This is a genomic window from Curtobacterium sp. MCLR17_040, from assembly GCF_003234735.1.
In the GTDB taxonomy this organism is placed as follows: Bacteria; Actinomycetota; Actinomycetes; order Actinomycetales; family Microbacteriaceae; genus Curtobacterium; species Curtobacterium flaccumfaciens.
Map to the genome: position 1 here is coordinate 1 of NZ_QKTE01000021.1, position 57,235 is coordinate 57,235.

A 57,235-nucleotide genomic window follows, 5' to 3' on the forward strand; every position below is an offset into this window, starting at 1 on the left:
TTTGTTTTGTTTTTTTTTTAAAGCATCCGCCGCCACCGAGAACTACCACCTTCATATCGGCGGGCGGGTCAGGTGGTGAAAAGGGGAAGGGGGGGGGGGGGGGACTAGCGGGTGATCTTCACCGAGGACGAGGTCCGCGCGGTGTTCCACAGGGAGTCGCCGCCGTAGACGACGGTCAGCTTGTGCGTGCCGGCCTTGAGACGCGGGAGCGAGACGGTGCCGCGCCCGGTCTTCGACAGCGACACCGAGGCGAGCGTCTTGCTGCCCTCCTTGACGGTGACCTTGCCGGTCGGGACCACGCCGGTGCCGCTCACGGCAACGGTGACCTTGGCGTGGGACTTGGCGGAGACCGACTTGACCTTGCCGGCCTTCACGGTCGGCGCACCCTTGGCGACCTTCACCGTCGACACGGAGCTCGTGGCGACCGTCCCGCCGGCCGTGGCCGGGGTGTAGGTGGCGACGAGGCTGTACGAGGCGCGCTTCGGGACGAACGAGACCGAGGCGGTGGTGGCCCCGGCGGCGACCTTGGCGGTGCCGACGGTCTCCGTGCCGTTCCCGATCGTGACGGTGCCGCCCGTGGCGTTCCCGCCCGTGATCGTCGTGGTGACCTTGGCGGTCTTGCCGACCGTCAGACGCGGAACCGTCATCGTGACGCCGGTCGCGGCCGAGACGGTGACCGTGGACGCCGCCGAGGTGCTCGACGCGACGCCGGCGAGCGCCGGGATGAACAGCGCGTTGACCGAGGCCGTGCCGCTGGGCAGGGTCACCGGGGCGGTGACGCTCTTCGCGCCCTTGGCGATGGTGCCGGTCCCGACGACGGTGGAGCCGTTCAGGAACCGGACCGTGCCGCCGCCGGTGCCGAACGAGTCGACGGAGACGGTGGCGCTGACGGGCTTGCCCGCGACGGCCTTCGCGGGGATCGACAGGGCGGTGGTGCTCAGCGACGCGGGGAAGGCACGCAGCTGGGCGTAGCCGCAGGTGGTGGCGGCGTTGGTCGCCGGCTCCGGCAGGAACCCGTAGGCGGCGATGGTCGCGGTCTGCTTGCAGACGAGCGAGTCCTTGCCGACGAACGCCTTCGCGATCGCGCTGGACGGGTCGTCCGCCAGGCGCGACGGGACGATGTTGTAGACGTCACGGACGAAGCCGGCGTACGCCGGGTTGGTCGCGTAGGCCTTGCCGCTGCCGGTGGTCGCCGCGGTCTGGCTGCCGGCGGTCTTGCCGAGGTCGGCGAGCGTCACGCCGTGGCGACGGTCGGTGACCCCGCCGACGCCGTTGGCCTGCGCCACCCACTGGCTGACCGAGAACGGGGCGATCGCGAGCGTCGAGCCGGTGTCGGCCGCGACGACTGCGGTGCCGTCGTGCTCCTCGATCGGCTTGCCGGCCGAGGTGTCGGAGACGAAGGAGTTCGTGCTCGTGAAGCCCGAGGCGTCGGTCAGACCGAGCTGGCCGAGGAAGTAGCTGCGGGTGCCCGAACCGAACTTGGGCAGGAGCGGCTGGATCTTGGACGCCTTGGTGCCGTCCGGACCCGTCGCGCTGCCGCCCACGGAGTTGTAGGTGCCGTCCGCGTTGAAGTACACGTAGGACACGTCACCGCGGTAGACGTTCCAGAGCGTCGGGGCCGTCTTGGCCTGCGTCCCGTCCCCGATGGAGAAGGGCACCTTCGCCAGCGGGCTGCCCGGTGCGTAGGCGACGTCGACCGCGTCGCGGGCGAACGGCACGTACGCCAGGACGCCGTCGGCCGACTGGTCCTTGGCGGCGGGGCCGCCCGACGAACGGGCGAAGTCGAGCTGGCCGACGACGGACTCGTCGATCGTCGTGCTCGTGCCGTCGGCCAGGGCGACGCCCGACTTGTTGGCGACCGCACCGACGGAGACGAGCAGCTCGTCACGGCCGGCACCGGAGCCGGAGACGCGCGGGATCGCCGCTCCGCCGGATCGCGTGACGACGGTGGGGCCGGCGTTCGTCGCGTCGTACGAGGCGATCTGGTTCCCCCCGACCGCTGCGGCGACGCCGTTCATGACGTCCTGGGTCGTGTCCGAGCCGAGGCCGACGAGCTTGCCGAACGCGTTCCCCGCGGGGTCGGCCTGGGCCGCCGGCACGGAGAGGGCACCGACGATCAGCGCGGCTGCACCGAACGTGACTGCCGACTTGCAGAAGGTGTTGACCTTCATGGCTGGTGTTTCCTTTCGTGGGTTCGACGCTGCCCAGGTGGCAGCGGTCGTGGGTGGAACTCGGTCACACGTGGGCGGCGGCCAGCATCGCCAGCCTCCGGCCACGGCGGATCAGGAACGGCCCCACGCCGAGCGCCGGCAGGCCGGCTCCGAGCGCCGCGGCGAGACCCAGGCGGGTCGCCGCGAGCGGTTGGTCGTGGGTGCGTTGGGTGGGTCCGGACGCCTCGTCGACGTCGTTGGTCGACACGGGAGGCGCGGCGTCGGCCACCGGGTCGACGGTCGCGTCCGGCAGGGTGTCGGTCGACGTCCCCGGGTCGGTGACGGGATCGGTGACGGTCTCCGTCGTGTCGGTGGGCGGTGGGACCGCCCCGTCGGTGCCGGACGCCGTCGGCTCGGTCGGCGCCGACGCCGCCGGCGGCTTCGGGCACGCCGCGGCGACCGTCCGGGCGTCGGTCAGACCAGCGGCGACCTGCCCGGCCGCTGCCCGCATGCTGCTCGCCAGCGGGACGTAGCCGGCGGGGAGCTCGCCCTGCTTCTCCCCCGGTACCTGACCGGCACCGCTCGCGTACCGGATGAAGGTGGCGTAGTCCGAACGCTCCGCCGGGCTCGAGGCGCAGACGTTCACGGCCGCGTAGCTGAGCATGGCCAGCGGGTAGGCCGCCGCGTCACGGTTCGCGGGGTCGGCCACGACGACGCCCGGCACGGTCGACGGCCGCATGGTCGCGATGCCCTTCGTGATCGCCTCGGTGGTCGGAGCGACGGCCTCGCCGGCGGCGTTCACGAGCTTCGCGGTGGGGAGCGCGTACCGGGCGGCCGAGGCCGTGTCGGTGATCGACAGCAGGAACCGGCTCCCCGGCACCTGGGCGCCGAGCGAGGTGTAGCCCTTCGGCTGCCCGAACGGGTTCCAGGAGTCCTTCTGGTTGGGGTCCGCCTTGAGCGTCCGGTAGGCGCCCTCGTGCATGTCGTTCATGTACGGGCGCATGTCCAGGGTGCCGTAGCCGGTCTCGTCCGGGTCGCCGCCCTTCGCGATGGTCAGGTCGGCCTTCGGGAAGCTGTCGATCGTCGTGTCGGTCGCCAGTGACAGCGGGCGGTAGGCGGGGTTGATCCGCATACCCCACTCGTCCGGGCGCCCGTCGAGGAACGCCGCCGCGACGGGGTCCGCCCGCAGCCACGCCCAGACCCGGGCGTTCGCGTTCGTGTCCCCGAGCGCGACCATCAGTCCGGCCGGGGCGGTGTCGCTCTTCGAGCCGACGAAGGTCGGGTTCAGCGCGAGGAACTCCGGGTCCGTCACGATGCTCGAGGCGTTCGCCGCCACGGTGGGGTCGCCCTTGCCACGGCCGGGCACGTCCGCCTGGTACGACTGCGTGAGCAGCTTCGCGACGAGCCGTGCGTCGAGGGTGAGCTCCTGCGCCTGCAGCCCGTTCCGCGCCTTGGCGGGGGCGTCCGGGTACAGCCGGTAGTCGATCGAGAAACCGATCACGATCGCCGACTGCGCCACGGGGGCGTACCGGATGGTCGTGTCCGGGGTGGTCGCGGGGTCGAGCGGGGTGTTCACCAGGGCGAGGCGCGATGCCCCACCGGTCGTCGAGACGATCTGGTGCTGTGCCTCCTCGTCGCCGATCTGCGAGTAGCCGTAGGTGGTGCCGAGTCCGCACAGTGCGGGCTGCCAGGCGGTGACCGCCTCGGTGGCGGGCTCCGAGCCGACCAGACGCTGCTCCGCGTTGCCGATCGGGCAGGCCTGGGCCACGGACTGGAACCCGAGGGGGAACACGACGCGGTTGCGCCAGGCCGATGCCGACAGGGGCGAGCCGGTGACACGGCCGGCGGCGGTCGACCCCGCGGTGCCGCCGTCGAGGTTGTGGCTGCCGCGCGGCACGATCACGAGCCAGCAGTCCCGCGGCGTCGTCCTTCCGGCAGCCACCCGGTCCTGCCCGCAGCCGAGCTGCGGCGCCTCGAGCCCCGACTGGGTCTCGAAGGTGACCTGACCGGTGCCGTCGCTCGCGGTGCGCGCGGCCGTGACCTCGTTCGTGGTCGTCGCGTCGAACTGCTTCGACAGCTCCGTCGTGCTCTTCGACAGGGTCCCGTCGACCGACCGGAAGGGCACGCGGTAGGCGCGGAGGAACGGGTTCTCGACGGGCGGGTCGAGCAGCAGGTCGGGGTTCGCGTCCGGTCCGGTCAGGGTCGGGTCCTGCAGCGGGTCGTCCCCGTTCACCAGGTCGCGCTTGGCGGCGCCGACGCCGGTCAGGGCCGCGATGGTCGACGACGGCGCGCCCCACTGGCACTGTTCGGGGGACGGCCCGGCCGCCTCGTCGCCCCAGCACTGCATGACCTGGACGTAGTCGGTGGCGTACTCACTCGGCGAGGTCGGCTTCGCACCGGTCCAGCTCACCGTGACGCCCTGGTCGGTGAGTTCGCGGGTCTGGCTGACCGTGAACGACATCTTCGAGAAGTCGGCCGCGTCGGGGTCGGGCGTGGTGGTCGATCCCCCCGGACCGAGGGCGGCCTGCGCGTCGACCCACGACTTCGTCACCGCGGACGAGGGTGTGGCCGAGGGCGCGGTGGCCGACGCCGGGATCGTGGCGACGAGCAACGACCCGGCGATGGTCGAGGTGACGGCACCGAAGACGAGGGCCGCGGAACCGAGTCGGACGAGGTGCTGGTTCTTCACTTCTGGGTCCTCCGTCGGGACACGAGCACGCCGATCAGCGGGGGCAGCAGGACCACGCCCAGCAGTGCGGCCACGGCGCAGAGCATCAGGGTGCGGGTCGGCGTCCAGCCGTCGGCCGCGTCGACCTCGACCGGCAGGGCGGCCACGTTCTGGCACACACCGCTGTCGGCGTCGCACTGCACGGGCGAGCCGTTGTTCAGTGCGGGCACCGCGCCGGTGCCACCGCTGCCGGTGCTGCCGCCGGAGAGCTCCGTCGACCCGCTCCCGGATCCCGAACCGGATCCGCCCGAGCCGCCGGAACCGGAACCCCCGGACCCGCTGCCCTTCGCACCGGTCCCCGAAGCGCCGCCGGAGCCCGAGCCGGAGCCCCCGGCCGCCCCGGTACCGCCACCGGAACCGCCTGCGCCACCACCGGCCGCGCCACCGCTCTGGGTCGGCGTCGTGGTGCCCTTCGCCCCGCCGGTGCCCGTGTTGCACTGGGTCGCGCCGAGCTTGTCGCACGCGGGCGGCTGCGGTGCCTTGACGGCGAGGGTGTTCTTGCCGTCGGCGGAGAACGTCGGGTTGTTGCACTTCCGGATGTCGATCTTCTTCGCTTCGACCCCGGGGATACGCCGCACCTGGTCGAGTCCGGCCTGCACCAGGTTGATCGGCAGTGGCGAGTATCCGAGCACCTCGGCCTGCTGCTGCCCCTCGCACAGGAAGTAGTAGTCGAACGCCCCGAGGGTCTTGCCCTTCGCCGGGGTCAGGCTCGCGTCCGTGGTCGTCGGCACCACCATGTAGGAGTACGACGACAGTGGGTAGGTGCGGGCGTCGGGGTTGTCGTAGACGCCGTCGAGGATCTGCGTCAGGTACGACGACGACCGCTTGTCCTGGTTGATCTTCGCGCCGAGCAGGCCCACCGCGACGTTCGAGGCGGTCGGTTCGACGTAGTAGCCGGCCTTGTTCAGCACCTTCGCCACCGGGTAGCCGGTCTTCAACGCGTAGGAGTACTCGACGTACGTGATCGTGCCGACGTTGGCCTTCTGGGCGACGTAGCCGGACACGCCCTGCGAGTTCGGCTGGGCGATGAACCCCTTGCCGGTGACCGTCGGGTAGTTCGACGTGATGCCGCACGGCAGCGGCCGGCCCGCCTGCTTGCAGTACGCGTTCCACTCGGACGGGTACTTCTTGCTCATCCAGGTGGTGAACTGCGCGGTCGACCCGGACCCGTCGGACCGGACGACCGGCACGACGCGGCGCTTCGGCAGGTCGAGCCCGGGGTTGTCGGCCTTGACCTTCGGGTCGTCCCAGCTCGTGATCTTGCCGGTGAAGATGCCCGCGAGCACCGGGCCGGACAGCCGCAGGTTGGTGATCTGCTTGCCACCGGCGCTGAGGTTGTACATGAACGACGTGCCACCGGCGACGATCGGCATGTACGCGTAGCCGACCGTCGGCGGGACGTCGGTGACCCCACCGTCCTTGATGCCGTACGGGATCTCGGAGACGGCGAAGTCGACCGTGCCCGCCTTGAACTGGTTGCGGCCGTCGGAGGACCCGGTGCTGGCGTACCGGACCTTCATCCCGTACTGCTGCACGTTCACGGCCCACTGCTGGATCGCGACGGAGCTCCACGACGAGCCGGCGCCCGAGATGGGCACGTAGGACTCGCCCGCGTCGGCCGCGGTGGCGGGGAGGATCGACAGGGCCAGTGCGGCGGCGGCCAGGACCGCGCCCATCAGACGTGTTCTGCGGGGTCTCACGAGGGGTCCTTCTGGGAGGCGTCGGCGGGGAACGGGTGGACGTAGCGGCGGGCGTGCCTGCGGACGAAACGGCCGACGGGGCGCCAGACCGGTTCGGCGGCGGCGACACCGCGCAGGACCAGGCGACCGAGCGCCCGGAAGCGGTCGTTGCGGCGCTCGCGGGTGGCGACGGTCTGCGACCCGATCACGCGGGCGATCACGAAGAGCACCAGGACGAGGAACATCAGGACCGCGGCCGCGCCGAAGCCGCGGGCGATCATGTTCGGTTCGGGCGACTTGACGAACTCGAAGATCGCCAGGGGCAGCGAGATCATCGGGCCGCTCGTCGGGTCGAGGTTCAGGTCGGGCGCGAAGCCGGCGGTCAGCAGCACCGGGCTCGTCTCACCGATGCCGCGCGCGGTGGCGAGGATGATCGCGGTCACCAGGCCGGAGCGGGACGTCGGCAGCACGACCCGCCACACCGTCTGCCACTGACCGGCACCGAGCCCGATCGACGCCTCCTTCAGCGTCGACGGCACCAGGCGGAGCACGACGTCGGCGGACCGGATCATGATCGGCAGCATCATCACGCTGATCGCCAGGGACGCCGCGAACCCGGACTTGTCGAAGCCGAGCCCGACGATGACGCTCGCGTAGATGAAGAGCCCCGCGACGATCGAGGGCAGCGCGGTCATCGCCTCGACGATGGTGCGGACGAACCGGGCGAAGGGTCCGGGCACCTCGGTCAGGAACAGCGCCGTGGTCACGCCGAGCGGCACCGTGATCACGAGCGCGATCGAGATCTGGATGAGTGACCCCGCGATGGCGTGCAGCACCCCGCCGGAGGTCATCGGGTCGAGCGGCCCGGTGAGCGCCATGTCCTGCGTGTAGAAGTTCCAGTGCGGCAGCGCCTTGGTGGCCCGGATCACGCTGAACGAGACGACGAACACCAGCGTGGCCACCACGACGAACGCCAGCGAGTGCACCGCGGCGGAGACGACCCGGTCACGGACCACGGCCGCGCTCTCGTTGGTGGCGACGAGGAGCGCGTAGAACACCAGGAACATCACGTAGGCGACGGCCGCGAAGGCGATCGGGCCGGAGACCGGGGCGAGTTCGGTGAACACGATCGACGTGACCGAGACCGAGGCGACCGCGGCACCGACGACGCAGAGCACGTCGCTGATCCGGGTGCCGCTGAACCGTCGCTCCTCGGGCCCACGGGCCGGCTCGGACTCGCGCTCGAGCCGCGGCAGGACCGTGCCGGAGCCGGAGCCCGAGGGCGTCGACACCGTCACCGGGCTGGCCGGGACGGGCGTCGACAGGGGGACGGTGGGCAGGGGTGACGTGACGCCCGACGGCGTCTGGGTGGTGTCGGTCATGGCTAGCTGCTCGCTCCCGAACGCGATCGGGCGACCACGGCGGACGCGGCGAAGTTGATGCACAGCGTCATCAGGAACAGCGTCAGACCCGCTGCCATGAGTGCCGACATGCCGAAGGGTGTCGCGTCGCCGTACCGCAGGGCGATCAGCGAGGAGACCGAGCTCGCCCCGGCCTGCAGGATGTGCGGCTGGATGGCGAACACCGGCGAGATGATCATGTAGACGGCGATGGTCTCGCCCAGCGCCCGGCCCAGACCGAGCATCGTCCCGCCGATGATGCCGCCCCGGCCGAACGGCAGCACGACCGAGCGGATCATCCCCCACCGCGTCGACCCGAGCGCGAGCGCCCCCTCACGCTCACCGAGCGGGGCCTGCGAGAACACCTCGCGCATGATCGAGGTGACGATCGGCGTGATCATCAGCCCGACGACGATGCCCGCGATGAACGTCGAGGCCGTGTACGCGGTCGGCGACGCGAGCGGGTCGTCGAGGTCGACGCCCGACACCGAGAAGAGCGGGATCCAGCCGAACCACTGCGAGATCCACCGCGACACCGGCGTGATCTGCGACTGCAGGAAGAAGAAGCCCCAGAGCCCGTAGACGACGCTCGGGATCGCGGCCATCAGGTCGACGAGCCCGATGAACGCCTTGCGGATCCGCAGGGGTGCGTACTCGGTGATGTACAGCGCGGTGCCGAGCGAGAGCGGCAGGGCGAACGCGATCGCGACGGCGGCGATCAGCACCGTGCCGACCAGCACTGCGGCGATGCCGAACCGGTGTGCGTCGGGGTCCCAGGCCTGCGTGGTGAGGAACCCGAACCCGGCGACGCGCAGGGCCTCGGCGGCCCGGACGGCCAGGAACAGCCCGACGAGCAACATGATCGCGAGGACGGTGACACCGCCGGCACGGGCGATGTTCCGGAACCTGACGTCCGATGGGTCCCGCACAACCGTGAGCAGGCGGGGCGAATCTGTGGACAACGGCATCCTTCGGAATCCGGGGCAGCAGGTCGGGTGCGCCGGGGGATGCTGCGCTCCTGTTCCGGCGGGCATCACATTGGCAGTCGCTCGACCAACGAAGGCCCCTCAGCCGGCGTCCAGGAAACGGCTCAGAAGTGAACAGACGGGTTTCCTGAGCGGATCGCAAGCTCCGTGTGGTCGCCACACCCTCCGTTCGGGGGCGGACGGAGCAGTCCGGGGTACAGCGATCGGGGCACAAGCCCGATGCGCCACAGAACCCCAGATCGGAAGGTGGTTCGTTCCCGGAACCAATATTTCCTCACACTCACGCGCCCCCCTCCCGGCACTGGGTGAACACCCAGGGGAACGAGGCTCGAGCTTCCGGTCCCGCGTATCAAACTTGTCGTTGCACATTTCACCGGATAGCGGCAGATTGGTCTCCGATCGGCGAAGGACGTCGATCGGGAGGGCACCCAATGACGTCGTTCACCGTCTCCACGAGCAAGATCGCAATTGTCGGGCTGTTGACAACCGGGTTGTGCGCGTCCATGTTCGCCGCTCCGCCAGCTCACGCTGCCACGGGAGCACCTGCGGCTTCGGTCACCTCGATCGTCGAGGACCTCGATCTCCAGGCCGCCGACGTCGAACGCGGGCTGGCGCTGATCGAGAGCGTTCCGGAAGCCGTCCTCCTCCAGGGCCAGACCGCGTACGAGGAATGGGCAGCTGGCAACCCGCTGGTCCAGCGAGCAACTCGTGCGAGCATCCTCGAGTGCACGGGAGCGATCGCGCTCGTGATCGCCTCAACGGCATTCCCCGTCGCGAAGATCTTGAAGATCAAACGTTTGATCAACTCGCTCGGCGGCGTCACGAAGGCAGTCCGGATCATGTGGGGCGCGTCCTTCAGCTGGGAGAAGATCCGGGCCCTCGGCGGGGCTGCGGCTGCGCTGGGGGCTGAGCTCCTCGGCATCGCGGCAGTGAAGCGAGGGTGCTTCCGATGAGGCGCCGGGCGCCGGCCTTCATCGTCCTCTTCGGGATCGTGTCGACGGTCGGCGCCTGGCTCTCGCTCGATCTGCTCTACGCGTGTTTGGCCGCGCTCGCGACGATCACGTACGCCGCCTTCGCTCCGAGCATCGTCGGGAGTACCCCGATCCCCCCGGGGTGCGCACCAGACCCGGCAAAGGTGCGAAGTTGGCGTGAGACGCATTCGGACTCGACGGTGAGCGAAGCGATCGATGCCGTCACCAAGCGTGAGCGCATCGACTCGGAGGCCCGTGGAGACAACGGCTCCGGGTGACCCGCCCGGCGCCGCTGACTCCGACCACGCTGACCGCCCACGCAGGACCGGCGACGGTTCCATGCGCACAGCAGTCGGATCCCCGCGCGAGCACCACGACGACGCACGATTCCACCGCAGATGGGCAACTTTGCGTCCCCCGAACTTCCCTAGGCTCGAGACGATCCGGTAACGCGCACCACTCGTCCGCAGATCCGCGGCCGACCCCGATGACGGGAGGTTCGACATGTCCCAGTTCGCCCAGAAGATCTCGCAGGACGCCATCGTCGGAGAGCCCGAGGTCGTCGAGGACCACCTGTCCGTGCGCGAGATCGCCGCCCACCCCGCCTGGCTCCGGCTCAAGCTTGCAGTCGTCGCCCTGCAGGCCCTGCAGACGCGGGACGGCTCCGTCCCCGAACCGTCCGACCACGCCGCTGCCGCCGGTCACGTCGCGGTGATCGTGCCGGCCGTCGCCGAGCTGGCACCGCACTTCCCGCACGACGCCGCGTTCCTGCAGGTGCTGCAGCTCGACTTCGCACGCTGGCAGGAGCAGGGCTTCGGGGTCCCCGACTTCCTCGACTCCCTCACCGCGTTCCAGCCGCAGCAGCACCGCGTCGACGGGCTCGGCCACCTGGTCGTGTTCCCGATGGTCACCCAGAACGGCAGCACCTCGCGCTTCGTCGAGGCGGTCCTGGTCGAGGTCATCTGGCCGGAGTTCATCGCCGAGCTCGAGGCCGGCGACCACGGCAACGCGTTGTTCGTCGCACTGCGCTTCGTCGACTTCACTCCGGGGTACGACACGAACTCGGCGGTGCTGTTCCCCGAGACCGTCGCGATGCGCTCGATCCCCGCCTTCACGTGGGGCGCGATCTTCCAGGACCGCGAGGCCGCCCGCTACCGCCGGGTCGTCCGTGCCGCCGCCGACGTCACCAAGCTCGAGCTGCCGGCCGAGGCCGCTGCGATGCTCGACGACCAGCAGCTGACCGAGCGGGTCTTCGTGATGTGGGACATCATCCACGACCGCTCGCACATGCGCGGGGACCTGCCCTTCGACCCGTTCATGATCAAGCAGCGGATGCCGTTCTTCCTCTACTCGCTCGAGGAGCTCCGCTGCGACCTGACCGCGTTCCGCGAGTCCGTGCGTCTGGAACGCGAGCTGTCCGCCGGACCCGACACGGGCCTCCAGGACGCGCAGCGCGCCATCCGTGACCACGCGCGCCTGGTGCAGTACGCAGTCGTCTTCGACCGCATCTTCCGCTTCGCGATCACCGGCAGCCGCATCCGCAACTACGACGGACTGGGCGGCCAGCTGCTGTTCGCCTGGATGCACCAGCACGGCGTCCTGCACTGGACGGACACGCAGCTGACGATCGACTGGCCCGAGGTGCCGGACGTGATCATCGCCCTGAGCGACGAGATCAACGAGCTCTACCGGCGCTCGATCGACCGGCCGAAGTCGGCGCACTGGCTCGCCGCGTACGAGATGCTGACCCGCACGCTCACGCCGCACCCGGCGTCGAAGTGGGCGCGTGGCCTGCCCGACGAGACGCTCGCCGGACCGCCGCGCGGCTACACCGATGCGGTGCTCGACGACGAGTTCCCGCTGTCGATGTTCTACGAGGCCCTCGACAAGAAGATGGCGACCGTCATCGCGTCCACGGCCGGCATCACCGGCACCACGGACGCCGAGCTCGTCGGCGAGGCCGCCGCGTGACCGACGGCTCGGTGGCCGGTCGCCTGGTGCTGATCGCCGGTGCGACCAGTGCCAGCGGCGCAGCCGTCGCGCGTGCACTCACCGCCGCCGGTGCGGCCGTCGTCGCGGTCGGCACCAGACCCGACGCCCTGGAGGCCCTGCGCGCGTCCGTCCCGGGCGTCGCGACGCGGACGTGCGACCTGTCGGACCTCGGTGCGGTCACCGCGTTGGCCGACGACGTCCACGCGGACGCCGGCCGCGTCGACGGACTGGTCCACCTGGTCGGCGGATGGCGCGGCGGTGGCAGCATCGTCGGCCAGTCCGACGCGGACTGGGACTTCTTCGACCGCGCCTTCCGGACCCTGCGGAACACGACCCGGGTCTTCCACGACGACCTGGTGGCGTCCCCTGCCGGACGGCTCGCGTTCGTGTCGTCCACCGCGGTCGACTCCCCCACCGCCGGCGCCGCGAACTACGCGGCGGCGAAGGCCGCGTCCGACGCCTGGGTCCGGGCCGTCGCGCAGGGGTTCCGGAAGGAGGCACCGGAGACCGCCGCGGCCGCCGTGTTCGTCGTCGGTGCACTGTCCGGCCTCGAGGACCGGCTCGGCACCGAGGTCGTCCGGCTCTGGGACACCCCAGCGGCCGACGTCAACGGCGCCCGCATCCCGCTCACGGCGCCCGATCCCTCGAACCTAGGATGAACGCGTGACCCTCCGACTGCACGACCTGGACCTGCGGGGCTTCGCCTCGGACAACTACGCCGGCGTCCACCCCGAGATCCTCGCCGCCATCGCCGCGGCCAACGACGGCCACCAGATCGCCTACGGCGAGGACGTCTACACCGCACGTCTCAACGAGGTGATCCGCGAGCACTTCGGGTCGCAGGCCGAGGCGTTCCCGGTGTTCAACGGCACCGGCGCGAACGTCGTCGGGCTGCAGTCGATGCTGCCGCGGTGGGGAGCGGTCGTCTGCACCGCGACCGCGCACATCCACACCGACGAAGCCGGTGCGCCCGAGCGCGTCGCCGGCATCAAGCTCCTGCCGGTCGAGGCACCCGACGGCAAGCTGACGCCCGAGCTCATCGACCGCGAGGCCTGGGGCTGGGGCGACGAGCACCGCGCCCAGCCGCTCGTCGTGTCGATCACGCAGACCACCGAGCTCGGCACCGCCTACACGGTGGACGAGGTCCGGACGATCGCCGACCACGTCCACTCGCTCGGCATGAAGCTGCACATGGACGGCGCCCGCATCTCGAACGCCGCGGCGTCCCTCGGGGTGCCCCTGCGCGACTTCACCACCGACGCCGGTGTCGACGTGCTGAGCTTCGGCGGGACGAAGAACGGCATGCTCTACGGCGAGGCGATCGTCGTGCTGAACCCCTCGGCCTCCGAGGGGTTGCACTACCTGCGCAAGATGAACATGCAGCTCTCGTCGAAGATGCGGTTCGTCTCCGCGCAGCTCATCGCGCTGCTCAGCGACGACCTGTACCTGCGCTCCGCCGGGCACGCCAACGCCATGGCCGCCCGACTGCGCGGTGCGCTGGAGGCCGGTATCGCCGACGGCAGCATCCGGGGTGTCGGCTTCAGCCAGCAGACCCAGGCGAACGGCGTCTTCGCGACCCTGCCCGCCGGGGTGGCCGACCGGCTGCGGAAGCACTTCCGGTTCTACGACTGGGACGCCAGCCGCAACGAGGTGCGGTGGATGTGCGCGTACGACACCTCGGAGCAGGACATCGACGACTTCGTCGCGGCGCTGACGCGGGAGCTCGACGCCGCCTGAGCCGGCACCGTCCGGTCCGGCGCGCACCGGTCGGGCGCGCGCCGAGTCGGCACCGGCGGTCGGTTCATCCGAACGGGATGACCCGCACCACGATCGCCACCACGAGCATCGCCATCGCGACCACGGCCGCCCGCCACAGCACCTTCCGGTGGTGGTCGCCGAGGTTCACGTTGGCCAGCGACACCAGCAGCAGGATCGCGGGGACGAGCGGGCTCTGCATGTGCACCGGCTGCCCGACGACCGAGGCCCGCGCCATCTCGGCCGGCGTGATCCCGTACGCCGAAGCGCTCTCGGACAGCACCGGCAGGATCCCGAAGTAGAACGCGTCGTTGCTCATGAAGAACGTCAGCGGCATGCTCAGCACACCGGTGATGCCCGCCAGGTACGGGCCCATCGAGTCGGGGATCACCGCGACGAGCCAGTCGGCCATCGCCGCGACCATCCCCGTACCGTCGAGCACCCCGATCAGCACCCCGGCGGCGAACACCATCGACACGACACCGACGATGCTCGGGGCGTGCGCGACGATCTGCGCGGTCTGCTGCTTGAGCTGCGGGAAGTTCACGAGCAGGGCGATCGCCGTGCCGATCATGAACACGAAGTGCAGCGGCAGCAGGCCCAGCACGAGCGCCACCATCACGGCGACGGTCAGCGCCAGGTTGAACCAGATCCGCTTCGGCCGCAGGGTCGGGCGGTTCGGGTCGAGCATCGTCTCGGCCATGGTGCCGGCCCCCGTGCCGCCCTCGTCCCCCGAACCCGCGCCGTCCACGCCCTCGCCGTCCGCACGCCGACCGTCGGCCTTCCCGCCGCGCAGTCCGAGCGCGACCGTGGGGCTCGTGAACATCCCGCCGCCGGTCCCACCCACCGCCGCGAGCACCCGTGAACCGGCCCGGGCGTTCGCCTGCTCCGGCGCCCGCGCACCCCGCGAGGCCTCGGTGAACTCGATCAGCCCGAGGCGCTTGCGCTCCCGCAGGCCCATCGTCCACGCGAACGTGAAGCACAGCAGCAGCCCCACCACGAGCGACGGCACGAGGGGCACGAAGATGTCCGTCGGATCGATCTTCAGCGCGGCGGCGGCACGGGCGGTGGGCCCGCCCCACGGCACGATGTTGAGCGTTCCGTTCGTCAGACCCGCCACACACGTCATCACGACCGGGCTCATGCCGAGCTTCAGGTAGATCGGCAGCATCGCCGCCGTGACCACGATGAACGTCGTCGAGCCGTCCCCGTCGAGCGAGACCGCACCGGCCAGCAGAGCCGTGCCGAGCACGATCTTCGCCGGGTCGTTGCCGGTCACCCGCAGGATGAACCGGACGAGCGGGTCGAACAGGCCGACGTCGATCATCAGCCCGAAGTACATGATCGCGAACATCAGGAGCGCGGCCGTCGGTGCCAGCGTGCCGATCGCCTCGGTCACCATGTCGCCGAGTCCCAGACCCGCCCCCGCGAACAGTCCGAACACGGTCGGCACGATGATCAGCGCGAGCATGGGCGACATGCGCTTGGTCATGATCAGGACCATGAAGGTCAGGACCATCGCGTACCCGAGGATGACGAGCATCAGGACTCCTTCGTCCGTGTCTGGCAGTCCGGGCACGCTACGACCCGGCCTGGAGGCGCGGCGCGCTTCTGCACATTGGCGCACCATCGCGCGTTGACCGCTTTCTGCGCATTGTGCGCAGGCAGGTCGGGTCGCCCTCCGTACGCTGGGGTCGTGACCGACGACCGTTCACGGCGCCCCAGGCTCCGCTTCGCCACCGAGGTGCTCGTGCTGCAGCTCGCCGTGGTGGTCGCCGTCGTCGCCCTGACCAGTGCCGTGTTCGTCCGGATCGAGGTCACCCGGCTCGAGCGCGCTGCCGAGGGGACCGCACTCGCGATCGCACAGAGCGTCGCCGCGCAGTCCGACGTCCGGGCCGCGGTCGCCCGGCTCAGCGTCGACGGCACCGACCTCGACCCCGCGGTCCTCGCCGACGGCCCCGTCCAACGGGCGGCACTCGCGGCCCAGCGCCGGACCGGGGCACTCTTCGTCGTGGTCACCGACGACCGGGGCATCCGGCTGGCCCACCCCGACACCGACCGGATCGGCGAGATGGTGAGCACCTCCCCCGACGCCGCACTCGCGGGCCGCGAGACCGTGTCCTGGGCGCGCGGCACGCTCGGTGAGTCGGCGCGGGCGAAGGTGCCCGTCTCCGCGCCCGCAGCCGGCGGGGCGGAGACGAGCCGGGCCTCCCGGCAGTCCGCCGTCGTCGGCGAGGTGAGCGTCGGGTTCAACCGGGCACGCGTCTACGACACCCTGGTCGAGGACAGCATGCCGGTGATCGGTGCCGGACTGGCGGCGGTCCTGCTCGCGGTGATCGCCTCGGTGCTGATCCGGCGGCGACTGGTGCGGCTGACGCTCGGGCTGCAGCCGGAGGAGCTCGTGACGCTCGTGCAGAACCAGCAGGCCGTGCTCGGCGGTGTCGGTGAAGGCGTCATCGCGATCGGGCCGTCGGGGGTCGTCACCGTCTGCAACCCCGAAGCCGTGCGACTGCTCGGACTGCTGGACCCGGTCGGTCGTCCGGTGGCATCGCTCGACCTGCCCGCGCCGCTCGGGTCGATGCTGGACGTGACCACCGCGGCTCCGGCGAGCGCCACGATCGTCGCCGGGCACCGGGTGCTGCTCGTCGACGTCCGCACGGTGTTCCGCGACGGACGCGACCTGGGCCGGGTCGCCGTCCTGCGCGACCGCACCGACGTCGAGGCCCTGACCCGGCGACTCGACGCCGTCGGGGCGATGAGCACGGCGCTCCGCGCACAGCGCCACGAGTTCGCGAACCGGCTCCACGCGATCTCGGGGCTGCTCGACATCGGCGAGACCGCCCGGGCGCGCGCGTACCTGGCGGACGTGCAGGAGCGCGGGCCGCTGCGCTACCCGGTGCAGCACGCCGACCGGTTGACCGAGCCGTACCTGCAGGCGTTCCTCGGGGCGAAGGGGGTCGAGGCTGCCGAGCGTGGGGTGCTGCTGCGGATCGGGGCGGAGACGCTCGTGCAGGGGACGATCACCGAGCCGGGCGACGTGACGACCGTGCTCGGCAACCTGGTCGACAACGCGGTGTCGGCGGCCCTCATCGGGGACGAGCAGTCGAGGGACGGCGGATCCCCGTGGGTGGAGGTCGAGGTGCTCGACGACGGCGCGACCCTGCACCTGTCGGTGATGGACTCCGGGCCGGGGGTGCCGGGCGATGGCGCGGACTCGCTGTTCGCGCGCGGGCCGGCGGCTGCTCCTGCGTCGGAGGACGTCTCGCAGGTGCACGGGCTCGGGATCGGGCTGCCGTTGTCGCGGGAGATCGCCCGGCGGCACGGCGGTGACGTGTGGCTCGCCTCCCCCGGCGGCGACGACCACGGCGCGGTCTTCTGCGCCCGGCTGGAAGGAGTGGTGTCGTGAGTTCCGTCTTCACCGTGCTGGTGGTCGACGACGACTTCCACGTCGCCGACCTGCACCGGCGGCAGGTCGACGAGGTACCGGGGTTCCGGGCGCTCGAACCCGTCGGGACCCTCGCGTCCGCCCGCTCCGCGCTGTCGAGCGGGACCGTGGACCTGGTGCTCGTCGATGTCTACCTTCCCGACGGCAGCGGGCTCGAGCTGCTGCGGTCGATCGACACCGATGCCTTCGTGCTGAGTGCCGCCTCGGACTCCGGCACCGTTCGCCGGGCGATGCGGAGCGGGGCACTCGCCTACCTGATCAAGCCCTTCGCAGCCGGGGTGCTGGCCGAACGACTGCAGGCGTACGCACGGTCGCGGAACGTGCTCGACGAGCGGTCGACCCTCGATCAAGAGGCCGTCGAGCGGGCGTTCCGGATCCTGCACGCCGGCGACAGCGGTGGGGCGTCACCGTCCCGGGCGGCCACCGCGGCCCTGGTGCTCGAGCAGCTCGTCGCCGGTGAGGAACGATCTGCCGCCGAGGTGGCTGCGGCGATCGGGGTCTCGCGGGCGACGGCGCAGCGGTACCTGGCGCAGCTCACGGCGGACGGGACCGTGGCGATGCAGTTGCGGTACGGGGCTGCGGGGCGGCCGGAGCACCGGTACGTGCGGCGGTGACGGACGCTGCTGCCCCTTGCGTATTTCACCGGATACCGGCAGGTTTGGTCCGACACGCTCCGCGCAGCCTCACTGCGCGCACGAGCGCGATGACCGCCCCAGAAGGAGATCACGTGATCGCGATCGAGATGGCAGCCGCCGTCCTGACCATCGTCTTCGTCGTCCTGCCGGCGCGGGGCACCATCGGCAGGAACGGGCTCGTCGGCATCCGTACCCGGGCAACCATGCGCAGCGACGAGAGCTGGATCATCGGCCACCGAGCAGCGATCGTCCCGACGAGCATCGCCGGCGGCGCGACGGTTGCAGTGAGCCTGGTCTACATCGCGCTCGGACGCGCCGACGACATCCCCGCGTTCGTCGCGTGCGCCGCGATCCTCGTCGGCGGAGCCTTCTGGGGTGTGGTGGCCGCAGGACGCGCGACCAGGTGACGGCGGACGCGGGGGCCCGGGCGTGGTTCAGCGCTGACGTCGTCGAGCTGCTCGAGATGGTCAGCCCGTACCTCCAGGTCGTCGCGGTGCCGTACACCCACGCTGACGCCTGACCCTTCCGGCCGCCTCAGGAGGGGCGCGCGCCCTAGCCCTGTCCCTGGTCCGTGAGGCGCCATCCGGACGCCGTCTTCGTGAAGCAGAAGCTCCACGTGCGCGTCCCGTTCATCGGCTCCGATTCCTCCGACGCTCGACTCGTCACCGTCGTGTCGACACACGACTCCGTCCTGTGGCCAGGGTTGAACGGCACCGATTCCGCCTTGTCCGCGACGGTGTACTTCCGCAGCGTCGGGTTCCGGCACCACGCCCACGTGCTGTCGAGCGTCAACGCCTTCGTCACGTCACACCGCTGCGCCTTCGCCGCAGCCAGGTACACCTTCGTCACCTCGACGGCGGTTGCGGACGACGGCGGCAACCGGGGCGAACTGCACCCGGCCACCAGTGCGAGCCCCGACGCCAGCACGGCGGTCACGAGGACCGAGCGTTGCACGAGCAGGAGCCGTCCGTGCGGTCTGCTCATACGCATCAAGTCCACCCCTCACGGCGCCGCGGACGGTCCGCTGGTCTCGCCCAGCAAAGCGCACCACCCCGATCAGAGCCATGAGCACCCCCACAGCCAGGTCCGCCGCTGACGGACTGGAGGCGCGGGGCGGGGCCGCACCGGGCCTCCAGTCCGTCAGGTGGTCACGCGACGATCTGCACCTGCGTGGGCACGTCGGTGACGGTGAACGGGGCGGACGTGCCGCGCACGTTGACCCGGTAGTCGCCGCGGAAGCCGCGGACCTGCACCCGACCGCGGTCGTCGGTGCGGAGCACCGTCGGGCCGCGCCACCACTCCTCCTTGACCAGGCGGCGGAGGGCCTCGTACGACGGCTTGGGTGTCCCGTCGGCGCGGACGAGTCCGATCGGAGCGCCGAGCCAGGCGCCGGCGTCGGTGATGCCCCAGTAGGTGATCGCCTCGACGGAAGGGTGGCCGACCAGGCTCCGGTAGTGCCGTTCGATGTCGTCGGCCTGGCGCGCCTCACCCTCGGGCGTCGACGGCCACGAAGCGACCTGGTGGTCGTTGAGGTCGACGATGTGTGCGGGCATGAGGTCACCGGAGACGAGCGAGGTCTCGGTCAGGTGCAGCGGCAGGCCGTAGCGGGCGAACCGGTCGACCATCGCGAGCATCGTGTCCTCGCCCCAGTAGCCCTGGTGCATGTGGGTCTGCAGTCCGATGGCGTCGATCTGCACGCCGGCCTCGAGCACGCCCTCGATCAGGCACTCGTACGCGCTCGACAAGTCGAAGTCGTTGAGCAGCAGGGTGACGTGTGGATTGGCGGCGCGGGCCTCCTCGAAGGCCATCCGGATCATCGGGATGCGGCCCTTGGCCCGGGCGAGCGGGGTGATCGCGTTGTCGCCGTTGTCGAACACCGGCATGATGACGACCTCGTTGATGGCGTCCCAGGTGTCGATCGTGCCGGCGAAGGCGGAGACCTCGCGGCGGATGCGCTCCCGCTGGAGCCGCTCGACCTCGTCCAGCGGGAGCCCCAGCAGCCAGTCGGGCTGCACGGTGTGCCAGACGAGCGGGTGACCCTTGAGGGCGATGCCGCGGTCGCGGAACCACTGCGCCGTCGTCAGGAGTCTGGCGGTGTCCGGGGCTCCGCGCTCGGGCTCGAAGCGGCCCCAGTAGAACGGGAGCGTCGCGGTGTTGAAAACGTCCGTGTAGAGGTCGGCGAGGTGCTCGGTGGCTGCTTCGTCCTGCGCTTCGGCGTTGGCTTCGCCGGTCGGTTCGCCAGTCGCTTCGCCGTTGGCCAGTCCGATGAAGTCGAAGCCGATGTTGCCGAAGGCGAAGGCATGGCGGGTCTGCTCGACGGTGATGTCGGCATCGGGGATGGGATTGCCTTCGGCATCGACGATCGTCAGGGTCGTCTCGCCGAAGCGGTGCTCTGTTGCGTGCGTCATCGCGCGTCCTCCGACGTCGTCGTCCGGGATTTGTTGTGCGCGCAAACATAGCAGCGGGGATCGTCGCCGTCACCCGGAAGACGGCCGGGGGTGAGAGGATGCGTTCGCATCCGCACTGCTGCGGGGCGCACGGCATCAGTGTCGGGCCGGAAATCGATGTCAACCAAGACCGAGTCGGCCTTGCTGTGAGGTGGCCCCCGTGGTCTTGTTGGAAGCAGAACGTGCAGGCGCCCTGCGTCGCGAGCTGGAAGCCGCGCGCGCGGACGGCCACACGCGCACACGGCTGGAACCGTTCCCGAGCCGCGCGGGCGCACGATGGCTGCTCCGGCTCGCGTTCGCCGTCCCGTTCCTGGTGCTCGCAGCCGTCAGCGCCGACCCCACCGTGGCCGACGTCACCGTCAACCGCTCCGTCGTGGACCACGTCGCGACACTGAGCTGGGACCGGGCGGACGTCTCGTGGCTCAGCGAGCTGTACCCGCCGCTGGGCACGATCCTCGTGCGGCTCATCCCCGGTGGCGCCGCCGGACTCGCGGTCGCCGGGGCACTGGTCGCCGGGATCCTGCTGCAGCAGCTGCTCGAGGCCATGGTCCAACGACGCTTCCCGTGGTGGAAGAGCACGGTCTTCCTCGTCGCGATCGGCGCGAACCCGCTCTTCGCGTACACCGCCACGGGCAACTTCGAGGCGCTCCTCGGCATCGCGCTGTTCGGGATCGGCGCGATCAACATGGTCCGCTTCGTCTCCAGCCGGAACACCAAGGCCGGCTTCGAGTCGGGGATCCTCTTCATGCTCGCGGCGTTGGCGGACGCTTCGGGGCTCGTCCTCGTGGTCGCGGCGGCGATCACGGCCCCGCTGCTCTCCGTCGCACGGCGGAGCGAGTCGGGCGCGAGATGGTCGAACGTGCTCATCGTGCTGTTCCCGACCATCGCGGTCTTCGGTGCGGTGATGTTCCTCGAGGCACTGTTCGGACGGAACCCGTTGCTGGTGTTCCAGAACGCCGTCCACTACGACCCTGCGCTCTGGGGGCTGGTCCCGGAGCTCGTCACGACGCTCAACGGGCTGCTCATCCTCGCCCCGGTCGCGAGCGGTTGCGCCCTGGCATTGCTGAGTCGTCGGCCCGGTTCGGTCCTGATCTCGGTGTTCGTCTTCGGGGCACTGATCATCGGCTACGTGGGTGGCCTCATCCCGGTGAACTCCGCGGGCAACGTGTTCCTCATCATGACGATGATGGGCATCGCCGTGGTCCCCGCCGCCCGGACCACCCGGGCGAGCGGCCTGATCGCCGCCGTGGGCGCGGCGCAGATCGTGATCGCGTGGGCGGCTGCGTTCAACCGGCCGATCACGCTGGAGTGGATGGCCGCCATCGGTGACTCCCTCGGGTGGTGGTGACGAGTGACCACCCCGCACCTCTCCGGGCTCGGCCGGCACACAGCCACGTCCCGACCCGATGAACTCACCGAGCTCGAGGCCTCCGGGATCGACCCGGCGTTGCAGCGCCCCGGATCCGGGCAGCGGTACCTCGCCGAGGACTGGATGCCGGTCCGCGTGCTGCAGGACGGCAGCATCCTCGTCCTCACCTCCGGCCGGGCCGACGACGCCGCACTCGGGGATGCGTTGTCCGAGGAACTCGGGGCTCCGGTCACGTTCGTCTCCGTCGACAGCTGGACCCTCCGCCGTGCCGTGCTGAGCCAGTTCCACGGGGCCGTGGCCGATGCCGCTGCGAACGAACTCCATGACCGGAACCCGACGCTCTCCGCCCGCGTCGTCTTCTCGCGGTCGCAGAAGGCCTCGGGCATCGTCCTCGCCGTGATCGCCGTGGCGTGCGGGATCATCTGGCCGGTCCAGACCGCGATCGCAGCGCTGATCGCAGCCAGCCTCGTGTTCCTCGCCGGGACGGGCTTCAAGTTCGTCGTCGCCACGCAGGGAGCCCGCTACGACGTCGTCGAACGGATCACCGACACCGAGGTCACTGCCCTGGACGACGCCGACCTCCCCGGCTACACCGTCCTCGTGCCCGTGTTCCGCGAAGCGAACATCGTCGCCCAGCTGATCGACAACCTCGGCGGCCTGGACTACCCCGTGCACAAGCTCGAGGTCATCATCCTGACCGAGGAAGAGGACCAGGAGACACGGGACGCGATCGCCGCGGCGAACCCGCCACCGCACTTCCGCGTCATCACCGTGCCGAAGGGACACCCGCAGACAAAGCCACGTGCGTGCAACGTCGGACTCTACGTCGCGACCGGCGAGTACCTCGTGATCTACGACGCCGAGGACACACCAGACCCCGACCAGCTGAAGAAGGCACTGATCGCGTTCGAGCGCGGTGGCGAGGCCACGGTGTGCGTGCAGGCGGCGCTGAACTACTTCAACGCCCGCGAGAACGTCCTCACCCGCATGTTCACGCTGGAGTACTCCTACTGGTTCGACTACATGCTGGCCGGTCTGGACCACGCGTCCTTGCCGATCCCCCTGGGCGGCACGTCGAACCACTTCCGCACGGCATCGCTCATCGAGCTCGGCGGCTGGGACCCCTACAACGTGACCGAGGACGCCGACCTCGGCATCCGGGCGAGCGCCGTCGGGTACCGCGTGGGCGTCATCAACTCCACCACCATGGAGGAGGCCAACACCTCGGTGCCGAACTTCATCCGGCAGCGGTCCCGCTGGATCAAGGGCTACATGCAGACCAGCTTGGTCCACGCCCGTCGGCCGCTCGCACTCGTCCGGGAGATCGGACTCGTCCGGTTCGCGGCGTTCGTCCTGCTCATCGCGGGCACCCCGGCGACGTTCCTCTGCGTGTTGCCGTTCTACGCGCTCACCGCCGTCACGTTCTTCCTGCCGCGGGAGACCGTGGACGCACTGTTCCCGGTGTGGGTGCTGTGGCTGTGCCTGTTCAACTTCCTGGTCGGCAACGCGATCATGATCTACCTGTCGATGATGGGCCCGTTCAAGCGCGGGACCTTCCACCTGATCCTCTGGTCGCTCCTGAACCCCGTGTACTGGACGCTGCACTCCATCGCCGCCTACAAGGCGCTCTGGCAGCTCCTGACCCGGCCGCACTACTGGGAGAAGACGGAGCACGGGCTGACGAACCAGGGGTCTGCGACGGTGACGTCGCCCGACTCGCCGCGCTGAGCGGGAGGCCCGCCAGGGAAGCGGCTCCGGTTCGCCGGAGGCCCACGAACGGGAGGATGCAGCAGGCCGCCGCCGTAGGGAACACTTGCCACGACATGCGCACTCGGTCCCCCCACGCCCGCCGCGGCCTTCGACGCAGCACCTTGGTCATCGGCGTCGCCGTCGTGGCCCTCGTGTCATTCACGGCCTGTTCTGATCACCCGACGCCGGAGGAGAACGACAAGGCCCACTCCGACTGGATGCAGCGCGTGCAGGACCGATGGGCCGGACAACCTGGCGGACTCGGCAGTGGTGCCGGCACCAACGATTCATCCAGCCGACTCTCCCTCGGCACCGACGGAGCCGGAGACCGTGCGCGGATCCGCGTCTCGATCACCTGCCAGGGTGACGAAACCGTGCAGATGGCCGTGTGGGCCGGACGCATCGGTGCGAACGGGTCGGAGACGGGCAAGCGACTCACGTCACGCTCCGTCCAATGCGGACACGACGAGGACCTGTACGTGGTCACGTCGAGCGCGGCGATCACGATCGGCCCGACCGCCGGAGACGGCACCGTCGGCTGGTACGCGGCGGCCTACGGCGATCTCGCTGCGCGCACGCGCTGAGCTCGCGCCACGATCGGCGATCAGACGCCTCTGGCGAGGTACGCTCACCTCGTGAACGGTCCCCAACCTGATCTCGTCGCAGACATGAGAACACTCGTCGATCGGTACGGCTGGGGAATCCAACACGTCCTACCGAACGTCGATACTGACGAAGCACCGTTCTCCTACACGGTCGGGCTCACCGCCCGAGGATGGCCCGAGCTCATCATCACAGGGCTGCCGGCAGACGTCGCGCAACAGTTCATCCGCAACGGAGTCGACGAGCAGCAGGAGCACGGACCGTTCCAGGCGGGCGACCGGACCGAAGAGCTGACGGAGTCAGGCTTCGTTCTGTTCACGGAGGCGGAAGACGTTCACGGCATGACCGTGACGGCGGCCATCGTTGGGTCGTTCACTGCGCTGCAGATGGTGTGGCCCGACTCTCACGGGCGCTTCCCCTGGGATGACGGACATCGCAACCCGAAGAACGCGCAACCGCTCCTCGGAGCAAAGCCATCGGGCGGCAGTCCGCTCGCCTGAAGGGCGGATACGATCGTGCGCGCATCCTGATCCAGCGAGGGCAACGGGTGTTCGAGGTGGAGGACATCGTGGTGCGTCAGCAGGGGAACGTAGGTCCCGGATCGTCTGCCAGACGCACGCTCGCGGTCGGTCTGGCAATCGCCGTGTCGGCAGCAGCTCTGGTCGGCATCCGTGCAACGGCAGGATCAGCGGACACCGCAGCCTCGGCGGTGACGGTCACGAAGGTCACCGCGACCACCACCGTCACCTCGACCGGCAGTGCCGTGCGCACCACCCTCAAGGTCAAGAACACTGCCGCCGTGCGGAAGCCGGCTTCCTCCGCTTGGCTGTACCTGTCCGCCGGCACGAAGAAGTACGCGCTCGGCCGGGTCGCGGTGAAGGCACTCGCCGCTGGTTCGAGCACCTCCGTCACCGCAGTCCGCGGGACGCCCTCCCGTGCCACGGCCGGCAAGTACTCCGTCCTCGCCTGCGCCGGTGCGTACTCCGCGAAGCAGTGCCGCACGTCGACCGCGACCGTCACCACCAAGCCGACGACCCGCGCGCGTCCGGAGACGGGCGTGATGCTCGACGTCGCTCGCGCCTACTACCCCGTGGCGCTGATCAAGCGGTACATCGACCTGCTCGCCGACGACGGTGGGCGCTTCCTGCACCTGCACCTCACCGATGACCAGAACGTCGGGATCGAGAGCACGGTGCTCGGCCAGACCCCTGCGAACGCTGATCTCGACGACGGCGTGTACACGAGCCGCGTGACCCATCGCCCGTTCCTGAGCGCCGCGCAGGCACGCTCGATCGCCGCCTACGGGGCGAAGCGAGGCGTCGCGATCGTGCCGGAGATCGACACTCCCGGACACATGGCCGCCGCTTTCGCCCTGCTCGAGGCGGAACACGGCACGAAGTGGGTCGACCGCATCCGTTCGGGCGAGAACGAACTCGACACGTCGGCGCCGGAGAGTCTCGCCCTGGCGAAGAAGCTGTACGCAGAGGTGCAGCGGACCTTCCCCGCCAGCCGAACCGTGCACATCGGCGGCGACGAATGGGGCGACGACGTCACCGCCGCCCAGCGCGTCGCGTGGATGAACGCGATGACGGCCACGGTCGGCAATCGCGAGGTCTGGGCCTGGAACGACGGGATCGATCGGGTCGCGGTCGGGCGACTCGATCCGCGCATCCACGTCACGTACTGGAGCTTCGACGGCGACACCGAGGACGCAGCCGAGCGGCGCGAACGGCGAGCGCGACGGGCGAGTGCGGTCGACCTGCAGCAGGCCGGGATCGACCTGCTCAACTACAACTCGTACTACCTGTACGAGGTGCCGACCGACCTCGACCCGGCCGACAGCGAGTACACCGTCGCCGATCTCCGCGAGAACTGGTCACTCCGGACGTGGGACGGCGACTCCGGTTCGCTGCTCGCGGCTCCGATGTCGGGCGCCGCCGTCGCGATCTGGGGTGAGGACCTGGAGGATCCACCTGCTGACGCGCTCCTGCGGTGGAGCGCGCCGCACGTGACGGCAATGATCGAGACCGCAGCCTCCTGACGGACGCATGTCGGGCCTCCAGGCCGATCGTGAGAACCGCCGGACCCGCCGGACCCGCCGGACCCGCCGCCTGCCTACCCGAGGGGCTCGACGCCGTAGCCGGTGACCACCGCGCGCAACTCGTCCAGGTACGTCTGCGCCTGCACGGTGAGGGGAACCGAAGCGTGCGCGATCCAGCCGATCTCGATGCGTTCGTCGACGTCGAGGGGGATGGCGACGATCTCGGGGTCCAGGTCGTCGCTGATGAGCCCGGTCGAGATCGTGTACCCGCCGAGGCCGATCATGAGGTTGAAGATCGTCGCCCGGTCCGACACCCGGATCTCCCGTTTGCTCGACATCGTCGACAGGATCTCCTCGGCCAGGTAGAAGGAGTTGTTCGCACCCTGGTCGAACGTGAGCCGCGGCAGGTCCGCGAGGTCCTCGAGGGTCGCACGCTCCCGCGACGCGAGCGGGTTCCGCTTGGCGACGAAGATGTGGGGCTGTGCGACGAACAGCGGTGTGAACACAACGCCGGCGTCCCGCAGCAGCTTGCCGAGCACCTGCTTGTTGAAGTCGTTTCGGTAGAGGATGCCCACCTCGCTGCGCAGCGTGCGGACGTCTTCGATGATGTCCCAGGTGCGCGTCTCGCGCAGCGAGAACTCGTACTCGTCCGCAGCCGCTGCTTCGACCATGCGGACGAAGGCCTCCACCGCGAACGAGTAGTGCTGGGCGGACACCCCGAGCAACCGACGCGACCGCTGGCCACCGACGTAGCGCTGCTCGAGCAGGGAGACCTGCTCGACGACCTGCCGGGCGTACCCGAGGAACTCGACACCGTCGACGGTGAGCACGACCCCTCGGGCCGATCGGGTGAACAGCGGGCGCCCGATCCGCGTCTCCAGGTCCTTCATCGCCGCGGACATCGTCGGCTGCGACACGTAGAGCAGGTCGGCCGCTGCGCTGATCGAGCCCTCCGTCGCGACCTCGATGAAGTACCGGAGCTGCTGCAGGGTGATGTCGTTCGAGACCCGGGCCATAGGCCGAGGCTATACCAGTGCATAGCGTCTCGGTATTACCTGATGGCTCGGGAATCCGGCCATGATCGAGGCACCCCTTCCCCAGCGCCCGCGGGCGCTCGACGAACAGATTGCCGACCATGGCGAACGACCTCACCTTCAGCATCACCCGGACCCGGTTCGACGAGGGCTACTCCCCCGCCGACAGCTCCCGGCTGACCACGAACTTCGCCAACCTGGCGCGCGGCGAGCACCGTCAGCAGAACCTCCGCGCTGCGCTGGCGATGATCGACGGGCGAGCGAACGAGCTGGCCGCGGCGCACGACCGCTACCGTCTGCAGCTCGACATCGTCTCGGTGGCGCTGGAGTTCTCCGACGGTGGTTCGGACGCGGAGTTCCCGCTGCTCGAGATGCTCGACGTCACGATCGTCGACGAGCACACCGGCGAGCGCCACCAGGGGATCCTCGGCAACAACTTCTCGTCGTACCTGCGCGACTACGACTTCTCGGTGCTGCTGCCGTCGTCGCCGTCACTGCCGTCCGACTTCGGCCAGCTGCACGGGGCGCTCTTCCAGCGCTTCCTGGAGTCCGACGTGTTCGGGTCGCAGTTCGGTGCCGAGCCCGTCGTCTGCATCAGCGTCTCGACGAGCCAGACCTACCGCCGGAACGGGTACGTCCACCCGGTGCTCGGCGCCGAGTACGAGCACGAGCACTCCTCGCTCACCGACGACTACTTCGGCCGGATGGGCATGCGGGTCCGGTACTTCCAGCCCGCCGGGGCGGCTGCCCCGCTCGCGTTCTACACCCGCGGCGACCTGACCGGCGACTACACGGACCTCCAGCTCATCGGCACGATCGCCACCATGGAGACGTTCCAGAAGATCTACCGCCCGGAGGTCTACGCCGCGAACACCCCGGCCGGCAGCACCTACCACCCCACCCTCGACCACACCGACTTCACGCCCACCCCGGTGACGTACGACCGCGAGGAGCGCAGCCGCCTCGGGATCACGCAGGGCCGGTGGACCGAGGAGCACCTGGTGCGGCCGCACCACGCACTCCTCGCCCGGTTGGCTGATCCCGCCCTCGCGCGCTGACTTCCTCTGCCCTTCGACTGACTGGACCGTCACCCCCATGCGTTCTCTCCTCCCCACCTCGATCGTCGGCAGCCTGCCGAAGCCGTCCTGGCTCGCCGAGCCCGAGCGACTCTGGTCCCCCTGGGAGCTGCAAGGAGCAGCACTGACCGAGGGCAAGCAGGACGCCCTGCGCTCCGCCGTGCACGAGCAGGAGCGCCGCGGGATCGACATCGTCAGTGACGGCGAGCAGACCCGCCAGCACTTCGTCACGACGTTCATCGAGCACCTGGACGGCGTCGACCTCGACCGCAAGGAGACCGTCCGCATCCGCGACCGCTACGACGCGGCCGTCCCGACCGTCGTCGGTGCCGTCAGCCGTCGGAAGCCGGTCTTCGTCGAGGACGCTGCGTTCCTGCGAGCCCAGACAGACCGGCCGATCAAGTGGGCGCTCCCCGGCCCGATGACCATGATCGACACGCTGTCCGACCAGCACTACAAGAGCCGCGAGAAGCTGGCGTGGGAGTTCGCCACGATCCTCAACCAAGAGGCACGCGAACTGCAGGATGCCGGCGTCGACATCATCCAGTTCGACGAGCCTGCCTTCACCGTCTTCCACGACGAGGTGCAGGACTGGGGCGTGGCCGCGCTCGAACGCGCAGCCGAGGGCCTGCGCGCCGAAACCGCCGTGCACATCTGTTACGGCTACGGCATCGAGGCGAACAACAAGTGGAAGGAGACGCTCGGAGCGGAGTGGCGGCAGTACGAGCAGTCCTTCCCGCTGCTGCAGCAGTCGTCGATCGACATCGTGTCGCTCGAGTGCATCCACTCGCACGTTCCGCTTGAACTCGTCGAGCTCATCCGCGGCAAGAAGGTCATGCTCGGCGCGATCGACGTCGCGACCGAGACCGTGGAGACCCCGGAGGAGGTCGCGGAGGTGCTGCGTCGGGCGCTCGAGTTCGTCGATGCAGACAAGCTCATCCCGAGTTCCAACTGCGGGATGGCGCCCCTGGCGCGGGGTGCGGCGCTGGACAAGCTCGGCGCGCTGTCCGCTGGAGCGGACATCGTCCGGGCCGAGCTCGTCGGCACGGAGGTCCCGTCGGCCCGCTGATCGCCGCGAAACACCACGGCGGCGCTCTTCCGGAAGGAGGAGGGCCGCCGTTCGTGTTGCGTCCGCCGCGTGCGCGGCTCTCGATCCGGCCTGGAGGCGCGGCTGCGGTCCGGCCGGCAGGTCACGCCGGCAGTGGCGTCACCTTCCACCGCCCCTCGCCGTCACCATCGGCGTGCGTCCGGTGGTTGATCGAGTCCACTCCGCCCACCAGGGGGACGGCGTCTGCGAAGCGTCAGACTCGAGGGCGTTGACTACGTTCATGATCACCAAGGGCGTCATCCACCAGGTCGAGAGTGCGACTGTCCGGGATCGCAACGGCGTATCAGTCGGCAAGGTCGTGCAGGTGTTCCCCTCCGACGAGGACGGCAGTGCGGCCTACGTCTGTGTCGCGACGGGACTGCTCGGGCGACACCAGGCGCTCGTCCCCGCCGACGATGCCACGTTCGACGGCACGGACGTGCACGTCGGGTACACGAAGGACGCGATCAAGGACGCGCCGTCCCTCGGAGCCGGACGTACCCTGTCCCCCGCCGAGGCGAACGCCGTCCGCGGACACTTCGGGCTGTCCCGCACCGGCGCTGCGACCGGAGACATGGGCGACCCCCACGAGAACCTCGATCAGGCTGGGACAGGTCTTGCGGGTGCCGACGACACCGAGGGCGCAGGGACGACACCGCCGGCCTGAACGCCACTGGAGTGAACGGCGCCGAGGCCACGGCTATCGCCCACACCAAGCAAGGCAGCGGCCGGTCCTCTGGCGGGTGGCCGCTCGCTCGCTGATGCGCGCTCCTGTGAGCGTGGCCGACGCGGGTCTCTCGGAGGAGCATTCCCGTCTTCGTCCGACCGGCTCCGCGGCCATCGCACACGCGCAGCACCGCGAAACGGCTGCTGCGAACGCTCACGGCGTCGCAGCGTGGTCACGTGTCATGGGAAGTCACCCTCCGACACACATCGACACAACCCTTCTCGCGGGCGTTCGGCGATGCCACAGTCTCGCGATGGCGCACATCTGGTCGGGCTGTCCGCCCACACCAGACGAATCGACACCAGACGGCGCCACACCACGCGACAGGTAGCAACCCAGAGCACGAAGGAGTCCTCGTGACCATCAGCAACCAGACCGCCGACAGCACGATCGACGAGGGCGCCGACGACGAGCTCCTCGTCCGCTTCCGTCCGATCTTCGACCGCATCGCTGCCGGCGCCTCCGAGCGCGAACGCGACCACCGCCTCCCGTTCGAGGAGATCCGCGAACTCGCCGCCGCAGGATTCGGCGCCGTACGCGTCCCCGTCGCCCACGGCGGAGCCGGGGCGACCCTGCCCCAGCTGTTCCGCCTGCTGACCGAACTCGCCGCCGCTGACAGCAACCTCCCCCAGGCGCTCCGCGGCCACTTCGCACTGGTGGAGGACCGGCTGGTCGCCCGGTCCGGGGAACGTGAGGTGTGGCTGGACCGCTTCGGCCGCGGTGAGATCGCCGGCAACTCGTGGACCGAAGTCGGGTCAGTGCAGGTCGGCGACGTGATCACGAAGGTGACCCCGCAGCCGGACGGGACGTTCCGGATCACCGGGCAGAAGTACTACTCGACCGGCAGCATCTTCGCCGACTGGATCGACACCTACGCCGAGCGGACGGACACCGGCGAGCGGGTCATCGCGATCGTCGACGCGCACCAGCCCGGGGTCACCCACACCGACGACTGGGACGGGTTCGGGCAGCGCACCACCGGCTCCGGTACCAGCACCTTCGACGACGCCGTCGTGCAGGCCGATGGGGTGATCCCCTTCGACGAGCGGTTCAAGTACCAGACGGCGTTCTACCAGGGCGTGCTGTTGAGCGTCCTCGCCGGGTCCGTACTCGCAGCCGAGCGGGAGATCGCGCGCGAGGTCCGCAACCGCACCCGCGTCTTCTCCCACGGCAACGCCGACACGTTCGCGGCAGACCCCCAGATCCTGCAGGTCGTCGGCGAGGTGTCGGCGGCCGGGTTCGCCGCCAGCGCCATCGTCGACCGGGCCGCCGCGGCCCTGCAGGGTGCGTACGAGGGAGCCGGGCTCGACACAGCCGAGGACGAGCGCAGCAACGACCGCGCCGAACTCGCGACCGCGCAGGCGCAGGTGGCGCTGACCACCCTGGCGACGACGGCGACCTCGCACCTGTTCGACGCGCTCGCGGCGTCCGGGGTGAGCACGACGAAGAACCTCGACCGGCACTGGCGGAACGCTCGCACCGCCGGCAGCCACAACCCGTGGGTGTTCAAGGCACGGATCATCGGTGACCACGCGGTGAACGGTGCCGAACCGCCCCGCGTCTGGGCGATCGGTGCGACCCGCACCTCGTGACGCCTGTCGAAGCTGGGACGGCTTCCGCGTGACCGCTGCTGCGACGTGCCGGCCCCGCCGCCCGGCCGCCGTGCGCGTACAGTCCCTGGCAACGCACGGCTGGCCGACCATCGGGGAACGCGATGCGACTGATCACAGGGACGACACTGGCCGTTGCGCTGGCAGCAGGCGCGCTGATCGGCCTCGCGCCACCAGCGACTGCGGCCGGATCCGGAACGATCACCGTGCAGCTCGCAACGCCGGACGGCACCGCGATCCGGCTGGCGGACGTCGAACTCGCAGCGATCGGCACCGACGTCGTCGTCGGGAACTCCACCACCGACGATGGCGGCACCGCGACGTTCACCGGCATCCCCGCACCGGACACCGTCACGGTGACGACGCGGCAGCTCCCACCGCACGGAACGGAGACCTACGCCCCCGGACTCCGCTCGGGCATCGCCGTCCGCGGCGGCTCGACAGTCGCGGTCACCGTGCCGCTCGTGATCGGCGCCACCGTGCAGGGCGGCGTGGTCGGCCCGACGGGACCCGCCGCCGGTCGCCTGATGTACGCCTGGAACGAGGACACCTCGCAGGTGTTCCGGACGACCTCGGACAGCGCGGGCCAGTACCGGTTCGTCGGGTTGAGCACCGGGAAGTACCGCATCGAGGCCTACGCCAGCGGAACCGCGTCCCCCGCCGTCTGGAAGACCCGGGTGTACCAGCAGCGAGGAACGATCCCGGCTTCCCGAGTCACCTTGTCACGGCACTACGCACACAGCGACTACGACCTGGTCGTCTACGCGGCCTCGGCGTCCCGCAGCCCGTCGGCGCAACTGAGCGGTGCGACCGTCACGGTGACGAACGCGACGACCGGAGCATCGTTCTCGACCCGGTTCTCGACGCTGCTCGACAGCGAGCAGACGGCGCAGTTCCAGATCCCCTCCGGGCAGTACGTCGTGGAACTCCGGACCGTCGCGACGACCACAACGACCGCGCAGGTGCTGTGGCTCGGACGTCCGGGCGGCGTGTACCGGTACGTGACCGACCGAGCGCAGGCCGTGCCGGTGAAGGTCGTGTTCGGCGGTGGCAACTTCTGGGGCGGCGCCCTCGGGTGATCCGGACCCAGCACCAGCCCCAGCCCAGGGCTGGCCGGACGCGGTTGGCTGCGTGACTGCACGCGGTCGCGTGAGCAGCAACGGACAGGAGGCGCGGTGCCAGCTGGCACCGCGCCTCCTGTCCGGCACACGGTCGCGGACACGCGACGGTGGCGCGCCACCTTCTCCATGTCGGCGATGAGACGGAGCGTGTAGCCGTCGGGGACCGTCTGGTGTTCGACGTAGTGCATGAACACCGGCGCAGCATGGTCGGCCGTGAACAGCTCGGCAGGATGCCGAGGCTCGTGCGCAGCCTGAACGTCGATGGTCTCCGTGAGCGGTTCGGTGAGGTCGTGGTCACGGCCGACGACGTAGAAGCGGTACTCACCGTCGTCCTCGCGGCGGCGCAGCTCCACGCTCATCTTCTCCGCGGTACCACCGGCCTGCAGGTAGGAGTTGCCGTACTGCTCCTCAGTCTTGTCGGGGTTGAACATCCAGTCGGCGTCGTCGGGACACCACCAGAGCCTCCACGCGAAGTGCTCGTCGTTGTCGAGGAGTCCCAGCATGCGGCGAACCTGGTCAGGCATCGGCCGGAAGGTGTCCCGCAGGATGCTGCTGATGCTGCTGTTGGTCTCTTGGATGATCATGCGCTACTTCACTCGTTGGTAGTTGACCGAGGTGATCTTGATGCGTTCCCAACCGCAAGTCGGCCGCCCCGGCGACGGTGCCCGTGAACTGAGAACGCCCCGCCAGCCGAAGCCAGCGGGGCGTCCCCAAGAATCAGACCAGGATCAGAAGTCCCAGTCCTCGTCCTCAGTGTTCACGGCCTTGCCGATGACGTACGACGAGCCCGACCCCGAGAAGAAGTCGTGGTTCTCGTCCGCGTTCGGCGACAGGGCGGAGAGGATGGCCGGGTTCACGTCCGTGATGTTCTTCGGGAACATCGGCTCGTAGCCCAGGTTCATCAGCGCCTTGTTGGCGTTGTAGTGCAGGAACTTCTTGACGTCCTCGGTCAGACCGACCTCGTCGTAGAGGTCCTGCGTGTACTGCACCTCGTTCTCGTACATCTCGAACAGCAGCGAGAACGTGTAGTCCTTGAGCTCGTCGCGCTCGGCCTGCGTGAGGGTCTCGAGGCCCTTCTGGTACTTGTACCCGATGTAGTATCCGTGGACGGCTTCGTCACGGATGATCAGACGGATCAGGTCGGCGGTGTTCGTGAGCTTGGCGCGCGACGACCAGTGCATCGGCAGGTAGAACCCCGAGTAGAACAGGAACGACTCGAGCAGCGTCGAGGCGACCTTGCGCTTCAGCGGGTTGTCGCCCTGGTAGTAGTCCATCACGATGGACGCCTTCTTCTGCAGGTTCGGGTTCTCCTCGGACCAGCGGAAGGCCTCGTCGATCTCACGCGTCGACGCGAGGGTCGAGAAGATCGACGAGTAGGACTTGGCGTGCACCGACTCCATGAACGCGATGTTCGTGTAGACGGCTTCCTCGTGCGGGGTGATCGCGTCGGGGATGAGCGACACGGCGCCGACGGTGCCCTGGATGGTGTCGAGCAGGGTCAGACCGGTGAACACACGCATGGTCAGGGTCTGCTCGGCCGGCGTCAGCGTGTTCCACGACTGCACGTCGTTCGACAGCGGCACCTTCTCGGGCAGCCAGAAGTTGTTGACGAGACGGTTCCAGACCTCGACGTCCTTGTCGTCCTGGATGCGGTTCCAGTTGATGGCCTGGACCCGATCAATGAGCTTCAGCTTCTCGACCAACGTGTGTTCCTTACAGAGATGGTGACTAAGTGACGGACTGGAGGCGCGGTGCGGGTTGGCACCGCGCCTCCAGGGAGCAGAGCGGCAGCTCTACAGCATGCAGCTGACGCAGCCCTCGACCTCCGTGCCCTCCAGCGCGAGCTGGCGGAGACGGATGTAGTAGATCGTCTTGATGCCCTTGCGCCATGCGTAGATCTGCGCCTTGTTGATGTCACGCGTGGTGGCGGTGTCCTTGAAGAACAGCGTCAGGGACAGGCCCTGGTCCACGTGCTGCGTCGCCGCGGCGTACGTGTCGATGATCTTCTCGGCACCGATCTCGTACGCGTCCTGGTAGTAGTCCAGGTTGTCGTTCGTCATGAACGGCGCCGGGTAGTAGACGCGGCCGAGCTTGCCTTCCTTGCGGATCTCGATCTTCGACGCGATCGGGTGGATCGACGACGTCGAGTGGTTGATGTACGAGATCGAACCGGTCGGCGGGACGGCCTGCAGGTTCTGGTTGTAGATGCCGTGCTCCTGGACGGACGCCTTCAGCGCCTTCCAGTCGTCCTGCGTCGGGATCGTGATGTTCGCGTTGTCGAACAGCGAGGCAACACGAGCGGTCGCGGGGGTCCACGTCTGGTCGGTGTACTTGTCGAAGAACTCACCCGACGCGTACTTGGAGTCGCGGAAGCCGTCGAAGGTCTCGCCGGTCTCGATCGCGATCTTGTTCGACGCACGAAGGGCGTGGAACAGCACCGTGTAGAAGTAGATGTTCGTGAAGTCGATGCCCTCTTCGGAGCCGTAGTAGACGCGCTCACGAGCGAGGTAGCCGTGCAGGTTCATCTGGCCGAGGCCGATGGCGTGCGACTTGTCGTTGCCGTCCTCGACGGAACGCACCGAGGTGATGTGCGACATCTGCGAGACCGAGGTCAGGCCGCGGATGGCGGTCTCGATGGTCTTGCCGAAGTCGGGCGAATCCATCGTCAGCGCGATGTTCAGCGAGCCGAGGTTGCAGGAGATGTCCTTGCCGATCTCCTTGTAGGACAGGTCCTCGTTGAAGGTCGTCGGGGTGTTGACCTGCAGGATCTCCGAGCACAGGTTGGACATGTTGATCCGACCCTTGATCGGGTTGGCCTTGTTCACCGTGTCCTCGAACACGATGTACGGGTAGCCAGACTCGAACTGGATCTCGGCGATGGTCGTGAAGAAGTCACGCGCCTTGATCTTCGTCTTCTTGATGCGCGAGTCGTCGACCATCGCGCGGTAGTTCTCGGAGATCGGGACGTCGCCGAAGGGGACGCCGTAGACCTTCTCGACGTCGTACGGCGAGAACAGGTACATGTCCTCGTTGTTCTTCGCGAGCTCGAACGTGATGTCCGGCACGACGACGCCGAGGGACAGCGTCTTGATGCGGATCTTCTCGTCGGCGTTCTCGCGCTTGGTGTCGAGGAACTTCATGATGTCCGGGTGGTGGGCGCTGAGGTAGACCGCGCCGGCACCCTGACGCGCACCGAGCTGGTTCGCGTAGGAGAAGGAGTCTTCCAGCAGCTTCATCACGGGGATGATGCCCGAGGACTGGTTCTCGATCTGCTTGATCGGGGCGCCGGCCTCGCGGATGTTGGAGAGGAGCAGGGCCACGCCGCCGCCGCGCTTCGAGAGCTGCAGCGAGGAGTTGATGCCGCGCGAGATCGACTCCATGTTGTCCTCGATGCGGAGCAGGAAGCAGGAGACGAGCTCGCCGCGCTGTGCCTTCGCCGTGTTGAGGAACGTGGGGGTCGCGGGCTGGAAGCGGCCGGCGACGATCTCTTCGACCAGGTCGATGGCGAGCTGCTCGTTGCCCTGGGCCAGGCCGAGGGCGGTCATGACGACCCGGTCCTCGAAGCGCTCCAGGTACCGCTTGCCGTCGAACGTCTTGAGCGTGTAGCTCGTGTAGTACTTGAACGCGCCGAGGAACGTCTGGAACCGGAACTTCTTCGAGTACGCCAGGTCGTTGAGTCGCTGGATGAAGTCCAGCGAGTACATGTCGATCGTGGCTTTTTCGTAGTACTCGTTCTCGACCAGGTAGTCGAGCCGCTCCTTCAGGTTGTGGAAGAAGACGGTGTTCTGGTTGACGTGCTGCAGGAAGAACTGCTTGGCGGCCTCACGATCCTTGTCGAACTGGATGTTCCCGTCCGCGTCGTAGAGGTTGAGCATCGCGTTGAGGGAGTGGTAGTCCATCCCCGTCTGCGGCGACGTCAGATCGACGTCTGCAACTGCTGCGTCCAAAATGCATCCAATCCTGAGTTGACCGCCGACACGTCGTCAGGGGTCCCGAAGAGTTCGAATCTGTAGAGAAGGGGGACGTTGCACTTCTGCGCGATGACGTCCCCTGCGAGGCCGTACGCCTCGCCGAAGTTCGTGTTGCCACCCACCACCACGCCGCGGATGAGCGAGCGGTTGTGGGCGTCGTTGAGGAACTTGATGACCTGCTTGGGGACTGCGCCCTCGCCGTTGCCGCCACCGTAGGTGGGCAGGACCAGGACGTAGGGCTCGTCGACGTGCAGGAACGGTTCGCTCGGGTAGAGCGGGATCCGGTCCGCGTCGCGGCCGAGCTTCTCGACGAAGCGCGCGGTGTACCCGGACACGCTCGAGAAGTAGACCAATCGGCTCATGGTGCGCTCCTCTGGAGAAGGTGCGGAACAGGCGGACCGGAGGGTGTCCTGCGGGCGATCACCGGGCCTCCTGAACGGGACCGGGGTGACCGTCCGCAGGACGGGAGACGACTACGCCAGTTCGGCGCTGAGGGTCGCGATCTTGTCGGGGCGGAAGCCCGACCAGTGGTCGTCGTCCGTGACGACGACGGGGGCCTGCATGTAGCCCAGGCTCTTGACGTGCTCGAGCGCTGCTTCGTCCGTGGAGACGTCGTGCACTTCGTACTCGATGCCCTTGTTGTCGAGGGCCCGGTACGTCGCGGTGCACTGGACGCAGGACGGCTTGGTGTAGACGGTGACGGCCATGTTCTCCCCTGGTTCCTACTGGTTTCTGCTGTGCTGTGGAGGTGGTGCTGATGTCTGTCCGCAGTCGTGTCCGGGAGGGGCCGCTGCGATGCCTCCACACTACATCTAGTGGCTAGCCGCAGCACCGACCACTAGAGGAAGTGTTACAGCCGTGTAGTTCTCCACAACGTCCTCCACAGTCTGTGGATTCCCGGGAGGCCCGAGTTTCCGCCAGTCTGCGCCCGACCACCGACACTTCCCCACACCGGTGGACAGTCCCGATCCACAGATGTGGAATCAACGCCTCGGCGTGTCGCGAACCGCCCCTCCCCAGGACGGGGGACACCCCCGTCCGGCCGGTCCGTACACTCGTCTCGTGAGTACGTACGGGCCCCTCCTGAAGACCCCTGGCGTGGGTCGTGTCATCGCCGCACAGCTCACCGCGCGGTTCCCGTTCGGCATGCTGTCGCTGGCCTACCTGCTGCACGTCGAGCACGTGTTCGACTCCTACGGCGCGGCCGGTCTGGTGCTCGCGACGACGAGCATCGGGCAGGCACTGGCCGGCCCCCTGACGAGCCGGTGGATGGGCAGCTGGGGCATGCGCCCCGTCCTCATCCTGACGAGCATCGTCGCGCTGATCAGCATGGTGGTCATCGCGTTCGTGGTCATGCCGCTCTGGGGCTACGTGGTGGTCGGGTTCCTCGGCGGCCTGGCGGTCCCACCCGTGCAGCCGGCGGTGCGCACCATCTACCCGAAGATGGTGACCTCGGCGCAGCTCACACCCCTCTTCTCCCTCGACGCCAGCGCGCAGGAGCTCATCTGGGTCGCCGGCCCGGTCATCACCACCTTCGTCGCCACCCAGGTCGGCACGGTCGAGGCGATCGTCGTCGCGATGGTCTTCCTGGTCGTCGGCGGCGCGTGGTTCATCGCCTCCCCCGAGCTCGGCCGCGTCCGCATCCCCCGTTCGAAGCGCGCCTTCGGTGTCGTGCTGAAGCGCCCTGCCGTCGTCGTCGCCACCCTGACCGGTCTGCTGCTCATCGGGGCGTGCGCCGCGGTCGAGGCGAGCGTCACCAGCGTCTTCGGCGAGGGCAGCCCGAACGCCGGCATCGTGCTCGCGGTGTTCGCGGTCGGTTCGCTCGCCGGCGGTCTGGCGTTCGGCCACCGCCCCATCTCCCGCAACACCCTGTGGACGCGCATGGCCGTCGTCTTCGTCGGCCTCACCCTGGCCCTCGGTGGCACGGGCTTCTGGTGGCTCTGCCTGGCCCTGGTCATCGCGGGTGTGGGCATCGCGCCGGCCCTCGCGGTGATGTTCGGTTCGGTCTCCGCCACCGTCAAGTTCTCCGACACCGCCGAGGCCTACGGCTGGATGGGCACCGGCCAGCTGATCGGTGCCGCCGGCGGTTCGGCGATCGCCGGCTTCCTGATCGACGGCAGCGGCCCCGTCGGCGGCTTCACCGTCGGCGCCGTGATGGCCGGCCTGGGCGTGCTGCTCCCCCTGGCGATGCGCAGCTGGCTGCCCGACCTGCGCGGCCGTGACGCAAGCCCCCTCCCCGACACCGAGCCGGTGCACCTGCCGACTTGAGCGGCGGGCGGCGGGCGGCGGCGGGCGGTTTCGGGCGCACCTGGTGGAATCGGGCGTACCTGGTCGGAAGTTCTGACCAGGTACGCCCGATTCCACTCGCCATCGCGGCCGGTATGGGAAGGAACGTGCGCCCGACGTACGGGTCGCGTTCTCCACAGACTGCCTGGAGGCCCGGCGCACGCCCGCCAGGCACCGGCAGGATGGGTGCATGGTCACCTCAGATCCCCTGCGCGACGGCCGCTCGATCCCCGCAATCGGCTTCGGCGTCTATAAGGTCGACGATGCCGAAGCGGAGACGGCGGTCGGCCTCGCGCTGGACGCCGGCTACCGGCACGTCGACACCGCCGAGATGTACGGCAACGAGACCGGCGTCGGCAAGGCGATCCGGGCCTCCGGGCTGGACCGTGACGACGTCTTCGTGACGACCAAAGTGTGGAACGACCACCAGGGGCGCGACGCGACCCTGCGGGCATTCGACCGCAGCCTCGAGCGGCTGGGGCTCGACGCCGTCGACCTCTACCTGATCCACTGGCCGGCCGCCGCCAACGACCGCTACGTCGAGACCTGGCGCGCTCTGGTGGAACTGCGTGAGTCAGGGCGGGCGCGGAGCATCGGTGTCTCGAACTTCCAGGTGCCGCACCTGCAGCGGCTCATCGACGAGACCGGCGAGGTACCGGCGCTGAACCAGGTCGAACGGCACCCGTGGCTGCCGCAGCGCGAACTCATCGCGTTCCACGAGCAGCACGACATCGTGACCGGGGCGTGGTCGCCGCTCGGTCGTGGGCGCCTGCTCGACGAGCCGGTGCTGACCGACATCGCGGACGCGCACGGCGTGAGCGTGGCGCAGGTGCTCGTGCGGTGGAACGTGCAGCAGGGCGTGGTGGTGCTGCCGAAGTCGGTCACGCCGTCACGGATCCGGTCGAACCTCGACGTCGACGGCTTCGTGCTGACCGACGACGAGCTCGCAGCGATCGCGACGCTCGAGTCCGGGCAGCGGACGGGCTCCCACCCGGACTCGGTGTCGTAGCCGGGTGGGGTACGCACTGTTCAGCAACAGCGAGTGGCGGGCCGTACTGTCGAGGGGTGATCGATCCTCAACAGACCGCCCGTGAACACCTGCGCCCCGACGAGCACCTGTACTGGGCCGGCACGAGCGATCCGGCCAGGCTCCTCTCGGGCCGCGACGGGTTCCTCATCCCGTTCTCGCTGCTCTGGTGCGGATTCGTGGCGTTCTGGACCGTCTCGGCCGTGACCAGCGGGGCGCCGCCCTTCTTCTTGGTCGTCGGGTCGCTGTTCACGCTGATGGGCCTGCACCTGCTCGTCGGACGGTTCCTCGTGAAGCGGTACCGCAAGCGGAGGACCGTCTACGCCGTGACCGAGCGCCGGGCCCTCGTGATCACCCCTCGCGGCACGCGGGAGGTCCCGATCGGCCGCACCGACCGCACCGTGAGCTGGACCGGTGACCGACGGCACTGCAACGTCGAGTGGGACGCGACGGGAGGCGGACCGGGATCGATGCTCTTCGGGTGGGGAACGAACGCGAAGGTCTACGCGAACACCGGTCTCGACGGCTTCTTCGGGCCACAGCCGATGGCGTTCTGGGACGTCACCGATGGCGAGACTCTCGTGCGCGAACTCGACCGGGCGTCGAGCTAGCCCCGGCGGTCCTCCTCGGACTGCCACGGCAGGTGCAGGTCACCCGGTTCGGGCTCGACGTCACCGGCATCGTCCGCGCCACCCGTCCCGGGGGCCGCGATGACCTTGGACGGGTCGATGCCGTCCGCACGCAGGTCGGCGTCGTCGCGCTGCTTCGTCTGGGACGCGTCCATCTCGCGCTCGCTCGACGGGCTGTACGACGTGTCCGCTGCTCGCTGCTCGCGTCCGCTGACCCCGTCGACGTCGTCGCTGTGCGCGGCGTCGCGGAGCGCGTCGTTGCGTGCGCGGTCGTCGGACGGCTCGGGGCCGGGGGCGTTCGGGATGCTGTCGCTCATGGTGTTTCCTCCTGCAGCGGACGGTAGTCCTCGGCCCCGTGTGACGAGTCTGGCTCGGTCCGCTCCCCGCACTCGATGACGTCCCTGGCCCCCGCTACGCTGCCGACGAGGGGGAACGATGGGACGAACACGGACCGCGACGACCGCGGTGATCGGCTCGGCACTGGTGGGGCTGCTGCTCGCCGGGTGCACCGCGTTCGGCGGCGACGACGCGATCCCGACGCGACAGGCGTCACTCGACCGAACGGACCGAAGCCAGGGAGCGGACCCGACTCCGACCGCACAACAGGTCAGCACGCCGCAGGTCCTGGCTGCCGGCACGGTCGCCGCCGAGACCGATGTCGTCTCGGCGAGCGGTGACACCCGGATCCACGTTCGGGTCGTCGCGAACGAGAGCGGCACCTTCGACGCCGAGTTGTCCGGCTACCACACGACGAACCCGCAGTGGATGAGCTTGGAGTTCCGCGGTGGTGACGCTGACGGTGGCGGCGACGCCAGCGGGTACCGCGCCGGAGTCGTCATCTGGGACCCGGAGACCGGTGCACCGGACTCGGTCGGACTGTCCGAGGCTGGGTCCACTCCGGACTTCCTGCACAGCGTCGCGCTCGTGCCGGCGCCGTCTGATGACGGGGACGATTCCGGACGCACCGGCATCGGCTCCGTGCTTGCAGTTGCTCCGTTGCGCTGGACGATCCCCGACCCGTACCCGCACCTTCAGGTCGACGTGGGCGCAGCGCGGCCCGGGGCAAACGGATGGGTGCACGAGCGTGACAGCGTGCCGGTGTCCTACCAGGTGTCGAGCGACGACGCGCAGGTGACGGTCGCCGAACGCTTGGGCATCACCGTCGCGCAACTCCGCTGGCTGAACCCGTCGCTGCAGACGGGAGCGGGCGACCAGCTCATCACGGACACCGATCTCAACCTGGATCCCGCAGCGCGCTGATCCGGTCGCCGCCCCGCCGCGCAGAGCCCGTCCGTACGGTCGGTTACGGTTGACCAGCACTCGCGAGCACTCGGCACCACCAGGAGGTCCCATCGTGACGATCGTCGCCGCCGCAGACGGCTCAGCCCTCGGCAACCCCGGCCCCGCCGGGTGGGCCTGGTACGTCGACGACGACCGGTGGGCGGCCGGCGGCTGGCCCCGCGCGACGAACAACATCGGCGAGCTCACCGCCGTGCTGCAGCTGCTCCGCGCCACGAAGGACACCGGCGAGCCGCTGCACATCCTGTGCGACAGCCAGTACGCCATCAAGGCCTGCACCGAGTGGCTCGCCGGCTGGAAGCGCAAGGGCTGGCGGAAGGCCGACGGCAAGCCGGTGCTCAACGTCGAGATCATCAAGGAACTCGACGCGGAACTGCAGGGCCGCAAGGTCACGTTCGAGTGGGTCCGCGGCCACGTCGGTCACGAGATGAACGAGGCCGCCGACGTGCGAGCCCGCGGTGCAGCCACCGCGTTCCAGAACGGCACCGACGTGCCGCACGGTCCCGGCTGGCCCGGCGCCGAGGTCCCCGAGCCGTCCGCGCTGCCCGACGCCACCCCGCCCGCGACCCTCTTCTGACCCTTCGCGCGGGTCAGTAGGTCCCGTCGCGCCGATCCTGGCGGGTGATCTGCTCCCCCGACGCCGGGTCGACGCCCGAGCGCGTGGTGGTCGTGGTGCGGCGACCGCCGAAGGCCACGGCGAGGCTGATGATGAGCAGCACGACACCGGCTGCCATCAGGATGTAGCCGATCAGGCGGAGGTCGATACCGGCGAGCTGGATGTTCAGCGCGAAGGCGACGATCGCGCCGATGACGATCAGGGCGATGCTGGATCCGATGCGCATGACGCAGTCCTCTCGGGTGGGGGTGGTGCCGGAGACGGTACACGTCCGACAACCCCAGCGCCGATCAGTCGACGTCCACCTCGGCCCACCCGTCGAACCGCCCGATCTCGGTGACCCGCACGACGGCCTCGCCGACCTCGTCCGAGGCGTCCAGGTCGATCGTCGCTGAGAACCCGAAGTCCTTGTCGCCCTCGGGGTCGGCGAAGATCTGCCGCGCCTTCCAGACCCGGGGTGATGCGGTGGCGCCGCTCTCGTCGAGCACCAGGTACTGCATCGAGCGCGCATCGGCATCGGTGCCGATGCTGTCGTGCTCCTCGTAGTACTCCTCGAGCACGTTGTCCCACGCGGCCCGGTCGAAGCCCGCGGTCGCGTCGAGTTCCCCGAGCCCGTCGATGTCGTCGGCCGCGGCGAGCAGCACCCGCTGGAACAGGGCGTTGCGCACGAGCACCCGGAACGCCCGCGGGTTGCCGGTGAGTCGTGCGGGCTGCGGCGGCGCGATCTCCTCGTGCTCCTCGGAGGCCAGCAGGACGTCGCCGTTGAGCAGCGCCTCCCACTCGTCGACGAGCGAGGAGTCGGTCTGCCGCACGACTTCGCCCAGCCACTCGATCAGGTCGTCGAGCTCCTGGGTCCGCTGTTCCTCGGCGATGGTCTGTCGCATGGTCCGGTACGCGTCGGACAGGTAGCGGAGCACGAGCCCCTCGGAGCGGGTGAGCTGGTAGAAGCGCACGAAGTCGCCGAAGGTCATCGCGCGTTCGTACATGTCGCGGACGACGGCCTTCGGGGACAGCTGGAAGTCGAGCACCCAGGGCTGTTCGGCGGCGTACGCCTCGTACGCGGCGGTCAGCAGCTCGTCGAGCGGCTTCGGCCAGGTGACCTCCTCGAGCAGCTCCATCCGCTCCTCGTACTCGATCCCCTCCTGCTTCATGCGGGCGACGGCCTCGCCGCGCTCCTTGAACTGCTGCTGCGACAGGATCGCCCGCGGGTCGTCGAGGGTGGCCTCGACGACCGAGACCATGTCCAGTGCATAAGTGGGAGAAGAAGGGTCGAGCAACTCGAACGCGGCGAGCGCGAACGGTGACAGCGGCTGGTTGAGCGCGAAGTTCGGCGCGATGTCCACGGTCAGGCGGTAGGCGCCGTCGACCTTCTCGATCACTCGCGCGTTGATGAGGGTCCGGGCGATGACGAGTGCCCGCCGGGCCATCGCGAGCTGCCGGGAGCGCGGTTCGTGGTTGTCGTAGACCAGCGACCGGACGTCCGCGAAGGCTTCCCCTCCGCGGGCGACGACGGACAGCACCATCGCGTGCGTGATCCGCATGCGCGAGACCATCGGCTCCGGCTCGGCCGCGATCAGCCGTTCGAACGACGCCTGCCCCCAGGACACGAAGCCTTCGGGCGCCTTCTTCCGCTTGATCTTGTTCTTCTTCTTCGGGTCGTCGCCGGCCTTGGCGACGGCGCGGGCGTTCTCGATGTCGTGCTCGGGTGCCTCGGCGACGACGTCGCCCTCGGTGTCGTACCCGGCACGGCCGGCACGGCCGGCGATCTGGTGGAACTCCCGCGCGGACAGCTGGCGCATCTTCGTGCCGTCGAACTTCGTCAGCCCGGTGAACAGCACGGACCGGATCGGCACGTTGATCCCGACGCCCAGGGTGTCGGTGCCGCAGATGACGGGCAGCAGGCCGCGCTGGGCGAGCTGCTCGACGAGTCGTCGGTACTTCGGGAGCATGCCGGCGTGGTGCACGCCGATGCCGGCCCGGATCAGGCGCGACAGGGTCTGTCCGAACCCGGCGCTGAACCGGAAGCCGGCGATGGCGTCGGCGATCTGGTCGCGGCGTTCGCGCGAGGCGACCTTCGCCGACATCAGCGACTGCGCCCGCTCGAGTGCGGCGGCCTGGGCGAAGTGCACGATGTAGATCGGCGCCTTGCCCTCCTCGAGGAGCCGCTCGACCGTCTCCTGCACGGGCGTCATCACGTACTGGTACTCGAGCGGCACGGGTCGCGAGACACCGGTCACGCGGGCGGTGGGCCGACCGGTCCGGCGGGACAGGTCGTCGGCGATGGTCGTGACGTCGCCGAGGGTCGCCGACATGAGCAGGAACTGCGCCCGCTCGAGCACGAGCAGCGGCACCTGCCACGCCCAGCCGCGGTCGGGGTCGCCGTAGAAGTGGAACTCGTCCATCACGACGACGTCGACGTCGGCGTCCGGTCCCTGCCGCAGCGCCAGGTTCGCCAGGATCTCGGCGGTGCAGCAGACGATCGGGGCGTCGGCGTTGACGCTCGAGTCGCCGGTGACCATGCCGACGTTCTGCGCACCGAACAGCTCGACGAGCTGGAAGAACTTCTCGGACACCAGCGCCTTGATCGGTGCCGTGTAGTAGCTCCGCTTGCCCTCGGCGAGCGCGGCGAAGTGCGCGCCGGCCGCGACGAGCGACTTCCCGGTGCCGGTCGGTGTGCTCAGCACGACGTTCGCGCCGGACACGAGCTCGATGACGGCTTCGTCCTGCGCCGGGTACAGCGGTCGGCCGCCCTCCGCGGCCCAGGCCGCGAAGGCCTCGTAGACCTCGTCGGGGTCGACGACGCCGTCCACCGCCGCCGGGATCGCGGCGACGAGCGGGGGCAGGGCGGTGACGTCGGTCATGCGCCCATCCTCCCAGGTACGGCCATGACGGACTGGGCCCACGCCGCCGGTACCGGGGCGACGCGCCAGCGGCGGACCGGCCGTGCCGGTGGGGGGAGGCCCGTGGCGGCGCCGCCACGGGCCTCCCGTCCGCCCCGTCGCCGACTCAGGCGCATTTCGATACGTGCGCATAGACTCGCGACATGCGCGAACTCGGCTTCCTCTCCTTCGTCCCGAACCACGGCGGCACCGACGGCGCCGCCGGCGCCCTGGAGGACGGCCTGCGCCTGTTCGAGACCGCCGAGTCCCTCGGCTACGGGACGGGCTGGGTGCGCGGACGGCACTTCGAGCCGTACCTGACGAGCCCGATGACCTTCTTCGCGGCAGCCGCGCAGCGCACCAGCACCATCGCGTTCGGCACCGCCGTGCTCGGCATGCGCTACGAGGACCCGGTGCGCCTGGCCGAGGACGCCAGCACCGTCGACCTGCTCAGCGGTGGCCGGGTGCAGCTCGGCATCAGCACGGGCATCGCCGGGTACGGTCCGATCCTCGACCCGGTGTTCGGCACGGTCGACCGCAGCTTCCGTGACGAGGCCGAGGCCCGCGCCGCACGGCTGCTCGAGGTGCTGCAGGGTGAGCCCCTGGGCAGTGCCGGCAAGGGCTACGAGAGCATCCCCGCCGGGGCCGACCTGACCCTGCAGCCGCTCAGCCCGGGCCTGCGCGACCGCGTGTGGTGGGGCGGCGGCAGCATGGGCACGGCGGTCCGCACGGCCGAGAAGGGCCTCCTGCTGCACTGCTCGACCCTGAACACCGAGGACACCGGCGCCCCGTTCGCCCAGGCGCAGGCCGATCAGATCGCCGCCTACCGCGAGCGGTTCGCCGAGCTGCACCCGGAGCGCGAGTCCAAGGTCGCCGTGGGCCGGATCGTGGTGCCGCTCCTCGACGACCACGACCGCGAGGTGCACGAGGAGTTCCTGACCGGGTACGCCTCCGGGATGGACGACGAGGGCCGGCCGCTCTCGGGCACCCCGCCGTTCCGCTTCAGCAAGGTCGTGTCCGGCGAACCGGCGGCCATCGTCGACGCCCTGCTCGACGACCCGGCGGTCACCGCCACCGACGAGCTCGTCATCACCCTGCCGGCGAACGGCGACCGTGCGGCACACGAGCGAATCCTGCGCATCGTGGCCGAGGAGATCACCCCGGCGCTGCGGGCCTGAGGGCCGGTGCCGCGGGCCCGACCACCTGCGGTCCCGCCGCCGCCGCACCACCGAGAGTCAAGGGCATCCGGCAGGGCTCTGATCGAGTTGGTGAGGCCCGAGAGCCCGGCCGGATGACCATCTCGTCCCTGATCCGCACGAGATGGTGCACCCATCGTTCCACCTACCGAGCGGTTTGTCACACCGTTCCGCGCACCCGGGACGTATGAAGTTGACCAAGTGTCACTCGTTTTTCCGAACCGGGACGAAGTGCGGCAACCGGTTCACCGGTGCGCATCGGGGCCGGAACGAGCCACGGAACCTGGTTCCGGACACAGCACCGCGCGATCCCGTGGTGTTGTGTCCGGAACCTGGTTCCCGCGCCGGTTCACCGGTGCGCATCGGGGCCGGAACGACGAATGCGTCCCCGCGCGGACGCGGGGACGCATTCTGGGACGCACCGGGGAGGCCAGGGCAACAACGGCCGGATCAGGAGACCGAGTCGCTCACCCAGCGACCCCGTAGTCGGTGCGTGCGCGGACGGTAACCAGCCGACTCGCGCAGAACGATGTTACTGAACGGAGTCGGGAGCTGCGCGGAAACCGGACGACTTCGTCACTCCAGTTCGAGGGACGCGGTTCCGGCGTCGTCGACGACCGAGGCACCGACGTGCAGCGTGAAGGTCCCCGACTCGTACTGCCACGAGCCGTCCCAGTGGGCGAAGGCTCGCGCCGGGACCTCGATCGAGACCTCCGTCGAGGCGCCCGCGGCGAGCCGGACCGGGGCGAACCCGACCAGCCAGCGCACCGGGCGGTCGACTGCGGACTCCGCACGGGACGCGTAGACCTGCACGACGTGCTTGCCGGACCGGTCGCCCGTGTTCGCGACGGTCGCCGTGACGATGACGGCGTCGCCCTCGCGCACGGTCGGGGTCGCGGAGACGCCCTCGATCGACCACGTGGTGTAGCCGAGGCCGTGCCCGAACGGGTACGCCGGCTCCGTGCCGGCCCGCAGCCACGCCCGGTAACCGACGTGGACACCCTCGTCGTAGGCGACCTTCCCGTCGACCGGGGTGACGTCGAGCACGGGGACGTCGGCCATCGCGACCGGCCACGTCGTGGGCAGGCGGCCGCCGGGCTCCTGCGCCCCCGTCAGCACGTCGGCCAGGGCGTTGCCGTACTCCTGCCCGCCGAACCAGGTCAGCAGCACCGCGGCGACGTCGTTCCGCCACGGCATCTCGACCGGCGACCCGGCGTTCACGACGACGACCGTGTTCGGGTTCGCCGCGGCGACCGCGCGCACGAGGTCGTCCTGGTGACCGGGGAGTGCCAGCGAGGATCGGTCGTAGCCTTCGGACTCGACCTTGGAGTTCGTGCCGACCACGACCACGGCGACGTCCGCACCACGGGCGGCGTCCACCGCGGCCTCGATCAGCACAGCGGGGTCGTCGTCCGACGGCTCGGTGCCGAACTGGTACGCCAGCACGCCGCCGAGCGTCTCGTCCTGCACGATGTCGTACTCGATGCGGATCGCGACCTGCTGGCCGGTGGTCACCTCGACCGGCACCGACCGCGCCGGCGGGTTGAGGAACGCAGCACCGAGCTGGTCGCCCTCGAACGGCACGTCCTCGTCGAGCAGCAGTTCGCCGTCGATCCACATGCGTGACCGTCCGGCCGCGCCGATGCCGAACCGCACGGTCCCGGTCGACTCGGCCGTGTACGTGGTGGTGATGTCGAGCCGGTCGGCTTCACGCGTCGGGGCGTCGCCGCCGAACCAGAACAGTGCCGTCGCGCGGCGGTCCTCGACGAACAGCTCCTCGCCGTCCTTGACGAAGGCGACCCGGGCTCCGGGCTCCCCGGTGCCGGGGTTCGTGATGGTGGACAGCGGGAACTCCGCGATGCCCTCCTGCACGACGGCGCCGATCGCGTAGTCCACGCTCGCGCCGGGGAACGCCGAACGGATGCCGTCCAGCGGTGACACGACCTGCGACGGCACGACCGTGGCCGAGCCACCGCCCTGCGTGCGGGCCTGGTCGGCGTTGTGCCCGATCACCGCGATGCGCGACACGGCGGGGGCGTCGAGCGGCAGGACACCGGTGTTGCGGACCAGGACCGTGCCCTCGGCCTCGGCCTCGCGCACGAACGCGATGCCGTCCTCGACGTGCACGGGCGACGCGGCGACGGGCTCGAAGCCCTCGAGCGCGCCGACGCGTGCGGCCAGCGTCAGGATCCGGCGGACCTTGCGGTCGATCGCCGCCATCGGCACCTCGCCGGACTGCACGGCGGCGAGCAGCGGGCCCTCGCTCCACCACGGGTTCGGCCCGGGCATCGCGACGTCCTGCGACGCCTTCGCCGAGTCCACCGAACGCACCCCGGTCCAGTCGGACACGACGATGCCGTCGAAGCCCCACTCCGAGTTGAGCGGGGTCTCGAGCAGGTCGTTCTCCGACGCCGTCACGCCGTTGATCGCGTTGTACGACGACATGATCGCCCAGGCGTGCGCCTCGGTCACGGCCTTCTCGAACGCCAGCAGGTACAGCTCGCGCAGCGCGCGGTCCGACACCTCGGTCGACGCGGTGAAGCGGTCGGTCTCGTAGTCGTTCGCGATGTAGTGCTTCGGGGTGGCGGCGACACCGTTCTCCTGCACGCCGTCGACGTACGACGCGGCCAGGTCACCGGTGAGCACAGGGTCCTCGCTGAACGCCTCGAAGTGCCGGCCACCGAGCGGGGACCGGTGCAGGTTGATGGTCGGGCCGAGCACGACGTCCACGCCCTTGCGGCGGGCCTCCACCGCGGCGGCGGCGCCGTAGCGCTTCGCGATCGCGCGGTCCCACGAGGCACTCAGCGCGGTCGCCGACGGCAGGTTCAGGGACGGGTCACGCTCGTCCCACACCTCGCCGCGCACGCCCGATGGGCCGTCCGACATCAGGATCCGGCGCAGCCCGATCTTCTCGATGGGCCAGGTGGTCCAGAAGTCACGTCCGGTGAGCAGCTGCACCTTCTCGTCGGTGGTCAGCTGGCCGAGGAGCGCATCGATGCGCTCGGTCAGCGGCGTCGACGGACTGGAGGCGGTGCTCGCGTCGTTCACGGTGGTCACGGTGGTCGGTCCTCTCGTTCAGGGCCGCGGGGCGCCGCCTGGACAGCCGGGGCCTCGTCGCCCACACCCACCATCCACCGGGTTCGCCGCCCGCGCTGGCAGCTCCTGCACCGTACCACCCAAAACCAACCGTTGCTTGGTTTTCTCGGGTCTCCAGCGGGCGGTACAGTCTGGCCATGGCACGACGGGGTTCGTACGCAAAGGGCATCGCGAAGCGCGAGGAGATCCTCACGGTCGCGCTGGACCTCGTGGCGTCCCAGGGCTTCCGGCGGACGAGCATCAAGGACATCGCCGACGCCGTGGAGCTGACCCAGGCCGGACTGCTGCACTACTTCGACTCCAAGGACGAGCTCTGGGTCGAGATCCTCCGCCGGCGCGACGAGCTCGACCTCGCGCACGACTGGCAGGCCGCGGACCCGGCAGCCCTGCTCGCGGCGATCGTGCGGCACAACGCCGAGGTCCCGGGCCTGGTGCAGATGTTCGTCAACCTGTCCGCCGCCGCTGCCACCGACGCCGAGCACCCGGCGCACGAGTACTTCCGCGAGCGCTACGAACGCAGCCGCCGCGTGCTGTCCGCCGACTTCCGGACCATGCAGCAGGACGGTCGACTGCGTACCGACATCGACCCCGACGAACTCACCAGCGTGCTGCTCGCAGTGTCCGACGGCATGCAGATCCAGTGGCTCTTCGACCCCACCCGCGACATGGCCGAGCACGTCGAGCTCGTCGCCCGCCTCGCGATCGCCCAGGTCGCCCCCACCGCCTGACGGGCTCCCCCGCCCCGCCCGAACCAGGTTCCGGACACAGCACCGCGCGATCCCGTGGTGTCGTGTCCGGAACCTGGTTCCGCAGTGGGGTACGGACAGGGCCTGGTCGCGTCAGGTGCGGCGGGGCAGGATGGTCGGTGCCCGCCAGGGTGTGTTCCGACGACGATGTGGAGTGACGCGATGACGCGTGTAGTGGTGACCGGTGGCAGCGGCAAGCTCGGACGAGCGGTGGTGCGTGACCTCGACGCGCACGGGTACGACGTGGTCCTGCTCGACCGTGTCCCCTCCCCCGACAAGCCCGAACGTGTCCCGTTCGTGCGGATCGACCTGACCGACCACGGCCAGGTCCTGAACGCCCTGCTCGGCATCGACGACCGGTACGACCACGTCGACGCCGTCGTGCACCTCGCGGCGGTGCCGGCCCCGGGGCAGGTCCCCGACGTGGCCCTCATCACGAACAACGTGACCTCGTCGATCAACGTCTTCCACGCAGCCCGTGCCGCGAAGATCAAGAACGTCGTGTGGGCGTCGAGCGAGACCCTGCTCGGCATCCCGATGGGCGAGCACCACCCGCCCTACCTGCCGGTCGACGAGGAGTTCGCCGTCCGGCCGCAGTCGTCGTACTCCCTCGGCAAGGCGGTGGAAGAGGAGATGGCCCGCCACTTCACCCGCTGGGACCCGGAGCTGAAGATGATCGGCCTGCGCTTCTCGAACGTGATGGACGAGACCGACTACCCGGCGTTCCCGTGGGACGCCACCCCCGAGGCGAAGACGTTCAACCTGTGGTCGTACATCGACTCCCGCGACGGGGCCCAGGCCGTCCGCCGGGCACTCGAGGCCGACCTCACCGGGTTCGAGGCGTTCGTCATCGCCAGCCCCGACACGGTGATGGACACCCCGACCATCGAGCTCGTCGAGCGCTTCGTGCCGGACATCGAGCGCCGTGCGGACATCGACGGTGTCAGCTCGCTGCTGTCGTCGGAGAAGGCCCGCGAACTCCTCGGCTACACGCCCGAGCACAGCTGGCGCGACCACCGCGCCTGAACATCAGGCGGCGGGGACGAGGAGCCCGTCGAGCACCAGGTCGCGCGCCGCCGGCAGCAGGTCGGCGGCGAGCGCCTGCTCGTCCACGCCGGTGATCTGCGCGAGCGCGCCGATGATCGCGGCGACGGACAGGTCACCGTCGCAGGCGCCCACGAACGCCGCGAGTGCGGTGTCCGCGTCCGCCCGGCGCCCGAGCCCGCCGCCCTGCACCAGGGTCATCACGGTGGGGTCGTCGTTGCCCGGCCAGTAGTACCGCTCCTCGGTGACGTCACCGGCCACCGACAGGTGGGCGGCGGCGAGCGCGACATCGTCGTGCGCGGCGAGCCAGGCGGCTGCGTCGAGGACGCGGGCGACCGTCGCGCCGAGGCCCGCGGGGTTGGAGCCGAGCGTCTCGGGGACCCGCTCGAACCGGCGGAGGCCGGACGGGCCTCCCGGCAGGGGTCGACGCACCACGACGTAGCCGAAGCCGACGCCGGTGACGCGACGGTCCGCGAAGTCGTCGAGCCAGGCGCTCATCAGGGTGTCGAACTCGGCCGTGCCGGGCTTCGTCCCGCCGTCACGGATCCAGGTCTCCGCGTAGGACGTCGGGTCCTGCCGCTCGCGCTCGATCACCCACACGTCGAGGTCGGTGTCGGCGAACCAGGCGCGCACGCGGTCCAGGCCGTCGACGCCCCAGTGGTACTCCCAGTTGCCGAGGAGCTGGGCGGTCCCGCCGGGCTCCAGGTGGTCGGACAGGCCGCGGAGCACCGTCTCGACCAGGGCGTCGCCGACCATGCCACCGTCGCGGTACTCGTACGACGGCACGCCCTCGCGACGGGGTGTGATGACGAAGGGCGGGTTCGACACGATCCGGTCGAAGCGCTCTCCCGCGACCGGCTCGAACAGTGAGCCGAACCGGAAGTCGATGCCGTCGATGCCGTTCAACTGGGCGTTGAACCGGGCGATGTCGAGGGCACGGCGCGAGATGTCGGTGGCGACCACGTGGTCGGCGAAGCGCCGCGCGTGCATGGCCTGGATGCCGCACCCGGTGCCGAGGTCGAGCACCCGCTCGACCAGCACGGGCACCTGTAGGCCGCTCAGCGTCGTGGTGGCGCCGCCGATGCCGAGGACGTGTTCCTCGCTGATCGCGTGCCCGAGGGCGAGCTCGCCGAGGTCGGAGACGATCCACCAGCTGCCGGCGCCGAGGTCGTCGACGAAGGCGTAGGGGCGCAGGTCGACGGTGGGGTGGACGAGCGCGTCGGCGCCGTAGCCGTTGCCGTCGCCTTCGCCTTCACTGCGCAGCAGGCCCGCGGCGATGACGGCGTCGAGCCCGGCGGTCGGGAACGCCACAGCGGCCTCGGCGCGCGCCACCGGCAGGCCGAGCACGAACAGCGTCGCCAGGGTGCCGAGCGGCGTGGTCTCGCGGGCGGCGAGCGCACGGAGCACGGCGACCCGCGAACCCCGGTGCAGCGATGCGGCGGCCTCGGTACCCCACAGGGAGTCGAGCCGGTCGACGGTGAAGCCAGCGGCCGTCAGGTCCGCGGCGAGCGCCGTGGTGACGGCGGGGTCCGCGACGATCGACGGCAGCGTGCGCACCGTGTCCACGCCGGCGGTTGCACCGTCGCTCACGAGGCGATCCCCTCGCGCAGCAGGGCCGCGGGGACCTGCCAGTCGAGCACCAGGTCGAGGAGCCCGGGGAACCGCTGCTGCACGTCCTCGACGCGGACTCGGCTGACGCGGGTCAGGCCCTCCAGGTGCTGCTCGAGCAGACCGGCCTCGCGCAGGACCCGGAAGTGGTGGGTCAGCGTGGACTTCGGCCGGTCGATGCCGACCCAGCCGCAGCTGCGCTCACCCCCGGCCGCGTCGACCAGGTAGCGGTGCAGGATCGCGAGCCGGATCGGATCGCTCAGGGCGTCCATCACGACCGGGAGGTCCATCTCGGCCACGGACGGCTGCGGCAGCCGTTCAGGAGCATCGACGTGCGCGGGCATGGACGGGACGCTACCACCGTTCGGCTTGCTGTACGACTTGCGTCGTACTGTTCGAGTGCGGTACGAATGCAGTCGTACTGCACGGAGATGGAAAGGGGTGCGCATGCACCAGTCAGCTCGTTCGGTCGCCGGGTTCTGGATCCTGGCGGCGATGCTCCTGGTCTCGGTCGCGTCGTCGGCCGTGCCGTCGCCGATCTACCCGGTCTACGCAGCCGAGTGGCACCTCACCCCGCTCATGCTCACCGGGGTCTTCGCCATCTACGTCGCCGGCCTGCTCGCGAGCCTGCTCGTCGCGGGTCGCCTGTCCGACCACGTCGGCCGCAAGCCTGTCCTGGTCGTCGGCGGCCTGGGTGTCGCACTGTCGCTCGGCTTGTTCGCGATGGCGGACGGGGTCGTCGCGCTCATCGTCGACCGGATCGTGCAGGGTGTCTCGGTCGGGCTGCTCATCGGGGCCCTCGGTGCGGCCCTCATCGACAACTCCCTCGAACGCCACCCGACCATGGCCGGCGTGCTGAACGGCGTCATCCCGCCGATCGCACTCGCCACCGGCGCGATGTCGAGCGGCGCGCTGGTGCAGTGGGGTCCGGCACCGGAGCAGCTCGTCTACCTGCTGTTCGGCGCACTCCTCGTGCTCCTGGTGCTCGCGCTGTTCGTCGTCCCCGAGCAGGTGCAGCGTCGCCCCGGCGCTCTTCGCTCCCTGCGCCCGACGATCAGCGTGCCGCGGTCCTCACGCCGGCTGTTCCGCGGCGTCGCCGGCTCGCTCGTCGCCAGCTGGGCCCTCGGCGGCATGTTCCTGTCGCTCGTGCCCTCGGCGCTCGGCACGGTGTTCGGCATCACCAACCACTTCGCCGCCGGTGCGCTCATCGCCGTGGTCACCGGCGTCGGCGCGCTGACCGGCCTGGCGATCCAGCGGATGGACGCCCGTCGCGCGGTCCTGCTCGGACTCGTGGCCCTCGTACTCGGCCCGATCGTCACCGTGTCGTTCGTGTTCGCACACTCCCTGCCGGGCATGGTCGTCGGCAGCGCGATCGCCGGTGTCGGATTCGGCGCCGGGTTCCAAGCGCCGCTGCGGATGCTGCTCGCCACCGCTGCCCCGACCCACCGCGCCGGGCTGCTCTCCACGATCTACGTCGTCAGCTACCTGGCGTTCGGGGTGCCCTCGGTCATCGGCGGGCTGCTCGAGCCCTCGGTCGGTCTCGTCCCGGTCATCGCCGGGTACGGCGGTTTCATCGTGCTCGCCGCAGTCGTCGCCCTCGTGCTGCAACTGTCGTCGAAGGACGCCGCCGAGGTCGAGGAGCGCGCGGCCGAGGTCATCGAGCGCACCGCGACCGGCTCGATCCGGGTCGCGGCCGAGTAGCGACCCGTCCGCCTGGCGCAACGCGCTCGCACGGTGCGGAGATGCCCATTCGGTGCGAGGTTGATCGCTCGGTGCGGGCCTGCAGCGCCGCACGGAGCCATCAACCTCGCACGCGGTGACCAGCGCCGCACGGTGCCGACAGCACCAGCGCCCGTCCGCGGCGCTAGTGGCCCGGTCGCGCCGAGTTCGTCCCGCGAGCGCGCGTACGCACACCGACGGTCCGCGCTGCCCCGGTGTGCGCAGCATCGACGTCGGCCTTGCCCCGGTCCGCAGCATCGCGCAGACGCTTCGGCCCGTGCCGCTTGGCCCAGTCCCAGAAGCGGTGCAGCTGCGCCTTGAGCCACGTGATGATCTTGTGGAAGAAGTGGAACTCGCTCGCCAGCACCGTGAGGCCGATGAACACCACGAGCCACCCCGGGCCCGGCAGCGGCACCAGGATCAGCCCGATGATGACGACCAGCCCGCCCACCAGACCGACGAGCACCTTGTAGAGCAGGTGCACGTGCGGCCGCGCGTGGATCCAGGTGCGCAGGCGGTGGAACCACTGGAAGCGCTGGCGCGGCGCGCCGTCGGCCCGGGCTTCGCCGGGTCGGTCGTTCGGGTCGCCGTCCATGCCGAAAACGTAGGGCGCGCGGCTGGGAATCAGCGGCGCACGGGGTGGACGCGGGGTGCGCATGCCGGGAGGCGCGTGGCGGGGACAGCCCGCGCCTCCCGGCCGTCAGGCGGCACCGATCGCGTGCCCCTCACGCGTGCGCGACGCACGTCGCCGCCCACGGGACGGCGGCCAGCCGTGCCTCCGGGATCGGCTCGCCGCCGACCGTGCAGCGCCCGTAGGTGCCGTCGTCGAGTCGTGCGAGCGCTGCGTCCACCTGGCGGATCCGCAGTTGGGCGCCGTCGCGGACCGCACCGAGCGAGCCGCGTTCCCAGGCCAGGGTCGCACCCTCCGGGTCGTGTTCGTCGTCGGAGTTCGCGTCCTGCCGGGCGTCGCTGACGTCGCGCATGCTCCGCTCGACCTCGGCGAGCAGCCGGACGTTGCGGGCGCGCTCGGCCTCGAGTGCGGGGCGGGGGTCCTCCATCCCGTCCACGGTAGTCGCGGCGGAATGGCCCCGCCTCCGGATGCGTTCGCATAGACATGACGAAGATCGGGTTCCTGTCGTTCGGACACTGGCGTGACGTGCCGGGGTCGAAGGTGCGCAGCGGGCGGGAGGCCCTGGTGCAGGCGATCGACCTCGCGGTCGCAGCCGAGGAAGCCGGCGTCGACGGCGCCTACTTCCGCGTCCACCACTTCGCGCCGCAGCAGGCCGCGCCGTTCCCGCTGCTCTCCGCCATCGCCGCGAAGACCAGCCGGATCGAGATCGGAACCGGCGTCATCGACATGCGCTACGAGAACCCGCTCTACATGGCGGAAGAGGCCGCGGCCACCGACCTGATCTCCGGCGGCCGACTGCAGCTCGGTGTCTCGCGGGGATCACCCGAGACCGCCCTGGCCGGCTACCAGCAGTTCGGCTACGTGCCCGACGCCTCCGACGAGAACGGCGGCGACATGGCCCGTGCGCACACGAACGTGTTCCGCCGCGCGATCGCCGGCGAGCCGATGGCCAACGCCAACCCGCAGATGACCGGGTCGGTCGGGTCCCTGCCGATCTCCCCGCTGTCCGACTCGCTCGGCGACCGGATCTGGTGGGGTGCCGGCACCCGTGCCACCGCTGAGTGGACCGCCGAGCAGGGCATGAACCTGATGTCCTCGACCCTGCTGACCGAGGACACCGGCGTGCCCTTCGACCAGCTGCAGGCCGAGCAGATCGAGCGCTTCCGCCGGGTCTGGTCGGAGTCCGGCTGGGACCGCGAACCGCGCGTCTCGGTCTCGCGCAGCATCATCCCGATCATCGACGACGAGTCGCGCCACTACTTCGGCGTGCGCGCGCAGGTCGAGGGGCAGGACCAGGTCGGGCACCTCGACGGCGGGCTGGCCCGGTTCGGCCGGTCCTACATCGGTGAGCCCGAGCAGCTCGTCGCGGAGCTCGCGGCCGACCAGGCCGTCCGGGCTGCCGACACCGTGCTCGTCACCGTGCCGAACCAGCTCGGTGTGGACTTCAACGCCCGGCTGCTCGCCGCCGTGAAGGACGTGTTCACCGAGGTCGACGCGGAGCCCGTCCCCGCCTGACCCCGGATCGGGCTCGGGCTCGGGCTCAGCCGTTCGGCCAGAGCAGCCGGAACCGCTCGCACACGACCGGCATGTCCGGCGCGAACCCCCGCGGGTTCTCCGAGTGTGCGCGCCAGAACGCCTCGTGCACGGTCCGCCAGTGTTCGAGCGTCCGGTCGCCTTCCCCCTCGGCCCAGGCGTGGTCCGCGTCGACCTGGTCGAACGGAACCACCCGGACCGCCGTCGTCTCGATGACGGCACGGGGCGCACCCGAGCCGTCGGTCACGATGCTCACCTCGTCGGTCGCGGGCAGCGGATCGCCGGTCGCCTCGTAGTCCCAGAGCGACGACGCCGTGCCGACCTTGACCCCGTCGAGCACGAGCTGCAGG

At 69.9% G+C, this 57,235-nt stretch carries 51 protein-coding genes (1 of these 51 cut by a window edge); 30 read left to right on the top strand and 21 right to left on the bottom strand.

The window, feature by feature from the left end; translation table 11 throughout:
• Window positions 1-104: 104 nt before the first annotated feature.
• From DEJ01_RS15065 to pstC, 5 genes are all read right to left on the bottom strand, one after another.
• Window positions 105-2,171 carry an Ig-like domain repeat protein gene (locus DEJ01_RS15065; protein WP_111093462.1) on the bottom strand — a complete coding sequence of 689 codons (2,067 nt, stop codon included), beginning with the start codon at window positions 2,169-2,171 and terminating at the stop codon, window positions 105-107.
• 64 nt (window positions 2,172-2,235) lie between these two features.
• Window positions 2,236-4,839: a hypothetical protein gene (locus tag DEJ01_RS15070; protein WP_181438468.1), complete on the bottom strand. Its 2,604-nt coding sequence runs from the start codon at window positions 4,837-4,839 to the stop codon at window positions 2,236-2,238.
• Window positions 4,836-6,554 (bottom strand): phosphate ABC transporter substrate-binding protein PstS, encoded by a 1,719-nt coding sequence (gene pstS / locus DEJ01_RS15080; protein ID WP_111093464.1) that lies wholly within the window; start codon window positions 6,552-6,554, stop codon window positions 4,836-4,838. Before pstS ends, DEJ01_RS15070 begins: the two co-directional genes overlap by 4 nt.
• Window positions 6,555-6,574: 20 nt before the next feature.
• A complete protein-coding gene (gene pstA, locus DEJ01_RS15085) occupies window positions 6,575-7,939 on the bottom strand; it encodes a phosphate ABC transporter permease PstA (protein ID WP_111093465.1) in 1,365 nt (454 codons plus the stop codon).
• A 2-nt stretch (window positions 7,940-7,941) separates the two neighbouring features.
• Entirely contained in the window at window positions 7,942-8,925 is a 984-nt protein-coding gene (gene pstC, locus DEJ01_RS15090) for a phosphate ABC transporter permease subunit PstC (RefSeq protein ID WP_111093466.1), read from the bottom strand.
• A 449-nt stretch (window positions 8,926-9,374) separates the two neighbouring features.
• Here pstC and DEJ01_RS15095 point away from each other — a divergent pair, with 449 nt between their 5' ends.
• The 5 genes from DEJ01_RS15095 (at window position 9,375) to DEJ01_RS15115 (ending at window position 13,643) form a co-directional block, all read left to right on the top strand.
• Window positions 9,375-9,896, top strand: coding sequence for a hypothetical protein (locus tag DEJ01_RS15095; protein ID WP_111093467.1), 522 nt, complete (start codon window positions 9,375-9,377; stop codon window positions 9,894-9,896).
• Complete coding sequence (locus DEJ01_RS15100) at window positions 9,893-10,192, top strand: hypothetical protein (RefSeq protein ID WP_111093468.1); 300 nt, start codon at window positions 9,893-9,895, stop codon at window positions 10,190-10,192. The genes DEJ01_RS15095 and DEJ01_RS15100 overlap by 4 nt, the downstream gene beginning before the upstream one ends.
• Window positions 10,193-10,418: 226 nt before the next feature.
• Window positions 10,419-11,885 (top strand): DUF6421 family protein, encoded by a 1,467-nt coding sequence (locus tag DEJ01_RS15105; RefSeq protein WP_111093469.1) that lies wholly within the window; start codon window positions 10,419-10,421, stop codon window positions 11,883-11,885.
• Entirely contained in the window at window positions 11,882-12,565 is a 684-nt protein-coding gene (locus DEJ01_RS15110; protein ID WP_111093470.1) for an SDR family NAD(P)-dependent oxidoreductase, read from the top strand. Before DEJ01_RS15105 ends, DEJ01_RS15110 begins: the two co-directional genes overlap by 4 nt.
• A 4-nt stretch (window positions 12,566-12,569) precedes the next feature.
• Window positions 12,570-13,643 carry a low specificity L-threonine aldolase gene (locus tag DEJ01_RS15115; protein WP_071245082.1) on the top strand — a complete coding sequence of 358 codons (1,074 nt, stop codon included), beginning with the start codon at window positions 12,570-12,572 and terminating at the stop codon, window positions 13,641-13,643.
• A 64-nt stretch (window positions 13,644-13,707) separates the two neighbouring features.
• On the opposite strand, the gene DEJ01_RS15120 is transcribed toward DEJ01_RS15115, so the two are convergent.
• A complete protein-coding gene (locus DEJ01_RS15120) occupies window positions 13,708-15,204 on the bottom strand; it encodes a CitMHS family transporter (RefSeq protein ID WP_111093471.1) in 1,497 nt (498 codons plus the stop codon).
• Between the two features lie 153 nt (window positions 15,205-15,357).
• Between DEJ01_RS15120 and DEJ01_RS15125 the strand changes: the two genes are divergently transcribed.
• From DEJ01_RS15125 to DEJ01_RS17950, 4 genes are all read left to right on the top strand, one after another.
• A complete protein-coding gene (locus DEJ01_RS15125) occupies window positions 15,358-17,067 on the top strand; it encodes a sensor histidine kinase (RefSeq protein ID WP_111093472.1) in 1,710 nt (569 codons plus the stop codon).
• Window positions 17,064-17,720, top strand: a complete 657-nt coding sequence (locus DEJ01_RS15130; protein ID WP_111093473.1) for a response regulator — start codon at window positions 17,064-17,066, stop codon at window positions 17,718-17,720. Before DEJ01_RS15125 ends, DEJ01_RS15130 begins: the two co-directional genes overlap by 4 nt.
• 113 nt (window positions 17,721-17,833) lie before the next feature.
• A complete protein-coding gene (locus DEJ01_RS15135) occupies window positions 17,834-18,148 on the top strand; it encodes an SdpI family protein (RefSeq protein WP_110864167.1) in 315 nt (104 codons plus the stop codon).
• Window positions 18,149-18,357: 209 nt separating this feature from the next.
• On the top strand, window positions 18,358-18,837 hold the full coding sequence (locus tag DEJ01_RS17950) for a hypothetical protein (RefSeq protein WP_146247639.1): 480 nt from the start codon (window positions 18,358-18,360) through the stop codon (window positions 18,835-18,837).
• Between the two features lie 52 nt (window positions 18,838-18,889).
• Here DEJ01_RS17950 and DEJ01_RS15145 read toward each other — a convergent pair whose 3' ends face one another.
• Complete coding sequence (locus DEJ01_RS15145; protein ID WP_111093475.1) at window positions 18,890-20,149, bottom strand: endo-1,4-beta-xylanase; 1,260 nt, start codon at window positions 20,147-20,149, stop codon at window positions 18,890-18,892.
• A gap of 199 nt (window positions 20,150-20,348) precedes the next feature.
• Between DEJ01_RS15145 and DEJ01_RS15150 the strand changes: the two genes are divergently transcribed.
• The 5 genes from DEJ01_RS15150 to DEJ01_RS15170 all read left to right on the top strand — a co-directional run bounded on the left by DEJ01_RS15150 (window position 20,349) and on the right by DEJ01_RS15170 (window position 25,950).
• Window positions 20,349-21,536, top strand: a complete 1,188-nt coding sequence (locus tag DEJ01_RS15150; RefSeq protein WP_111093500.1) for a hypothetical protein — start codon at window positions 20,349-20,351, stop codon at window positions 21,534-21,536.
• 3 nt (window positions 21,537-21,539) lie between these two features.
• On the top strand, window positions 21,540-23,285 hold the full coding sequence (locus DEJ01_RS15155; protein ID WP_111093476.1) for a glycosyltransferase: 1,746 nt from the start codon (window positions 21,540-21,542) through the stop codon (window positions 23,283-23,285).
• Between the two features lie 95 nt (window positions 23,286-23,380).
• Window positions 23,381-23,890, top strand: coding sequence for a hypothetical protein (locus DEJ01_RS15160; protein ID WP_146247640.1), 510 nt, complete (start codon window positions 23,381-23,383; stop codon window positions 23,888-23,890).
• Window positions 23,891-23,941: 51 nt separating this feature from the next.
• Entirely contained in the window at window positions 23,942-24,409 is a 468-nt protein-coding gene (locus DEJ01_RS15165; protein ID WP_146247641.1) for a DUF4262 domain-containing protein, read from the top strand.
• 143 nt (window positions 24,410-24,552) lie between these two features.
• Entirely contained in the window at window positions 24,553-25,950 is a 1,398-nt protein-coding gene (locus DEJ01_RS15170; RefSeq protein ID WP_146247642.1) for a family 20 glycosylhydrolase, read from the top strand.
• Between the two features lie 74 nt (window positions 25,951-26,024).
• Here the strand turns inward: DEJ01_RS15170 and DEJ01_RS15175 are convergent, their stop codons facing one another.
• Window positions 26,025-26,966, bottom strand: a complete 942-nt coding sequence (locus DEJ01_RS15175; RefSeq protein ID WP_111093479.1) for a LysR family transcriptional regulator — start codon at window positions 26,964-26,966, stop codon at window positions 26,025-26,027.
• A 119-nt stretch (window positions 26,967-27,085) separates the two neighbouring features.
• Between DEJ01_RS15175 and DEJ01_RS15180 the strand changes: the two genes are divergently transcribed.
• The 6 genes from DEJ01_RS15180 to DEJ01_RS17955 all read left to right on the top strand — a co-directional run bounded on the left by DEJ01_RS15180 (window position 27,086) and on the right by DEJ01_RS17955 (window position 33,276).
• Window positions 27,086-28,042: a putative oxygenase MesX gene (locus tag DEJ01_RS15180; RefSeq protein ID WP_111093480.1), complete on the top strand. Its 957-nt coding sequence runs from the start codon at window positions 27,086-27,088 to the stop codon at window positions 28,040-28,042.
• A gap of 37 nt (window positions 28,043-28,079) precedes the next feature.
• A complete protein-coding gene (locus DEJ01_RS15185; RefSeq protein ID WP_111093481.1) occupies window positions 28,080-29,129 on the top strand; it encodes a methionine synthase in 1,050 nt (349 codons plus the stop codon).
• 259 nt (window positions 29,130-29,388) lie between these two features.
• The gene (locus DEJ01_RS15190; RefSeq protein WP_111087947.1) at window positions 29,389-29,814 is read left to right on the top strand and encodes a hypothetical protein; all 426 of its coding nucleotides are present in this window, start codon (window positions 29,389-29,391) and stop codon (window positions 29,812-29,814) included.
• 416 nt (window positions 29,815-30,230) lie between these two features.
• The gene (locus tag DEJ01_RS15195; protein WP_111093482.1) at window positions 30,231-31,466 is read left to right on the top strand and encodes an acyl-CoA dehydrogenase family protein; all 1,236 of its coding nucleotides are present in this window, start codon (window positions 30,231-30,233) and stop codon (window positions 31,464-31,466) included.
• Window positions 31,467-31,690: 224 nt separating this feature from the next.
• Entirely contained in the window at window positions 31,691-32,563 is an 873-nt protein-coding gene (locus DEJ01_RS15200; RefSeq protein ID WP_181438469.1) for a carboxypeptidase-like regulatory domain-containing protein, read from the top strand.
• A 212-nt stretch (window positions 32,564-32,775) separates the two neighbouring features.
• Window positions 32,776-33,276 carry a hypothetical protein gene (locus DEJ01_RS17955; RefSeq protein WP_146247643.1) on the top strand — a complete coding sequence of 167 codons (501 nt, stop codon included), beginning with the start codon at window positions 32,776-32,778 and terminating at the stop codon, window positions 33,274-33,276.
• Between the two features lie 57 nt (window positions 33,277-33,333).
• On the opposite strand, the gene nrdF is transcribed toward DEJ01_RS17955, so the two are convergent.
• From nrdF to nrdH, 4 genes are all read right to left on the bottom strand, one after another.
• Window positions 33,334-34,308, bottom strand: coding sequence for a class 1b ribonucleoside-diphosphate reductase subunit beta (gene nrdF, locus DEJ01_RS15210; RefSeq protein ID WP_017886894.1), 975 nt, complete (start codon window positions 34,306-34,308; stop codon window positions 33,334-33,336).
• 90 nt (window positions 34,309-34,398) lie between these two features.
• Window positions 34,399-36,504 carry a class 1b ribonucleoside-diphosphate reductase subunit alpha gene (gene nrdE, locus DEJ01_RS15215; RefSeq protein ID WP_110864196.1) on the bottom strand — a complete coding sequence of 702 codons (2,106 nt, stop codon included), beginning with the start codon at window positions 36,502-36,504 and terminating at the stop codon, window positions 34,399-34,401.
• 17 nt (window positions 36,505-36,521) lie between these two features.
• The gene (nrdI, locus tag DEJ01_RS15220) at window positions 36,522-36,938 is read right to left on the bottom strand and encodes a class Ib ribonucleoside-diphosphate reductase assembly flavoprotein NrdI (RefSeq protein WP_027465945.1); all 417 of its coding nucleotides are present in this window, start codon (window positions 36,936-36,938) and stop codon (window positions 36,522-36,524) included.
• A 111-nt stretch (window positions 36,939-37,049) separates the two neighbouring features.
• Window positions 37,050-37,283, bottom strand: coding sequence for a glutaredoxin-like protein NrdH (gene nrdH, locus DEJ01_RS15225; protein ID WP_017886897.1), 234 nt, complete (start codon window positions 37,281-37,283; stop codon window positions 37,050-37,052).
• 355 nt (window positions 37,284-37,638) lie between these two features.
• Between nrdH and DEJ01_RS15230 the strand changes: the two genes are divergently transcribed.
• The 3 genes from DEJ01_RS15230 (at window position 37,639) to DEJ01_RS15240 (ending at window position 40,500) form a co-directional block, all read left to right on the top strand.
• The gene (locus DEJ01_RS15230; protein ID WP_071405882.1) at window positions 37,639-38,844 is read left to right on the top strand and encodes an MFS transporter; all 1,206 of its coding nucleotides are present in this window, start codon (window positions 37,639-37,641) and stop codon (window positions 38,842-38,844) included.
• Between the two features lie 208 nt (window positions 38,845-39,052).
• Window positions 39,053-39,871 (top strand): aldo/keto reductase, encoded by an 819-nt coding sequence (locus tag DEJ01_RS15235; protein ID WP_111093485.1) that lies wholly within the window; start codon window positions 39,053-39,055, stop codon window positions 39,869-39,871.
• A gap of 56 nt (window positions 39,872-39,927) precedes the next feature.
• Complete coding sequence (locus tag DEJ01_RS15240) at window positions 39,928-40,500, top strand: hypothetical protein (RefSeq protein WP_111093486.1); 573 nt, start codon at window positions 39,928-39,930, stop codon at window positions 40,498-40,500.
• Here DEJ01_RS15240 and DEJ01_RS15245 read toward each other — a convergent pair.
• Window positions 40,497-40,835 (bottom strand): hypothetical protein, encoded by a 339-nt coding sequence (locus tag DEJ01_RS15245; protein WP_071405879.1) that lies wholly within the window; start codon window positions 40,833-40,835, stop codon window positions 40,497-40,499. The two genes, DEJ01_RS15240 and DEJ01_RS15245, sit on opposite strands and share 4 nt — an antisense overlap.
• Before the next feature lie 118 nt (window positions 40,836-40,953).
• On the opposite strand from DEJ01_RS15245, the gene DEJ01_RS15250 reads away from it, so the two are divergent.
• Together DEJ01_RS15250 and DEJ01_RS15255 are read left to right on the top strand one after the other, a co-directional pair.
• Entirely contained in the window at window positions 40,954-41,778 is an 825-nt protein-coding gene (locus tag DEJ01_RS15250) for a hypothetical protein (protein ID WP_146247644.1), read from the top strand.
• 94 nt (window positions 41,779-41,872) lie between these two features.
• The gene (locus DEJ01_RS15255) at window positions 41,873-42,394 is read left to right on the top strand and encodes a ribonuclease H (RefSeq protein ID WP_027465941.1); all 522 of its coding nucleotides are present in this window, start codon (window positions 41,873-41,875) and stop codon (window positions 42,392-42,394) included.
• Between the two features lie 13 nt (window positions 42,395-42,407).
• Here the strand turns inward: DEJ01_RS15255 and DEJ01_RS15260 are convergent, their stop codons facing one another.
• Complete coding sequence (locus DEJ01_RS15260) at window positions 42,408-42,659, bottom strand: DUF6458 family protein (protein ID WP_027465939.1); 252 nt, start codon at window positions 42,657-42,659, stop codon at window positions 42,408-42,410.
• Window positions 42,660-42,723: 64 nt separating this feature from the next.
• Window positions 42,724-45,294 (bottom strand): RNA helicase, encoded by a 2,571-nt coding sequence (locus tag DEJ01_RS15265; protein ID WP_111093488.1) that lies wholly within the window; start codon window positions 45,292-45,294, stop codon window positions 42,724-42,726.
• 182 nt (window positions 45,295-45,476) lie between these two features.
• Between DEJ01_RS15265 and DEJ01_RS15270 the strand changes: the two genes are divergently transcribed.
• A complete protein-coding gene (locus DEJ01_RS15270) occupies window positions 45,477-46,490 on the top strand; it encodes an LLM class flavin-dependent oxidoreductase (RefSeq protein ID WP_111093489.1) in 1,014 nt (337 codons plus the stop codon).
• A 594-nt stretch (window positions 46,491-47,084) separates the two neighbouring features.
• On the opposite strand, the gene DEJ01_RS15275 is transcribed toward DEJ01_RS15270, so the two are convergent.
• Window positions 47,085-49,565: a glycoside hydrolase family 3 protein gene (locus tag DEJ01_RS15275; protein ID WP_111093490.1), complete on the bottom strand. Its 2,481-nt coding sequence runs from the start codon at window positions 49,563-49,565 to the stop codon at window positions 47,085-47,087.
• Window positions 49,566-49,741: 176 nt separating this feature from the next.
• Here DEJ01_RS15275 and DEJ01_RS15280 point away from each other — a divergent pair, with 176 nt between their 5' ends.
• Both DEJ01_RS15280 and DEJ01_RS15285 read left to right on the top strand, forming a co-directional pair.
• Entirely contained in the window at window positions 49,742-50,332 is a 591-nt protein-coding gene (locus tag DEJ01_RS15280) for a TetR/AcrR family transcriptional regulator (RefSeq protein WP_110864205.1), read from the top strand.
• A 180-nt stretch (window positions 50,333-50,512) separates the two neighbouring features.
• Window positions 50,513-51,376 (top strand): NAD(P)-dependent oxidoreductase, encoded by an 864-nt coding sequence (locus tag DEJ01_RS15285; protein ID WP_071245140.1) that lies wholly within the window; start codon window positions 50,513-50,515, stop codon window positions 51,374-51,376.
• A 3-nt stretch (window positions 51,377-51,379) separates the two neighbouring features.
• Here DEJ01_RS15285 and DEJ01_RS15290 read toward each other — a convergent pair whose 3' ends face one another.
• Window positions 51,380-52,984: a methyltransferase gene (locus DEJ01_RS15290; protein ID WP_258375733.1), complete on the bottom strand. Its 1,605-nt coding sequence runs from the start codon at window positions 52,982-52,984 to the stop codon at window positions 51,380-51,382.
• Window positions 52,981-53,346: a helix-turn-helix transcriptional regulator gene (locus DEJ01_RS15295; RefSeq protein WP_071245119.1), complete on the bottom strand. Its 366-nt coding sequence runs from the start codon at window positions 53,344-53,346 to the stop codon at window positions 52,981-52,983. Before DEJ01_RS15295 ends, DEJ01_RS15290 begins: the two co-directional genes overlap by 4 nt.
• 103 nt (window positions 53,347-53,449) lie before the next feature.
• Here DEJ01_RS15295 and DEJ01_RS15300 point away from each other — a divergent pair, with 103 nt between their 5' ends.
• Window positions 53,450-54,703, top strand: coding sequence for an MFS transporter (locus tag DEJ01_RS15300; RefSeq protein ID WP_111093491.1), 1,254 nt, complete (start codon window positions 53,450-53,452; stop codon window positions 54,701-54,703).
• A 163-nt stretch (window positions 54,704-54,866) separates the two neighbouring features.
• Here DEJ01_RS15300 and DEJ01_RS15305 read toward each other — a convergent pair whose 3' ends face one another.
• Complete coding sequence (locus tag DEJ01_RS15305) at window positions 54,867-55,316, bottom strand: TIGR02611 family protein (RefSeq protein ID WP_111093492.1); 450 nt, start codon at window positions 55,314-55,316, stop codon at window positions 54,867-54,869.
• 130 nt (window positions 55,317-55,446) lie between these two features.
• Complete coding sequence (locus DEJ01_RS15310) at window positions 55,447-55,779, bottom strand: TraR/DksA C4-type zinc finger protein (RefSeq protein ID WP_111093493.1); 333 nt, start codon at window positions 55,777-55,779, stop codon at window positions 55,447-55,449.
• A gap of 56 nt (window positions 55,780-55,835) precedes the next feature.
• On the opposite strand from DEJ01_RS15310, the gene DEJ01_RS15315 reads away from it, so the two are divergent.
• Window positions 55,836-56,867, top strand: a complete 1,032-nt coding sequence (locus tag DEJ01_RS15315) for an LLM class flavin-dependent oxidoreductase (RefSeq protein WP_375342386.1) — start codon at window positions 55,836-55,838, stop codon at window positions 56,865-56,867.
• 25 nt (window positions 56,868-56,892) lie between these two features.
• Here the strand turns inward: DEJ01_RS15315 and DEJ01_RS15320 are convergent, their stop codons facing one another.
• Window positions 56,893-57,235 carry the 3' portion of an ASCH domain-containing protein gene (locus DEJ01_RS15320; protein ID WP_220035465.1) on the bottom strand. The gene runs 116 nt beyond the window's last position, so only the last 343 of its 459 coding nucleotides appear in the window; its start codon lies off the right edge, out of view; it ends in the stop codon at window positions 56,893-56,895.

Coding starts and splice junctions, on each gene's coding strand:
- DEJ01_RS15065 (WP_111093462.1), bottom strand. CDS start 2,171: ATGAAGGTCAACACCTTCTGCAAGTCGGCAGTCACGTTCGGTGCAGCC.
- pstS (WP_111093464.1), bottom strand. CDS start 6,554: ATGGGCGCGGTCCTGGCCGCCGCCGCACTGGCCCTGTCGATCCTCCCC.
- pstA (WP_111093465.1), bottom strand. CDS start 7,939: ATGACCGACACCACCCAGACGCCGTCGGGCGTCACGTCACCCCTGCCC.
- pstC (WP_111093466.1), bottom strand. CDS start 8,925: ATGCCGTTGTCCACAGATTCGCCCCGCCTGCTCACGGTTGTGCGGGAC.
- DEJ01_RS15095 (WP_111093467.1), top strand. CDS start 9,375: ATGACGTCGTTCACCGTCTCCACGAGCAAGATCGCAATTGTCGGGCTG.
- DEJ01_RS15100 (WP_111093468.1), top strand. CDS start 9,893: ATGAGGCGCCGGGCGCCGGCCTTCATCGTCCTCTTCGGGATCGTGTCG.
- DEJ01_RS15105 (WP_111093469.1), top strand. CDS start 10,419: ATGTCCCAGTTCGCCCAGAAGATCTCGCAGGACGCCATCGTCGGAGAG.
- DEJ01_RS15120 (WP_111093471.1), bottom strand. CDS start 15,204: ATGCTCGTCATCCTCGGGTACGCGATGGTCCTGACCTTCATGGTCCTG.
- DEJ01_RS15145 (WP_111093475.1), bottom strand. CDS start 20,149: ATGACGCACGCAACAGAGCACCGCTTCGGCGAGACGACCCTGACGATC.
- DEJ01_RS15160 (WP_146247640.1), top strand. CDS start 23,381: ATGCGCACTCGGTCCCCCCACGCCCGCCGCGGCCTTCGACGCAGCACC.
- DEJ01_RS15175 (WP_111093479.1), bottom strand. CDS start 26,966: ATGGCCCGGGTCTCGAACGACATCACCCTGCAGCAGCTCCGGTACTTC.
- DEJ01_RS15180 (WP_111093480.1), top strand. CDS start 27,086: ATGGCGAACGACCTCACCTTCAGCATCACCCGGACCCGGTTCGACGAG.
- DEJ01_RS15185 (WP_111093481.1), top strand. CDS start 28,080: ATGCGTTCTCTCCTCCCCACCTCGATCGTCGGCAGCCTGCCGAAGCCG.
- DEJ01_RS15190 (WP_111087947.1), top strand. CDS start 29,389: ATGATCACCAAGGGCGTCATCCACCAGGTCGAGAGTGCGACTGTCCGG.
- nrdE (WP_110864196.1), bottom strand. CDS start 36,504: ATGGACTACCACTCCCTCAACGCGATGCTCAACCTCTACGACGCGGAC.
- nrdI (WP_027465945.1), bottom strand. CDS start 36,938: ATGAGCCGATTGGTCTACTTCTCGAGCGTGTCCGGGTACACCGCGCGC.
- nrdH (WP_017886897.1), bottom strand. CDS start 37,283: ATGGCCGTCACCGTCTACACCAAGCCGTCCTGCGTCCAGTGCACCGCG.
- DEJ01_RS15235 (WP_111093485.1), top strand. CDS start 39,053: ATGGTCACCTCAGATCCCCTGCGCGACGGCCGCTCGATCCCCGCAATC.
- DEJ01_RS15245 (WP_071405879.1), bottom strand. CDS start 40,835: ATGAGCGACAGCATCCCGAACGCCCCCGGCCCCGAGCCGTCCGACGAC.
- DEJ01_RS15250 (WP_146247644.1), top strand. CDS start 40,954: ATGGGACGAACACGGACCGCGACGACCGCGGTGATCGGCTCGGCACTG.
- DEJ01_RS15260 (WP_027465939.1), bottom strand. CDS start 42,659: ATGCGCATCGGATCCAGCATCGCCCTGATCGTCATCGGCGCGATCGTC.
- DEJ01_RS15265 (WP_111093488.1), bottom strand. CDS start 45,294: ATGACCGACGTCACCGCCCTGCCCCCGCTCGTCGCCGCGATCCCGGCG.
- DEJ01_RS15270 (WP_111093489.1), top strand. CDS start 45,477: ATGCGCGAACTCGGCTTCCTCTCCTTCGTCCCGAACCACGGCGGCACC.
- DEJ01_RS15280 (WP_110864205.1), top strand. CDS start 49,742: ATGGCACGACGGGGTTCGTACGCAAAGGGCATCGCGAAGCGCGAGGAG.
- DEJ01_RS15285 (WP_071245140.1), top strand. CDS start 50,513: ATGACGCGTGTAGTGGTGACCGGTGGCAGCGGCAAGCTCGGACGAGCG.
- DEJ01_RS15295 (WP_071245119.1), bottom strand. CDS start 53,346: ATGCCCGCGCACGTCGATGCTCCTGAACGGCTGCCGCAGCCGTCCGTG.
- DEJ01_RS15300 (WP_111093491.1), top strand. CDS start 53,450: ATGCACCAGTCAGCTCGTTCGGTCGCCGGGTTCTGGATCCTGGCGGCG.
- DEJ01_RS15305 (WP_111093492.1), bottom strand. CDS start 55,316: ATGGACGGCGACCCGAACGACCGACCCGGCGAAGCCCGGGCCGACGGC.
- DEJ01_RS15310 (WP_111093493.1), bottom strand. CDS start 55,779: ATGGAGGACCCCCGCCCCGCACTCGAGGCCGAGCGCGCCCGCAACGTC.
- DEJ01_RS15315 (WP_375342386.1), top strand. CDS start 55,836: ATGACGAAGATCGGGTTCCTGTCGTTCGGACACTGGCGTGACGTGCCG.